Below are 57,671 nucleotides of genomic sequence, written 5' to 3' on the forward strand. Positions count from 1 at the left end.
CATTATTGTGCTCCTGCAAGATTGGTGGAAAAACGCTGTTGGATTTGGGCAATGGCATCTTCTGCACCGACCACACTCGGCTCAATACCCAAAGCCAAACTTTCAGCTTCAAGTGCTTTTTGCCAGACATTTTTTAACAGCTGTGCCTGTTGTAGACGCTGCTGCTGCAGTTGCAGATTTGCCTGCTGCACATCACTCATGGCGTATTTCCCTGCCTGAAAACCTTGCAAGGTTTTTTGTAAAATCCCCTCTGACAATGGAATTTTCTGATCTTTCACCAGACTCAGTTGCTGGTTCAAATTGCGTAGCTCCAACAGGGCTGTCGCAATTTGCTGTTCAGAATTTTGACGGTAGCGTTGCTGCTGTATATCTAAATAATTGGCTTTAGCACGTGCCATCTGCTGGGCATATTGCTGCCGATTAAAAATCGCGAACGGTATTTCAAGCCCAATGCGTAACCGCTGATCATGATTATTTTGATTGGCGGTTTGACTGCGCACCATGCCCACCAACAGGGTTGGATTGGGGCGTGCCTGCGCACGCAAATGCTGAATCTGTGCCTGTTGTTGCTGGCTTTGCAGTTGTAAACTACGCGCAAATAAATTGTTCTGCTGATGCTGTTTGATCTGAGATTCAGCACTGTTCAGTGGATCTTCAAGTTGAACATCACGTGCATCACTGTTGGTTTCACCCCACAAATGTGCCAGTTGGCTCTGTGCTATCTGGACGGCCTGTTGAGCTTGCTGATCGCGTTGTTGATTTTCAATATGCACCATCAAACCACGGTCTAAATCTAACTGGGAAATACTCCCCGCCCGATAACGCAGGCGGGTGGCATCGAGTAATGCCTGACTGCTTCGTAGCTGTGCTTGAATCAGTTGATGCTCTTGCTGCAAGACAGCCAATTGCACCCAGCGATATTTGAATGCCAGTTGTAACTGTGCCTGATATAACAGATGATCTAATTCAAGTTGTGTCAGCTCAAGTTTTGCCAGTTGCTGTGCCGTGCGATGCTCACCAAACAGATCCAGTTTCTGCGACAGATTGATTTCCAGTTCGCGATCCTGACTAGAACCAAAACCAGTTTGCTGAACAGAAAGACTTGGGTTTTCCCACAAACGACTCTGTTGCTGTTGTGCATTGGCAATGCTTTCGCGTGCCTGCCACATCCCTTGCTGTGCCTGATATTGCTCAACTTTTTTAAAAGCTTGCTGAAAACTTAGCGAATGATCTACAGCATACGCCATAGAAGTTGCCATGCTGCATACACCCAGCAGCATGCTGCAACGCCATGCCTGTGCATGGAAGAAAGAAAAAGACATTGGTTTGCCCCGTAATCAAAAAAATATTACGGTGGGCGATTTTTCGGCTACCCCACCAATAGCGGGGCAAAAACAGGCGGTGGATTGGGGAGAAACACATCAGGTGACTGGTATAAATTGTTCCAGTCATAATGCCGCAGAACCTGCATAGAGGCATATTGCGGTGTAAGCGTTTGCACCTGTACAAAGACTACGCCAGGTGAAAAAGAAGGTAAATGATCGCTATGATCCTGAACATCGGGTGGGTCACCTACTGTGTTCGCTACATTCGAATGCTGTGCTACATGCTCAGATGACAATTGATGATGTCCAAAATGCGCTGAACTCGATTTTTGTATCGCAGGTTGGTTTTCATGAGTGCAAAATGCCGCTGCCACATTCCAAACACTTTGGAACATGAACAAAGTCAGCAAGATGGTGATAAAAACACTGCAACGTTTCAACGCAGAAGCTCTCGAACGATTCCGCGCAAATATAACAGCTTTATGACATGTTATAGAATCACGTTTTAAATTTTATATGAACATGACAATACTTCGATAAAGCAAAAACTTCTAGACCGATTCAATAAAAGTAAATACAACAATTAAACCAATGCCATACATAACAGAGCGTAACAGCCTGCGAACTGTAGATTCAGGGTGTAGGTGTTGTCCCAAAATTAAATTTAAAAATGAAAACAGCGACCTATGATGATAGAAATGCAACCTGAAATTATTCTTTTTGCAAGACAGTGCCAATCTAGCCTTGGAACCATTTTTAAAATTACTTATAAAATTTTAAATATAACCAATAGTTAGCTATGACTAGATTGCAAAATCTTATTCACTTTCTTTTGTTAAACCACATTCTCACTATTTGCATGCTTGCTTTATGCAGTGGGACGGTATTAAAAATATCTCGCAGCATCTGGATATCTGCCATACCTCCTTGTAACCACCCCATTTTTTTCGCTTTATATGGGCTCATGACATCAGGCCAGCGCACAACTTTAATTCGGGAATGATCTGCAAGCCATAAATGATTCAACCAAACCTCCAACCCAAAACGGGGCAGCGTTCCGATTTCATCCAGATATTTCATCACCTGATCACGCCTGAAGATACGCTCTCCTGAAATATAGTCCAATCCAATCACTTGCCACGGCAATGGACTATTACCACGCAAACTTAAAGACACATCAGCCGAACCAGAGCATATCGGTTCAGCCAATGCCGTAATGTCCGATGCGGTTAATCCAATCAGGTCAGCATCAAGCAAAAGTACATGACTTCCCGATGCAGCAGAAATTCCCGCCGCAACAGCATTACTTTTCCCACCGTTACGCTCTAAACTAATGACTTTAACGCCAGATCGCTGCGCGACTTCAACCGTATTGTCTGTCGATCGATCATCGACAACAATAATTTCATCGACAAGCGCATGCCCACAGACTGCATCCAGTACTTTTTCAATACGGGGTGCTTCATTGTAGGCAGGAATAATACAACTTAATTTCATGAAGTTCTCTTCAGCCAAAAAATGCTGACAAAAACAATAATCACCAGAAAAATCAAAGAGATCATTCCAATCCAGTGATCGACCCGATTAACAAAATTTCCACAGCCATAGCCGATCGCAACAAAAAAAAGACTTTTAGGAATCGTCGATACGGCGCTATAAAAAACGAACGGAAGAAAACGCATTCTTGCAATTCCAGCCCCCAACAAAACCGCGATACCAGCGGAATGTGTGAGCTTGCCAATAACAATAAGTTTTCCGCCCTCTACATCAAATTTACTAACCAATCCATCTAGTCTGGCTGGGTTCAATCCCAAACGCTGCATCCATTTCGGTGGAACACTTCCCTTTTTCACCATGCCACGACCGACCAGATAAAAGCAAATATCACCAATCAGATCGGCTATGATCACCACCACAATCACAGTCAGCAGACTGAAATAATTTAGACGTGCCAGATAAGCCGCAATCACAGTAACAATTGGCCCTTCAATCACGGCTAAAGGCGTTAACAGTAGCAAGCCATGTGTTTTTATGAGAGCTTCCGTCATCGAGAGATCAAACAAGGATTAATGCTCCATCTCTTTATGCTCTTGCACATTGACAGAAGCAGGACTATTCATCGCATTCCCATGCCACACAAAACTGCGGCCCGCCCAACACCATAGCCATAGCAATGGCAATAATATGTCACGAATGATCATTGCGCATACATCTCTGGCAGTATGCGGCCAACCAAGCATCTTCGCCATCATCCACTCAGCACCATACCATAAAATAAAAACAACAGGAGGAAGTGCCCAGGGAACCATCTGTACATCAGCCAGATAAATCAGGCTAGCCATTACTGGTACAGACCCTAACAATATTTCAGGAATAAATAACCAGAAAAAACCAAGCCGACGGATACGCGCCCAGCGTAACTGCCGATCCCAGACCGCGCGTAATGTTCGCTCGCCAATCGGCTGACCAAAAGGACGTGGCGTTAAATGAACTTTCAAACCTGCATCTCTAACCAGTTTTGTCGATGCAACATCTTCAGCTAATTCATGCCCCAATGCAGCCAATCCACCACGCTGATCAAGAACATCTCTGCGCCAAAACAGGGTCTTGCCCTGTGCAAATCCAAGACCGATTGCATCGGATAAAAACTGCCAGCGTGCCTGATGTGTATTCAATAATGCGGCTTCAACTGCCCCCCACAAATTCATTGGTCGAATGCCAATTGCAGGTGAACTCACGAGTCCTGTGTCTTGCTCATCAAAGCTCAAGATTAATGAGCGCAGATAGTCTGGCGGAAGCAACAGATTACTGTCTGCCATGGCAATCCATTGAGCAGATGTGTTCTGCCACGCCTTCTCCATGTTATTGAGTTTAGGGTTTTTCGTAATCAGATCATTTCCAATCAGGAGTTTGGCCGATATTTCAGGATGGCAGGCCATCAACCGATTGACATAAGGAATCACAGGATCTTGTGCAGAAGCTACACAAAAAAGGATGTCATAACATGGGTAGTCCTGTTTAAAACAGGATAAGAGTAATTCTTCTGCAAAATTATCTAGACCACAGAGTGGTCGAATCAGTGTAATGTGTGGTGTTTTTTTAAGAATAGAAGAATGAATCGGCGAATTTAGTCGCCGAAAAGCAACATAAAGAGAGCCAAGCTGCACAATCAATAATGTGCAGCTTGCTATCCCGGCAATAATTGCTAACAGTGCCATTTATCCACTGATTTTTTTGTATTTGGTACGCTTTTGTACCGCATCGTCGCCTAAACGTGCCAAGCGGTATGCTTCATACTCAGCATAGTTGCCTTCGTAGAATTCAGGTTGTTCATTTTCAAATGACAAAATGTGCGTTGCAATACGGTCAAGGAACCAACGGTCATGCGATACCACCATCACTGTACCTGGGAATACCAAAATGGCATCTTCAAGCGCACGTAAAGTTTCGATATCCAAGTCGTTCGATGGCTCATCCAGTAAGATCACGTTTGCGCCCATTTGCAGGATTTTCGCCAGTTGTAAACGGTTACGCTCACCACCTGACAATTCGCCTACACGTTTTTGCTGATCTTGACCTTTAAAGTTAAAGCGACCGATATAAGCACGTGATGGAATTTCATAATCGCCAATTTTTAAGATATCCAAACCGCCAGAAACTTCTTCCCAAACAGTTTTGTTGTTATCTAAGGTGTCACGAATCTGACCGACATACGCCACTTTAACCGACTCACCCAACGTTACCGTACCTGTATCTGGCTGTTGTTCACCAGTCATCATACGGAACAGTGTGGTTTTACCCGCACCGTTTGGACCCACGATACCCACAATTGCTGTAGGCGGCACGGTAAAGCTGAGGTTTTGGTACAGTAAGCGGCCGTCAAATGATTTGCTGATGCCTTCCACTTCTACCACTTTATTGCCTAGGCGTGGACCAGGTGGAATATAGATTTCAGACGTTTCGTTACGCTGTTGGAATTCGCGTGAGTTAAGCTCTTCAAAACGCTCCATACGCGCTTTGTTTTTCTTTTGTTGGCCTTTGGCATTTGAACGAACCCATTCAAGTTCTTTCTTCAATGCTTTAGCAAAAGACTCTTCTTGCTTGTTCTCTTGTTCTAGACGCGCATTCTTTTGCTCTAACCAAGAAGAATAGTTGCCTTGATACGGAATACCATGTCCGCGGTCAAGCTCCAAAATCCACTCGGCAACGTTATCTAGGAAATAACGGTCATGCGTAATCGCCACAATAGTGCCCGCAAAGTCTTTCAAGAAACGCTCTAACCAAGACACAGACTCAGCATCCAAATGGTTCGTCGGTTCGTCTAGAAGCAACATGTCTGGCTTAGATAAAAGCAAACGACACAACGCAACACGACGACGCTCACCACCTGACAGTAAAGTCACGTCAGCATCCCAAGCTGGAAGGTTCAACGCAGCTGCGGCTTGATCCATTTGGTTGCTGAGGTTATGCGCATCCCATGAATGGATAATCGCTTCTAATTTTTCTTGTTCTTTCGCTAACTTATCAAAGTCTGCATCTTCAGATGCATATTCAGCAAACACTTCGTCCAAACGCGCCAAAGCATCTAATGGTTCACGTAAACCATCTTCTACGTTGCCACGAACGTCTTTATTTGGATCGAGCGGTGGTTCTTGCTCTAAATAACCGATTTTGATACCCGGTTGCGCACGTGCTTCACCAGAAAAATCTTTGTCTACGCCCGCCATAATACGAAGCAAGGTCGACTTACCTGCACCGTTTAAACCAAGTACACCAATTTTTGCACCCGGGAAAAATGACAAAGAGATGTCTTTTAAGATTTCGCGCTTAGGCGGAATCATCTTAGACACTCGGTTCATCGTATAAATATATTGGGCCACTTAGGACTCCTCAATTGAAAAAGCAAAACATCGCAAACCGCGACAAAAATTGCTCGCATTATACGATGAATCAGTCAAAAACATAAGACTATCGCCTAGATCATGTCAGCAGTTTGTGACAATTCATTGTCAAAGGTGATACTGTATATTTTCCACGCAGTCGTATATTGCATAAATTTAGATAAGTAATCCATAAAAGCATATACATATTGCAATTAAAAGATTTTAAACTCAATAAATATAAACACATAGGACAAGACAACAACACATGAGCCATAAAGACGAAACCCTTGCGATTCATGCAGGTTACAGCCCAGAAGCCACCACCAAAGCCGTTGCTGTTCCGATTTACCAAACGACATCTTATTCTTTTGACAACACGCAGCATGGCGCCGATTTATTTGATCTCAAAGTTCAGGGCAATATCTATACTCGCATCATGAACCCGACCACGGCCGTCTTGGAGCAGCGTATCGCAGCGTTAGAAGGTGGAATTGGGGCATTGGCGCTGGCATCGGGTATGGCAGCCATTACTTATGCCATTCAGACCATTGCTGAGGCAGGTGACAATATTGCATCAGTTTCGACTTTATATGGTGGCACGTATAACCTGTTCGCCCATACCCTGCCGAAGCAAGGTATCGAAGTTCGTTTCTTTGATTATCAACAACCTGAACAACTTGCCTCACTCATTGATGAAAAAACCAAGCTGGTGTTTGTCGAATCGATTGGCAATCCTTTAGGTAATATTATTGATTTAGAAAAAATTGCCGAAATTGCCCATGCACATGGCATTCCTGTCGTTGTCGATAACACTGTTGCCACGCCAGTATTGCAAAAATCGTTTGAATTTGGGGCAGATATCATTGTGCATTCTCTCACCAAATATATTGGCGGGCATGGCAATAGTATTGGTGGAATTATTGTCGACAGCGGTAAATTTCCATGGGGACAATACCCTGAACGCTTTAAATCTTTAAACACACCTGATCCAAGTTATCATGGTGTCAACTATGTCGAAGCTTTGGGCGAAGCAGCGTATATTGCCCGAGCACGCGTTGTACCATTACGCAATACAGGCGCAGCGATTAGTCCCTTTAATGCATTCCTGATTTTACAAGGTCTGGAAACTCTCTCCCTGCGTATGCAGCGCCACACTGAAAATGCACAGCGTGTTGCTACATACTTACAGCAGCACCCAAAAGTCAAATGGGTCAACTACGCAGGCTTGCCTGAGCATCCACAACATGCGCTGGCACAAAAATATGTACAGGGTAAACCTTCTGCGATTTTATCTTTTGGGGTACAAGATGGCTTGGCAGGTGGTACACGTTTTATTGATGCCTTACAACTGTTTACCCGTCTAGTGAATATTGGGGATGCCAAAAGCCTGGCGTGTCACCCTGCCACCACAACACACCGTCAGCTCAATCCAGACGAACTAAAAGCTGCCGGAGTCAGTGAAGATATGGTACGGTTATCCATCGGCATTGAACATATTGATGACTTGATTGCTGACCTTGAGCAGGCACTTAATGCTGTTTAAAAAACTGATCGTTTTGCATACTTTTTAGTGCCCTTGATCAGGTAAAAACATACCACTAATACAATTTATGTTTTAATCATTAAATTGTTACAATAAATAGAGCAATTGCTCTATTTATTATTTATAAATTCATACACTTACCCCTAGCTTTTCCTTCAATATTGGTTGTATGATTTTTTAGCATTCTCTTTCTTTTAGCGAGAGAAGCAACATTCCATAAAATAATTAAATACCCATTTTTTTTAAATCAAATCGAGGCAGGCTAAACACGTGGATAAAAAACTTGAAAAAATATTCCAAGGGAAAGTGCACGGCAAAATCGCATTAGTAACCGGAGCTTCAAGTGGCATTGGTATGACGGTCGCTAAAAAACTGGCCAGCGCAGGTGCACACGTACTCTTGGTCGCTCGTACTGAAGAAAAACTTGTAGAAGTCAAAACTGAAATTGAAGAAAGTGGTGGTCAAGCATCGGTGTACCCATGTGACCTAAATGACATGGAAGCGATTGATGCTGTCGCCAAACAAATTTTGGCCGATGTCGACCACATTGATATTTTGATTAACAATGCAGGACGCTCGATTCGCCGCGCTGTACATGAATCACTGGATCGTTTTCATGATTTTGAACGCACCATGCAGCTCAACTACTTTGGTGCAGTACGTTTGGTATTAAATATCTTGCCACACATGATTAAACGCAAACATGGGCAAATCATCAATATCAGTTCAATTGGTGTTCTTGCCAATGCCACACGTTTTTCAGCTTATGTGGCATCCAAAGCTGCACTTGATGCCTTTAGCCGCTGTTTGTCTGCTGAAGTTCATTCTCACAAGATTTCCATTACAACTGTGTATATGCCCTTAGTCCGTACACCAATGATTGCACCAACCAAGATTTACAAATATGTACCGACCCTGTCACCTGAACAGGCAGCAGACCTCGTCGCGTATGCGATTGTGAAAAAACCGAAGAAAATCGCCACGCATTTGGGTTATCTGTCTTCACTCACTTATGCGATTGCCCCCGAAATTAACGATAGACTCATGTCCATCGGCTTTAATCTGTTCCCAAGCTCTACCGCTTCGGTCGGTGAAAAAGAAAAATTAAATTGGGTTCAACGTGCCTATGCACGACTATTTCCAGGTGAGCACTGGTAAACAGCTATTTCACCAAGCCTGCTCAATACAGGCTTGGTTTCAATTTTTATTGTAAATTCTGCTGCTCTTCAACCAACATATACACCAAATCCAACTCAGGGCAAGCATAGCCCATCGCTGTCAGTGCTGCACTTATTTGTCCACGATGATGCGTGCCATGATTAAATACATGCACTAAAGTTGCTGCATACGGTAATGACTTTGGCTGCCCTGTTGATGTTTGATAATTTAAATTTCCTGCCAAATCCTGTGGATTCACTGCATTTAAAAATGTGATCCAATTCAATGTCTTTTCTTGTAATGTTTGAATTAAAACATGCCGATCCTGTTCAACAATCGTATTGAGCTTAAGCGCTGGTGAATGTCCTTGTGCAAAACGCGCAAACCACAATTCATGCTCACCCAGCAAAAGATGATTCAACGTCCCAAAAATACTTTGAAAAAATAATCCACGATCTCGATAAAAATCAGCATCCGTCACATCAGCTAAAGACTGGCTTAATTTTGTAGTTGCCCAAATATTATAACGTGCCAGCAACTGCAAGCTTTCTAGATTGATCATTGTTATTCCCTTATTTTTTCAATCTTTTTTAATTGTATGTCATAAAAAAACCTCCCCGAAGGGAGGTTTCATCAGTTCAAATTATTTTGAACCTTTAATTCCTGCTTGTAGCAACAACGCACCTAAACCACCAATTTTTTGCTCTTGTGGTTTATGGTTTTGAGGTTTTTGACCACCTTGACGTTGTGAGCGCTCACCTTGAGGGCGTGATTGCTGACGTTTTGGTTTACGATCCGCTTGTTCAGCAGAGTTTTCACGACGTGGTTGACGCTGTGCTTTCGCTGGTGCTTGCGACCCTTCAGGACGCATACTCAAATTCACACGATGACGTTCTGCATCGACCTGAATTACACGCACTTTCACGATTTGACCTGGTTTCACCACTTTATGTGGGTCAGAAACAAATTCATTTGCCAATTCAGAAATATGCACTAAACCATCATGATGCACACCAATATCTACAAACGCGCCAAAATTAGTCACGTTTGTCACAACACCTTCAAGTTCCATGCCTTCAGTCAACTGAGCGACATCGGTAATATCTTCACGGAACTTGGCTGTACGGAATTCTGGACGTGGGTCACGACCTGGCTTTTCAAGTTCAGACAAAACATCTTGAATGGTCGGTAAACCAAATTGTTCATCGACGAACTGTGTCGCATCAACTTGACGAATAATTTCAGTATTGCCAATGATATCTTTAACTGTCGTTGCTTTCGCAGCCACAATTTTCTCAACCAAGCCATAACTTTCAGGGTGAACAGCAGAAGCATCTAACGGCTCAGCACCTTCCTGAATACGCAAGAAACCTGCTGCTTGTTCAAAAGTACGTTCACCTAAACGTGGCACTTTTTTCAAGGCTTGACGCGTATCAAAACGACCATGCTCTTTACGATATTCGACAATTTGCTGAGCAATCGATTTATTTAGGCCTGCAATATAGCCCAAAATCGCCGCAGATGCCGTGTTGACATCAACACCTACCGCATTCACACAGTCCTCAACAACAGCATCTAGGGTTTTCGCTAAACCTGTTTGATTAACATCGTGTTGGTACTGACCTACACCAATTGATTTTGGATCGATTTTCACCAACTCAGCCAGTGGGTCTTGTAAACGACGGGCAATCGAAACTGCACCACGAATCGAAACATCAAGTTCAGGTAATTCTTGTGATGCAAGCTCACTTGCCGAATACACCGATGCACCTGCTTCGCTGACCGTAATACGCGTCAACTGAAGGTCAGTGTTTTGCGCCATCATTTCCACAACTACAGCTTCAGTTTCACGGCTTGCTGTGCCGTTACCAATCGCAATCAATTCAACCTGATGTTCACGGCAAAGACGTGCCAACTCAGCAATTGAACCTGCTTTATCTTCTTTTGGTGCAAATGGATAAATCGTGCTGTGTGCAACTACATCGCCTGACTGATTTACAACAGCCAATTTCACGCCTGTACGGATACCAGGGTCAACACCCAGCGTACAACGTGCTCCTGCTGGTGCAGACAACAACAAGTGACGTAAGTTTTCAGCAAAGACATTCATCGCCTCCGCTTCAGCTGCCAAACGTTTCTCTGTCAGTAAAGAATGTTCGATTTGCGGGCGAATTTTACCAAGCCAAAATAGTTTCGCAGTTTGCTTTAAGAAATCTTGACGCGCTTGCGGCTGAACCTGATCCAGATTGTACTCAGTTTCGATACGTACTAATGCAGGATCATCTTCACCATCGACTTTTAAGCCCAAGACATTTTCTTGGCGACCACGTAACATTGCCAACAAACGATGCGATGGAACTTTGTTGAAATTTTCTGAAAACTCAAAGTAGTCGCGGAACTTTTTGCCAACTTCTTTTTTCTCATCAGAAGCAACCGCACTTTTTAAAATGGCAGTTTTTGCAAATAGCGCTTTTAATTCTGTGGTCAGTGCAATATTTTGCGCCCAGTCATCAATAATAATGTGCTGAACCGCATCAAGTTGGCTGTCGACATCTGGATAATCAGCATGTTCAAAGCCTGCTAATGCAGCAGCTGGTTCAATCTGTTCAACCAAGATCTTCTCTGCGGCAACGCCTAAGCCAGCTTCTTTCGCTTTAAAGGATTTGCTGGTACGTTTTGGGCGGTATGGCGCATAAATTTCTTCAAGCCCATTCTTGGTGTCTGCTGCATTGACGCGTGCCAATAAATCATCATTGAGCTTGTTTTGTTCTTGTAATGATTGAATTACTTTTTCACGACGCTCGTAGAGATCACGCAAATAACTCAAGCGCGTATCGAGCTGACGTAGTTGTGTATCGTCTAAGCCTTGGGTGACTTCTTTACGGTAGCGGGCAATAAACGGAACACTTGCGCCTTCATCAATTAAGCGAATCGCAGCTTCTACTTGGTTCGGACGTACGGCAAGCTCGCTTGCCAACTGCTGAACGAGGTCAGTCATCGTGTTTGATCCCATAAGGAATAAGAACTAAAAGCAGTGATTATAAAGACCATGCTCGTAAAATCTACAGAAATTATGTCCAAAAACTAAAATTATCATCATCATTTAGTTGTTTCTTGGTTTTTCCGTTCTTAATATGGCTTATATTTGGGAAAAAGAGCTGGATAAAATCAATTGAATAAAATTTAGGTAAAATAACTTAGACGACTGTATATATTTGTTAATTTGAGCAAATTAATACATAGCAATAAGTATTATGAAAGCATTATACTCAAAGCATCGACTATTATATAAATGATAATCAAGGGAGCACTTCATGAGTTTAGTGGTACCTGCTGACAATAAAGATGTCGCACTTCACGACACTGATCGCGTTGAACGAATTTTGGTCGTAGATGATGACGTTCGTCTTCGTACTTTATTGCAACGTTTTTTAGAAGATAAAGGCTTTGTCGTGAAAACTGCTCACGATGCCACTCAAATGGATCGCTTGTTACAACGTGAGTTGTTTTCACTGATCGTGCTCGATTTCATGCTGCCTGTGGAAGATGGTTTAAGTATCTGCCGTCGTTTACGCCAGTCCAATATTGATACACCAATCATTATGCTCACTGCACGTGGCAGCGATTCTGACCGTATTTCAGGTCTAGATGCAGGTGCAGATGACTATTTGCCAAAGCCATTTAACCCAAATGAATTGCTTGCGCGTATCCGTGCCATTTTACGTCGCCAAGTGCGTGAAGTTCCAGGCGCACCAAGCCAGCATATGGAAGTGGTGAGTTTTGGCCCTTGGTCACTCGACTTGTCAACTCGCACCTTGACTCGTGAAGGTCAAGTGGTCACCTTAACCACAGGTGAGTTTGCTGTCCTTAAAGCACTGGTACAGCATCCGCGTGAACCGTTAACTCGTGACAAGCTGATGAACCTTGCTCGTGGTCGTGAATGGGGTGCAATGGAACGTTCAATTGACGTACAGGTTTCTCGCTTGCGCCGCCTCATTGAAGATAACCCTGCACGTGCCCGTTATATTCAAACCGTTTGGGGTGTCGGCTATGTGTTTGTTCCAGATGGTGCTGAATAATTAGGGCGATCTTACGTGACACCTGAACCAAATAACCCGAAGAATAATATTGTTCTCGATTCTTCGGGTTACTATGCAAAACCACGAAGCCAATTTGAACGCCTTTTAGACAAATTAAAACCGCGTTCAGCTGCACTACGCACCACAGTTCTTGTGACTTTTGTGGTGTGTTTTAGCTTGTTTATGTCGCTATGGTTCATTTGGCGCACCCTATACTTGCCTGAGCTGCAACAACACGCAGGTTATCTGGCAATTGAATCGGAAATTATTCATAATCCAAATTTTAAAATTATAAATAATGGCAAGGAAGTCCCCGTCGATGCATGGCTCAATAAACGTTTAGGCGTCGAGTTCATTACCGATGATAGCAAACGCCCAGCAATTATTGACAAACCGATTGCCGATTTCTTTACCAACCGTATTGAGAAAAGTTTAGCTAGTTCAATTAACGCCGACCAAAAAGATGTTACGGTATTTTTTAAATTCAAGCCTACACCGAGTATTTGGGTACAAACTCCGAATATGCATGGTGGATGGATTCGTGAACCTTTAAAAAATTACGCAAACTATAGTTTGGAACTGATTTTAGGATGGTTTCTCGGTGTCCCAATTTTATCTGCCATTATTATTTTAACATTGGTGCGTCAGCTTAACCGCCCACTGAAACGCCTGCAAAATGCGGCTAACAGTTATAGTAAAACAGGTAAAGCTCCCTTTTTAACGACCAACCATGGCCCTTTAGAGATTCGAGAGGTCAACCAAGCGTTTAACCATATGATTTATACGCTTGAGCAAATTGAGAAAGACCGCCAGATTATGCTAGCAGGTATTTCCCATGACTTACGAACTCCCCTGACCCGTATTCGCCTGACTGCCGAAATGCTACCCGATGAATTTTTGCGTGACGGATTGATTTATGACGTTGAAGATATGGACGCGATTTTAAATCAGTTCATTTCCTATATGCGAGATGGATCGGATGAAGAACTTTCTGATACCAATATCAATACCTTGCTGCAAGAGCTAGTCGTACAGTTTAAACCACTGGATATTCGCTTTACACCAGAACCACTACCGATCATTCCTGCACGAAGCTTATCGCTCAAGCGCCTGATTGGGAATTTAATCAATAACTCCAAACGCTATGGTGCAGAACCGATTGAGCTTTCAGCCAGTGTTGATGCTGACAAAATCAAGATTTGTGTTGCCGATCATGGTGAAGGCATTCCTGCCGATCAAATCGAAGAATTGATGCAGCCTTTTGTACGTGGCAATAGTGCTCGTACCGTTCAGGGCAGTGGCCTAGGTCTGGCAATTGTGAAACGTATTGTCGATATTCATCAGGGTGAACTAACTTTACGTAATCGTGCTGAAGGTGGATTTGAAGCGATTATTTTGTTGCCTGTTGCTAAAGCTGAAAAATTATAAAAGATCAACCCCCCTTTTGAACATCTGGAAAAAAACATTGCAATCCTGAAATAAAATGATCATTTATTCATCATTTTTTATTTAGACAAAGGTTTGATTTATTTTCAATAAAATAAACAATTTCAATGACTTAAAATTCATTTATTTACTTGATATTCATATTTATTTTAAAAATTAGACATTAGCCTAACAAGCATGAAAATTACCTAACCAGAGGGTAGAATCGCCTCTGCATAACTTAAAAATCCATTTTTTTTTGAGAGTAGAACATGTCATTAGATCGTATTCGCTTAGCTTCATTACATGACAAAGTCATTTCAGCCGAGCAAGCAGCAGAACTAATTCAAGATGGTATGACAGTAGGGATGAGCGGTTTTACTCGTGCTGGTGAAGCAAAAGCAGTTCCTTTGGCCTTAGTAAAGCGCGCCAAAACAAATCCATTAAAAATTAGCCTAGTGACTGGGGCAAGTTTAGGAAACGACCTAGACAAACAGTTGACTGAAGCGGGTGTACTTGCTCGTCGTATGCCTTTCCAAGTTGACAATACACTACGCAAAGCCATCAACAATGGTCAAGTCATGTTTATTGACCAACATTTGTCTGAAACTGTTGAGCAAATGCGTGGCTACCAAATTAAGCGCCCAGAAATCGCAATCATTGAAGCTGTTGCTATTACTGAAACAGGTAGCATCATTCCAACAACCTCTGTAGGTAACTCTGCAAGCTTTGTAGAATACGCTGACCAAGTCATTGTTGAAATCAATACCTCTGTAAGTACTGATTTTGAAGGCGTACATGATATTTACATTCCAACACCACGCCCAAACCGCGAACCAATTCCTTTAACTTATTCTGAACAACGTATTGGTACTACAGGTATTAACGTTGACCCTGCAAAAATTGCAGCGATTGTCTTCAATGATACACCAGACTCTCCATCTAACGTGACTGACCCAGATGAAGAAACTCAAGCGATTGCCAATCACCTTATTGATTTCTTCGAACAAGAAGTTGCCGAAGGTCGCTTGCCACATAATCTAGCACCATTACAAGCAGGGATTGGTTCAATTGCTAATGCCGTATTAACAGGTTTTAAACACTCAAGCTTTGAAAATCTGGTGATGTATTCTGAAGTATTACAAGACTGTACTTTTGAATTGATCGATGCTGGTAAAATGACCTTTGCTTCAGGCTGTTCAATGACCTTGTCTGAAAAATGCGGCAACCGCGTATTCGGTAACTTGGCTCACTACAAAGACAAATTCGTACTACGCCCACAAGAAATTTCAAACATTCCTGAAATCGTGCGTCGTTTAGGCATCATCGGTATCAATACTGCACTTGAATTTGACATTTACGGTAACGTGAACTCAACACACGTTTGTGGTACTCACATGATGAACGGTATTGGCGGTTCAGGTGACTTCGCTCGTAATGCCAACATTGCAATCTTTGTAACCAAATCAATTGCAAAAGGCGGTGCGATCTCTTCTGTAGTACCAATGGCATCTCACGTTGACCATGCCAACCATGACGTCGACATTTTAGTCACTGAGCAAGGTCTTGCCGATCTTCGTGGTCTCGCTCCACGTGAACGCGCGCGCGCCATTATCGACAACTGTGCACACCCTGATTACAAAGCTGCCTTAAATGATTACTTTGACCGTGCTTGTGAAAAAGGTGGTCAAACTCCTCACGTTCTTGAAGAAGCGCTTTCTTGGCACATCAACTTCAAAACAACAGGTAAAATGCTGACTGACTAATTAAGCCCAGTATTGAATTTTCATGGTTATTACCATGAAAATTCAGATATAAAAAAGCACGCTTGAAAGCGTGCTTTTTTATATCTGAATTTTGATTCGAACGATGAAAATCTAGAATTTTAAGCTGTATTCCATCCCAATAATGTCCTGATCCATGCTCAAATTCGCCTGCCCTCCACCAAATGCTGGTGAAATTGAACCATGCACCGTTTTTTCCAGTGCACGAGTATAAGCAAGACTGACTTCCTGCTTACGATCAATATTCCATGTTGCTCCAATACTCACATGCTGTTGTACTACACCCGGCGCCAAAATATTCAGAAAAGTCTGATTTGCCTGTACTGGCTGATCGTTATAACTATATCCCGCGCGTAAAGTCAGTTTTGGCAATGCCTGATAGGTCGCAGAAACCTTATAGACATTAATATCTTTCCAGCCAAAACCTGGCCCGTTGGCTGTTCCAAAAGTATTCCCCGCCATCACCTGTGCAACATCGAGTTGATTACCCACCGATTTAACATCAGAATAGTTAATACGCTGATAATCAGCAGCAACCGATAATGTTGGCGTCAACTGATAGTTCAGACCCACACCATAATTTTCTGGTACATCAAAACTACCATTTTCGGCAAATAGACCTTCATACTTTTTAAAACGACTGGCATGAATTTTTGAGGCATAGGTTGCACCCACAGTCAGTTGATCATTGAGCTTGGCTGACCAGCCAATACGCGCCCCAACACCCGTTGAATCATCATTACCGCGGTTACTCATGGCATTTTTATCTTGGGAAAAACCACCAAAGACGTCTCCACCAATCCCTTTTGCCTGAAAACGCTGGTATAAAATATTGGCTGCTAGTGCAATCGACTGGTTATCTGCATATTTCCAAGAAATGGCAGGAGAAATAAATAGCTGACTTAAGCTAACCCCTGCACTACCTGTATTGTTAAAAGCAGCATACGGGTTCTTTTTATAATTGGTGTCCATGCCGCCATTACCATAAACCGTAATCCCCGCAGTCCACTGATCATTAATTGGGTGACTGTAACCAAAACTCGGAATGACAAAAGATTTGCGACTGTTCCCATCATAATGGCCATCTGCACCCGCACCATTCCCCACAATATCTGCTTCACGATCTGGCATAAACAGGGTTGCACTAGCATCAAAACGTTGCCCTATCCAGCTAAGACCTGCAGGGTTACTAGCAATAGTCAAACTGTCCTGAAAGTTAGCAATGGATGTCCCAGAATTACCTTGTGACGTCACACTATAAGCATTCATGAAATAACCATTGGTTGCAAAGGCATTGGTTACAAAGAAAGGAAGCATTGCTGCAAGAGCCAAGAGTTGGGGCTTCAATTTCATGATGGGTCATGTAGTAGTTAAGACATTCATATTGTATTCATTTTGAATATCTATTTTTATAATAAAAACTAAGATGCTTTCCATTATTTTTCATATAGAAGATTGGTGTTATCCATACCTAATCCAACTGAAAACCAAATCTCCAGTTCGGGTTATGGCACTATTTTTTCTACATTCTAAGCAATGTGTTATATCAGATTACTCCTTGCTGCTTCGAATAATGCTACAAAGCAACTCAGGCATGCAGCTCATTCAAAGACCATCGTGTTGCAAAAGCCCCGATCCTGATCGAGGCTTTTGATATTTCGGTAAGGATACGAAGTTAAATTTTCAACAGTATTTTAGAATTCGTATTCCATTTGCAAACGCAAGGTCGTGTTTGGCGTGGCATGATTTGTTCCTGCCAATACTGCAGTATTCCAGCGGATCGCTTGTTTGGTTCCTGTTTTGATTTTACCAAACAGTGCAGGGCCTATCTTAAACTCTTGCTCCGAAGAAGAGCGCCAGTTATCCCACTGCCCAACATTACCAAAAGCTTGTACACCCCATTCCAGTTTTTCGGTATTGCCCAGATGCTTCACTTGCACCTGATAATGTAGTTCAGTATCAAAAACTTCACTGGCATGCACATGTCTCTGGAACAGCACATTAAAATTGGCCTGATAATTGTTCCATAATGTCTGGAACATCGGACCATAGGTCAGCTCATAGCCTTCAGCATGATTTTGTGGGCGTTCCACCTCAAGTAAAAAGCCAACATCGACTGGATACTTGCCTGTCTCGGTCAGCTGGAAACGGTTTTCCCATTCCCATGCATCAAAACTGGTCGACTCGCCAGCTGGTTTGGCATACTTGGCATACAGTTCAGTGAACCACCATGGCGTTGGGGTAAAACCATAACCTATCGAATAGGCAGATTCTGAACGACCATCACGATTACGCTGGACACCAACCTTAGTGTCAATTTCCTGTTCGCCATACTCGATTGTAGGTGTACGTACATATTCATCGGGACCTGCATGCGCTGCAGTCATTAAAAACAGGCACAATAATGCTCCTGCCTGAAAGGCACTCTTGTTCACTAACATCTTTATTTCCTTTTCCTTGAGATAACTGCAGTAAGCTATTTATGCAGCAGTAACATGTGCTTTCATTTTTTTGGCAGCAAGCCAAATTATGGCAATTGAACTTAAATAAAATACGACCTGCATCTGAGTTGGCGTTGCTTCATAAGCCACCACTCCATGTAGCCGCATGCTTAGCGCAGAGTCATTACGAATCAGCCCCGATAAACAAGGTCGCTTCTAGCATCTCCCTGAAAACGGTTCATTCTGTTCCAAATATGGACAACCCTTTAATTAGTTGGCAACAACTGCACCCATTGCTGTTTCAGGATTAAATTCGCCAAAAAATTCATAGCGACCTGGTTTTAACGGGCCAATATAAATGACTGCCTTGGCTCCAGCTGGAATCCGTTTTTCACGGCTTAAGGAATGGCTTTCAAATTCCTCTGGTGTGGCATCCAGATTACTTACATTCAATTTAATCCGCTGATTCGCTGCAACTTTAATTTCTGCAGGTTCAAAACGGTGATTTTTAATCACCAAAGACTGCTCGGCATCAGCGGCATGTACTTGCACCATACTTGTTGCAGAAGCAAGCAAGACACCCAGAATCAATTTTTTTACAGAAAATTTCGTACGCATTGACAACACCTTGAGCAATTGAACATGAAACATACTAGGATTGTCGCAATAATAAATGATAATTAATACTAATCGCAAGTGAGAATTCTTAACTTTTATTGTATAAAACAATTGGATTTTTATGACAAGATCTTCTAAAACAGCATTCATCAGCCATTGAACAAAAAAATATCTTGTTGATTTAATAAAACATTAAGATCTTTTGACATTTACGATGCAAAAAAATAGCGTAGAAGTAAAATTTAATCGCCAAACTCAATTTATCCCTCATCATGTGCCGTACAACACTTACAAAGCAACATCGGTGAAAATAACTCAAAAATTCATTTAGCTATTCAAGCTAATATTCCCAAAAAAATTCAATATGCAATTAGATAACAATCACATGGATTGGTATTTATATAACATCAATTATTTAGTTAGGAATGCATTGACCAATCAAGTAGAGAAATGGCTATACATTATGGCAAGCCAAAATAAAATTATGGAAATTCTGTCGCCCTAGTTTTTATATTTATTTAGCAATCATGCTGAAATACCCACAGCCTCTAAACCATCCATTTTCCAAGAACGAATAAGCTGTACGGATATAACTTGGACAGATTTTATAGTTATGTAGCAACGTAACAAGATGAGCATCTGTTGATTTTAAAATAGCCACTCAATAAAAAACCCCAAACGCTATGTTTGGGGTTTTTTAGAATATGGTGGCGGGACCCAGGATCGAACTGGGGACACACGGATTTTCAATCCGTTGCTCTACCGACTGAGCTATCGCGCCAATTGCGTTGTATTAAGCCTGAACTTCATAAAAGTGTCAACGTAATATTTTGTTTTTAAACTTGTTTGACTAAGCTTTAAGCAAAAAAAATCCCTGATTAGGAATCAGGGATTGAAAACACAAATTCATGGTGGCGGGACCCAGGATCGAACTGGGGACACACGGATTTTCAATCCGTTGCTCTACCTACTGAGCTATCGCGCCAATGTGGGCGTATTAAACAATTTAATAGTTCAGACGTCAAGTATTAAATGCAAAAAAATGTATATTTGTGTATTTTTTCAGCATTATTTCAATGTGCTTGGAATAAGAGGCAGTTTGCCCAAATGCGCCAAACAACGATGAATAGCGCCACAACCCGGTATAAAATGCTCAACCTGTTTGTCCTGTTCCATACGGCAAACTTCAGCAACTAGTCGCTCGGCAACCCCGCGCCCACGGTTGGCAGGATGTACCACGATATACTGCAAGGTACGTTCATCCCCACTACCCGTACACCAAATTGCGCCAATAATACGGGTATTAAATTCTGCGGTATAAAGTAAGGTATACTGAGCAAGATTGTGCTCAAGTTGATCAACTGCATCTTGCCCGTCGCTAAATTCAGGGCTGGTATCGTATAAACGCTCAAGTTGATTGCGTATATCTTCATCGGCAATCGAAGTATAGGCATGTACGGTAATAGGCATTGATTAACCCTCCTGAGCAAATTAATATGCTGTGTTCAGTATCACAGCTATTTTTATCGCAAAATTTGACGTTTTTGAGGAATGTGTCTATGACGCAACGTATCAGTGAAGTGGTCAGAAATACCAACGAAACCAAAATTCGAGTTCGGGTTAACCTCGATGGTACGGGTCAGGGCACATTAAATACTGGAGTTCCCTTTTTAGACCATATGATTGATCAAATCAAGCGGCATGGTCTATTTGACATCGACATCCATTGTGATGGCGATCTGGAAATTGATGATCACCATACGGTTGAAGATTGTGGCATTACGCTTGGTCAGGCATTTGCTCAAGCACTTGGCAACAAAAAGGGTATTCGCCGCTACGGACATTTCTATGCACCGCTTGATGAAGCGTTATCACGTGTTGTAGTCGATATTTCGGGTCGCCCAGGATTGTTTATGGACATTCCATTTACTCGTGCAAGAATTGGAACCTTCGATGTCGATTTATTCTCAGAATTTTTCCAGGGTTTTGTCAATCATGCACTGATGACCCTGCACATTGATAACCTGAAAGGCAAAAACAGCCACCACCAGATTGAGAGTGTGTTTAAAGCTTTTGCACGCGCGTTACGTATGGCATGTGAAGTTGATCCGCGCGCTGCTGACAGTATTGCATCAACCAAAGGGAGCCTGTAATGACCCGTATTGCTTTACTTGATTATGGCATGGGCAACCTACACTCTGCGGCAAAAGCACTCGAGCATGTCGGAGCAACTGTGGATGTCACCAATGATCCAAAGCTGATTGCACAAGCCGATAAAATCGTATTCCCTGGTGTTGGGGCAATGCGTGACTGTATTCAGGGTATGCGCGAAGCAGGCATTGATGAAGTGATTCGCAACGCTGCATTTAATAAACCTGTCCTCGCGATTTGTGTCGGCATGCAGGCTTTGCTGGAAAGCTCTGAAGAAAATGGTGGCAGTGAAGCACTCGGTATTTTTGAAGGTGTAGTGAAACACTTCCCGAAAATCGAAGGCTTAAAAGTGCCACACATGGGCTGGAACCAAGTACATCAGCTTGACCCAAGCCATCCAATGTGGAACAACATCGAACAAGATGCGCGCTTCTACTTTGTACACAGTTACTATGTTGAACCGAAAGATCAAGCCGTGGTTGCCGCAACTTGCGATTACGGACTAGAGTTCTGTACTGCGATTTTAAAAGACAACCTGTTTGCAACACAGTTTCACCCAGAGAAAAGTCATACTGCGGGTTTACAGTTGCTGAAAAACTTTGTGGAATGGGATATTTAACCCTTTCATCAAACAGATCAATCGACCTATAGTGTATAGGTCGATTTTTTTTGCCATCCCACATGTCTATAGACAAAACCACACTGACCCAACTTCCTGCTTTTCAGGGTTTAGATGCCCAGCAGATTATTGATGTTCATCAACCCGAACATTTTGAGCTATTTGAGCAACAAACTCAGCATGTTCAAGTTGTTGGTTTTGATACAGAAAGCAAACCAACTTTTCAAAAAGGCGAAACTCAAACTGGGCCACATCTGATCCAGATTGCCACTGAACATTACGCATTTTTATTTTCATACCATCAGTTCCAGCACCTTGTCCTGCAACAGTTTCTTGCCAACCCCGATATTCTCAAAGTAGGTTTTGGCCTGAAAAATGATCGTAAAATGTTGCACAAACATCAGTTACAGCTTGAAGGAATGTTTGATCTGTCACACCAGTTCAAATCATTTGGTTATCACAATCAGGTCGGGATTCAAACTGCGGTCGCATTGTTATTACAGCAGTATCTTCCTAAATCGAAACGCGTCAGATTATCCAACTGGAGTCAGCAGCCACTTTCGATCATGCAACGTACTTATGCTGCCAATGACGCCTACGCCAGCCTAAAAATCTATCTGGCGTTACAGCAAGAAAAGCTAAAATCCAAGTGATTAAAGATTAATGATTTAAAAATAGTTTGCTAAGATAAATCCCATTATTTTCTGATTGCAATTTTCATAAGGTGCTACAGCATGCTCATCATCCCAGCAATTGACCTTAAAGATGGTAAATGTGTCCGTTTGAAACAAGGACGCATGGAAGACGATACCGTTTTCTCTGACGATCCAGTGGCAACCGCAACCCATTGGGTCAATGAAGGCGCTCGCCGTCTACATTTGGTCGATTTAAATGGTGCTTTTGCAGGTACACCGATTCATAAAGGCGTGGTTGAAGCGATTGCCAAAGCACATCCAGACTTACCGATCCAGATCGGTGGCGGGATTCGCTCTTTCGAAACCATCGAACATTATTTGGAAGCTGGGGTTTCTTTTGTGATTATTGGCACAAAAGCAGCCAAAGAACCTGAATTTGTTGAAGAAGCCTGCAAGAAATTTGCTGGGCATATTATTGTCGGCATTGATGCCAAAGAAGGTTATGTCGCAACCGATGGCTGGGCAAATGTGCTTGACCTTAAAGCAACTGATTTGGCAAAACGCTTTGCAGATGCGGGCGTATCTAGCATTGTTTATACCGACATCGCGCGTGATGGCATGATGCAAGGTGTCAATGTTGAACAAACTGTGGCTTTGGCAGACTACTGTGGTTTACCAATTATTGCCTCTGGTGGTGTAACTGACCTTGAAGATGTACGTGCATTGAAAGGCAGAACAGGGATTTTAGGTGCAATTACAGGTCGTGCAATTTATGAAGGCACACTCAACCTACGTGATGCCCAAATCCTGCTGGATGAAGATAAAATCTAATTCTTCAGAAACGCATAAAAAAGAGCTCATCAGAGCTCTTTTTTAGTCTGCATACATGGGTTGCTCATCATTGAGTGCAATCACGCCACGTATCACCCGATATACAATCCAGATCCACGAAACGGTTGCAACCAGTCCCCAAAAGATAAACGCTGTCAATAATGTGCCAAGAAAAACATTAGGTTGATCAAAGCTAAAGAACAAATAGCCAAATGGCAGCACACCGATGACATTCCAAAACAGATACCACCAAACCGTGCGGATTTGCCAGGTAAAATGACTGGCATAAATCGTGCCCTGCATTGCATCACGCTTCACATAATTGACAATCAGAGCCACAACTGCCAAAACTCCAGCAGAGAAAATCGCAAAACCATACAGCACATACAGCAGCAAAGTCAGATTTCTTTTCAGCTGTAACTCAGCTTCAACGTACATTCCTCTCTCCCCGATCTAGTGCATGAACTTCGGTAACAGTACAATCAATGCACATAACAGCATGATATTCAGCACAATCGTAGCAAAATAAATTTGACGGAAAGGTTGCTTTTGGGTTTTATGACGTAACTTTTGTTGTGCAAACCACGCCGCAGGCCACCCTCCGAGCAATGAAAGTAAGTGTAAGGTTTGCTCAGGCACACGGCGCAGGTTTTGCTGTGCTGCACTTTTATCTTGCGCATACTGCCAGTAGCACAATGCATTGATGAGCAAGCTATACAACAGCAACCAACTTGGCAAAGCCCTAAGTCCAATCGCCACTAGCAAAAACAGAGCATACACTCCGATAGCTATCGCGATCGGGTGAAGTGATGAATGTGGCTTAGAAGCCAACTGGCTGGTTTGACGTGTATTTTTTGTCTGGTTTGCCTTGAGATAAACCACCTGCTTGGCACGAAAACGCCCGCGCTCATCTACAATCACCGCATAATCAAGGGCGCAGCCTACAATCGGACGTGGACCGCGCTGAGCAAAATCTTTAATATGCAAAAAGACCCGTGATTTGCTTAAATCATCAGGTTGAATAAATCCATATCCCTGATCATCAAACCATTCAACTAAGCGCCCTTGATCACGCATTTTTTATTTTTCTCCAAGCAATCGGCTTAAACGCTGCTGTAGCATGGCACGCATTTCATTTGGATTTTTACAATGCACATCATCACCGCCTCGTCCCTGCTCAGCATTCAAACGTGCCACATTTAAGCGTAAGAACCAGAAACGGCAAGCTGCCATGGCCAAGTACACATTTAAACATGCCTGTTCATCGGCGGTCAGTGCGCGAACAGTTTGATAAGCATTTAAGTACGCTTGAAGTTTTTCAGCATCCAATTCAACATTCGGGAACTGGCTACAAAAATCATTGATGGTAATCGCAACATCAAACAGCAATTCATCAAAATTCAGTTCAAAGAAATCTAAAATCCCTTTTAACTCATCGCCTTCAAATAATGTGTTGTCGCGGAACAAATCCGAATGTACCCAGCCTTTTGGACGTTGTGGATACTGTCCTTGATACTGAGAAAATACCGCATAAATATGTTCCATGAGCGCTGCATCTTCTGCGGACATGTTGGTTTTTAAACTTTGACCAATTGCAGTCCAGTAGACATGGTCACGGCTATGACTACGCGTTAACGGAAAATCTTGTAGTGCAACATGCAGCTTCGCCTGTGCTGTAGCAATTGCAGCGACTTGTGTCGTGGTTGTCGTTTCAGGATGTTCACCCCAAACCCGTGGTGCAACTTGTGCAGGTTTACCCACAATATAATGAATCGCACGATCATGATGAATCAGTGGTGCAGCGACAGGAACACCGTGTGCTGCCAACTGTTGCAGGACGGGTACAAGCTCCCCTGCACTTTGTTCAGTTTCATTTTCAAACACTGTCAAAACAAACTGTTTTTGATCTTGAGTGACAATAAAATAGTTGGTGTTTTGAATACCCCCTTGAATCGGAATGAGTTCAACCACCTCCAATCCATAGGCCTCAGAAAACTGCTGAACTTCATCTAAACTCAAAGGAGTGTAAACCGACATAGAAAACCTGCGTGAAACAAAATAAGTTTGGTAGAATGTGCGCATAGTTTACCAAGATGTCACCCATTCTCGGGAACTTTCTTTCCATAGACCGATACATTTGGATGTCACAATGCTTGCAAAACGTATTATTCCGTGCCTTGACGTTGATAATGGCCGCGTAGTGAAAGGCGTACAATTTTTAGATATTCGTGATGCAGGTGATCCTGTTGAAGTTGCACGCCGTTATAACGAACAAGGTGCCGATGAAATCACCTTTCTCGATATTACTGCAACCCATCATGGACGTGACACCACGTATCGTACTGTAGAGCGCATGGCAGAAAGTGTGTTTGTACCGCTGACTGTGGGTGGTGGCGTGCGTAAAGTTGAAGATATTCGCTTGCTTCTGAATGCTGGCGCCGACAAAGTCAGCATTAACTCAGCAGCCGTATTTAATCCTGAATTTGTACAAGAAGCCTCTCAACGCTTTGGCGCACAATGTATTGTGGTTGCGATTGATGCCAAAAAAACAGGTGAAAACAAATGGGAAATCTTTACCCACGGTGGTCGTAAACCAACGGGGATTGATGCGATTGAATGGGCGGTCAAAATGGCAGACTATGGCGCAGGTGAATTACTGATTACCAGTATGGATGCCGATGGAACTAAAGCAGGTTATGACCTTGCTTTAATGCGCGCGATTAATGACCGTGTCACGATTCCGACCATTGCTTCTGGTGGTGTAGGCACCTTGCAACATTTGGCTGATGGGATTTTAAAAGGTGGTGCAGATGCAGTTCTTGCAGCCAGTATTTTCCACTTTGGTCAGCACACTATTCCCGAAGCCAAACAATTCCTGGCAGCACAAGGTATTGAAATGCGATTGTAAACTACTTATTTTTAATAAAAATTTTAAAAAGATGACGATATGTCATCTTTTTTATTTGACCAAAAAATAAAAAATGAATTTTATATTGATAAAATGTATATTTTTTGTAAAATATAGACTCAAAATTAATAACAAGTGAAACTAACTAAAGGTTAACAATGAAAAAACTTACATTATCAGTCATCGCACTCTCTTGTTTTACTGCTAGCGTTTCTAGCCATGCTGCGACTCTAGCTGAGTCTGCTTATGTTTCAGCGAAAGTAGGCGTGGGTATTGAAGATGCACATAGCAATAAAATTTCAGCCACTTTGATAGATTCATCAACAACGCCTGCGACAAGCACTTCAGGGAGTGCGTCTCTTAAAAGTGATTCACAGTCAGTATTTACTGGATCGCTTGCTTATGGTTTTAACTTAGCACCTGTTTACAATATCCCTGTGCGTGCTGAATTAGAATATGCTTATCACGATAAAGCTGACTTTAGCTTTAAAGACCTTTGCTCAAGCTGCCAGCTCAGCACAAAAGTACAAACTGTGATGCTGAATGGTTACTATGACTTTAAAAACAAAAGTGCCTTTACCCCATATGTCTCTTTAGGTCTTGGTAGTGCAAGCTTAAAAACCACAATACATGATGATTCTGGTTACTCTAAAACTAAAACTAACAATGATTTCGCATGGAGTGTTGGTCTGGGTGTTGCATATGCCATCAACCCAAACTTCAGCGTTGATCTAGGCTATCGTTATCTTGATGCAGGAAAAGCGTCAGTGAGTGACTCATTTACAAATGGCTCTACACTTACTCTTCATGAGAACACAAAATCACAAATCAGCTCAAATGACGTAACTCTAGGTCTACGTTACGCATTCTAAGATTTTAAAATTCAATAAAGAGGGCTTATGCCCTCTTTATTTTTTTACATTAATCAATTGTTCATTTTTTGGCTTGACCTTTTACATAAATCCAGTAAAATTCTCGCCACGTTGCCGACATAGCTCAGTTGGTAGAGCAACTGACTTGTAATCAGTAGGTCCACAGTTCGAATCCGTGTGTCGGCACCATCAAATTCTAAAAGCCTCAAGTTTGTACTTGGGGCTTTTTTTATGCAATTAAAATCAGTTGTTAAGTTGTGATTCGGCTGGAAGCATTTAACATTCCACCCAATTGATCAAATCCAATCACGGTGATATTGCCTCAAAAATTTATGTTGGCACTTTGCATTATTGTTGCTTGAAAACCAAATTTTAGTGGAATTCCACTGAGAGTTGTAGAAGCTTTGCTTTTGCTCTTGGCTAGATGGCTTTTATTGTAATGGCAGCTACAGTACTGTTTTTAATCGCGCAGTGTATCCCGTAAAATGATGACTAGCGAATAGCATCATCCTCACACATCATTAAGCCAAGGTTGCGGTAACCTGTACATAGTCAATACGCCGCTCCTGAAATAATTGCTGACACAATTTGGCTGTCATTTGAATTTTTAAAGCATTCAGGTCATGCTGAAAACCATGTAACTGAAGTTCCTGTTGCACGTACTGAGCAAAACCACTCAATACAGGTTCAGACAAAATCTGTATTTGAATTTGCTCAAAGCCATGCAGTGTCAACACTTGTTCAAGTTCCGTTTGGTACATTAGATGTTGGAGTTGCACATCGGCAAGTTTTAGCAGGTACTGATCACGCTGTTTACTCAGGAAACTGGCTTTTGACCAGTTGTCATTGAATAACAAATAATGAAAACCAATTCGCCCTTTGGATTGTAAAAGTACTGGAATCTGCGCAATGAATTTTTTTAAATCATAATGATACAGCGCATCCAGACAAACCATTGCATCAAATTTCTGCTCAAAACATTCAGCATTTAAATTCATAAAAGAGCGCTGATGCGCGGCATGCACACACGCCAAAGCTTGTTGCTGAATTTTTTCAATACAGGCAGTTTGTATTTCCACTGCTTCAATATGCTGCACAGCATAATGTTGTGCCCAGTATTGCAAGCTTGCGCCATGCCCACAGCCTAAATCAAGCAGATGATCTTGTGCGGTGAGTTGAATACTTTGTGCGAGATGCTCGGCAAGCTGTTCACATGCCTGCACATAAGTTTGGGCTGGTGCAGACCACAAGCCCAAATTACTCCACGCCAGTGTGGCAGAGTCCCCCAACATTTGTGTATTAATCGCATATTTATGCTGGGGAAGTTTCTGGCGTAGACGTTGCAGAAGTTGCAAATTAGTAACCCAATTCTGGGGCAACTTCTGGTTTTGGTTTTAATCCTACAAATGGAATTGGCGCACCTAGATTCTTGGCAATCTGCATCGCAGAAGTCACCGCAGACTCCAAAATTGGCAAACCATCACATGACCATGAACCACAGAAGTAAACTTTACGATCTGACACTTTTTGGCGGCGCTGTAATTCTTGGCTAAGCTCTACAGTTTGAGAATTTACCACTGCGCGAGTCAGTTTCACGGTAGAAATGATTTTTTTCGGGTCAATTGGTGTAACAGGACGCCATGTTTGGAATACAGGATTCTTTCCAACCAAAGTTGGCTCAATCGCGTTCATCCAAACTGTAAATTGCTGACGGGTAAAGTGTCGATCCATCATGTAGCTGAGTACTGCCCAGTCCTTACGACGTGGTGGCATCACAGTTGCATCGGTATGAATGACCAGATCACCTTCTTCAAAACGGAACTGTTTTAAAAGCTGCAAGTCTTCAGCAAACTGTTCTGGATTGAGGAAATCTTCAATTTTATTGGTTGGAGTTGCCACAATCACACGATCAAATAACTGCTGTGTACCTGCCTGATTTTCAACCAAAACTTTATCGTCTTTCAGCTCAACTTTCGTTACCGCAGCACCGCTATGAATGGTAATACCTTCAATCAGCTTGCCTACAAAAGCAGGTGTCCCGCCTTGCAAACGCAACAATTCAACACCACTGGTCAACTGGCTCAAAAATACCAATAACGGTTTCGCTGGCCATTCACCAATGGTTTTCGGATTACAGGTACAAATGGTATACAGCACAGGCATGACCGCACCATGCCAGAATACTTCTTCGATGTCGTTTTTATTAATAAATTCAGTCAGGGTAATATTCTGATTTTTCGATTTAAAGAAACGGTGAATTGCAGTTTTCAGCTGAAGCATGCCTTTGACCAAACGCACACCGTATTGTTGTAAGCCTTTACGGTTATTGATGATCGGGAAATTCCCAATCGGTGCGCGTGAAGTCGTTAGCCACGTTTCAGTTTTATCTTCAAATAACCAGCTACATGCCATGTAGGTACGTACTGGAAAGGTTTTAATGCCTAAATAAGTTGCAAGACTTAAGGTGTTTTTCCAGAGATACGGATTCATGACACGCAATGGCGCATCAATAATGCCACCATCAAACTCGACCGTATGACTGTCCATGCCTCGTCCGGGCAACGATTCAAATACGGTAATATTATGTCCTGCATCTTTGAGAATTCTTGCAGTAGCAAGCCCAGCCATGCCACTACCAATGACTGCAATATCCAATGTTTTATCCGTTTTTTAGCCCATTTTTTTCATTATGTGCGATGTTGCCAGCAAATACCTTGTTAAAAAATACCATAATTCGTTTTTTTTACATTCGCTTACAGTCATTTTTTACAAACAATCCTGACTTGAATTTTTAAAAATAATAAATTAAAAATCAATGACTTTTTGAATTAAACCAGTTCACCCATGAGCTTGTCTGACGAATTTCTATAGGTACGGCAGGAATCAGTTCGTAACGCAAAATGTCCTGCTGCCTGACCTGCTTGGCTAAACGGTATTTTTGACTATGGATACATTCCCGATCAGCAAATTCGCAGCGATCAAGATGGGTTCCACCACACGGCCCATTGGCTAAACCTTTCGGGCAGGTTTCAGGGCAAATATACAGTGTTTCTGCCAAACGACACTGTCCACAGCTTTCACAACCGACCACCGTATGCTTACTGGCATATTCTACTGCCAAAATACCTTTAGCTGCCAAGCCCTGTTGCCAAAACCCCAGTTGAAACACAAAACGTCCAATTTTTTGCGCCAGTACACTGTCAAATAACCAGTCATGAGTAACTTGTAAAACCTTATATTTCAACACCGAAGGTTGCTGTTGCGGATAAGCCATCAATAAATCGGGCTGCATTTCATCACCCCGTACAACCTTGCACAGACGATTCCACTCCGCCAGACACTGCTCAACGCTCCATGTTTGATACTGAGCCAAAGCCTGTTCCAGCAAAGTCTGCTGCTCTGAGTTTTGACAACCTGACACATGAATGCCTGCCAATCCCCAGTGTCGATAAATCCAGATTTGCAATGCTGCACGTGCATAAACGCGCTGCTCTGCCCATGCTGCATTTTGCTGCTGTTCAACTTTCAGGTGTTGCAATAAATGGGGGCTAATTTCAATGCCTGCCACCTGTTGCTTGACCATAAATTTGGCACGGCGATAGGTCAATGGCATCACACATGCCAACACAGGGCAAGGCTGCGTACTTGCATCCACAAACTGTTTAAATTTCAAAATTTTATTGAGATCATAACCTAACTGGGTAATCACAAAATCTGCGCCTGCACGCTGCTTTTTTTCAAATTTGAGATACTGGGCTTGTTCTTCACTTTCAGTATATTTAAATGGATTGAACGCCACACCACAATACATATCAGGTGCATGGGCTTTGACCCACATTAAAGCACTGACTGATTCTAAATAGCGTGTACGTTGTATAGGGTCTTGCTTGCCAAAATTGTGCTGCTTGAGCTTATCGCCTGTGAGCAATAACACATCATGCATATTTTGCTGTTTCGCTTGCTCGACAAACTGCTGTACATCTTTAACATCACGCGCTTTACCTGAGAAATGCAGCAGCTTGGCTTGAGCAGTACTGACACTCTGAGCCAAAGTGATGGGGGATGGATCATCATCGGCATGCACACGATCCGCAAATGCCATGACACAGGGTAAGCCTGCCAAAGTCGATATCGGCGGTAATTCTGTACGCTTAGACACGATCTGTTCAAGAACCAGACAAAACTGTTGCTGTTGTAAATAATGCGAAAGTGCCGACATATGTGCAGAGAGAAAAATCTAAAGATCTAGTTTAACAAAGACCTCTATACAAGAAAAATGCCAAACAGATTATATCAAAACCAATACAAGCTTTCAGGGAAAATAGACCTAAAGTTGCGAAGGTTAAATTTTCGACTTCATGAGAAAAAACGATTGAAATTATAGATCAATATCATTGATTTAAAAAAATTTACTAAAAACCATATACTAGATTATTGCCTTCTTTGATTGAAAATCAAAGTACATTGCGAGCTAAACACGAATTGCTCAAGTGGTAAAATTGTGTCACTTCACGAATCCGACCTACAATTGTAGTCTTTTGTAAAAATCTTATGCTGCTCCTTTCTTTATTTCCCTGAAGCTTTTGAATTTATAACCATTTCCATCATTTTTAACTATATCTGTTCCCCTACCCCCCAATTGACAAGAAAATAATTTGCTGTAATCTAATTAATAGACGACTGGTCTATTTTAAAACAGGTAACCCGATGACCCTCAGCAAAAAAGCAGAACAAACTCGACAGCATATTTTAGATACAGGCTTTGAGCTGGTGCTGCACAAAGGCTTTGTCGGTGTCGGTTTGCAAGAAATTTTAAAAACCAGTGGTGTTCCCAAAGGTTCGTTCTATCACTACTTTGCTTCTAAAGAAGTGTTTGGTTGTGAACTGCTGCAACACTACATCAGCAACTATGGGCAACGTTTGTCTAGCCTCTGGAGCCAGCCTGACGGGTCAGCACGCACACAGTTGCTGAACTATTTTCAGGTATGGATTCAAGACCCAGAACAACCCGATACAGGCTGGGCCGAAAGCTGCCTGATTGTCAAACTTGCGGCTGAAGTAGCTGATTTATCAGAAGATATGCGCCAGATCATGCACCAAGGCGTGCAAGTCCTCTTAGCACGCCTCAGTGAATTGCTACAACGCGGTGTCGATGAAGGTTCGATGCAACTGTGCAGCAACCCTGCTGCCACTGCACAAGTGCTGTACCAGATGTGGCTCGGTGCTGCCCTGCTCAGCAAACTCAGTCAAAACAAAGACCCGATGCACGATGCACTGCGGGCAACAGAATTTATGCTCGGTCAAGCGAGCGCTTAAGGCATTTTGGAGAATATGATGAAAATTTTAATGGTACTGACTTCACATGACCGCTTAGGCAACACAGGTCATAAAACTGGTTTTTGGCTAGAGGAATTTACTGCGCCGTATTATGTGTTTAAAGATGCGGGAGCAGAAATTACATTAGCCTCACCTCAAGGTGGACAACCGCCACTTGATCCTAAAAGTAACGAACCTGATTTCCTGACGGATTCAACCCGTCGTTTTGAGCAAGATGCTGAAGCAAAAAACTTGCTTGCACATACACACGTCCTTGCCGAGGTTGATGTGACTGGCTTTGATGCCGTGATGTATCCAGGTGGACATGGCCCTCTGTGGGATCTGACTGAAAATGCCGCTTCAATTGCATTACTTGAGTATTTTGACCGTGCAGGCAAACCCATGGGCTTGGTCTGCCATGCCCCTGCGGTACTCAAACATGTCAAAGCAGCAGCAGGCGCGTCTTTTGTGGCTGGGAAAACAGTGACAGGCTTTTCCAACAGTGAAGAAGCTGCCGTTGGGCTGACTGACATTGTGCCATTTTTAATTGAAGATGAATTTACAGCACAAGGCGCACATTATCAAAAAGGTGCAGACTGGCAGTCTTTCATTGTCACCGAAGGGCATTTGGTGACAGGGCAAAACCCTGCCAGCTCGGAAGCTGTCGCAGAACAGCTTCTCGTTTTGCTGAACCCAGCGACTTAAGCATTTCCGATGGATATTACAACTTTACAGCAACGCTTGGCGGATATGCGCCAAGCGCATGCTCAAGCTGCGCCTGCCAGTCTGGAACTACGCCATGACCGTTTGGAACGTGCCAAAAAACTACTGATTGAAAATCGTGAGGCGCTGATTTCTGCAATTTCGGCAGATTTTGGGCATCGCAGTGCTTATCAAAGTTTAGTGTCAGACATTTTGGCATCGGTGGGCGCACTGAGTTATGCTCAAGAGCAACTGGCTGTGTGGATGCAACCTGAAATTGTGGCTGCGCCGTATGCTGAGATGCGTACCGAAATTCATCAACAACCACTGGGTGTAGTTGGGATTATTAGCCCGTGGAATTTCCCACTGAATCTTGCCTTTAGCCCACTAGCAGGTGTGTTTGCCGCAGGCAACCGTGCCTTAATCAAACCCTCTGAACTGACGCCGAAAACCGCAGCACTGTTGGCAGAACTGGTTCCGCAATATTTCGATGCACTAGAACTAGGTGTAGTCACGGGTGATGCCGAGATGGGCGCAGCATTTAGCGCCTTACCTTTTGATCATTTGGTGTTTACAGGTAGCACGCAGGTTGGACGGCATGTAATGCGTGCTGCCGCAGAAAATCTGGTGCCTGTGACGCTGGAACTTGGCGGCAAGTCGCCTGTGGTAATTGCACCTGATGCCAAACTTGAACAAGCTGTGCAACGCATTTTGACGGTGAAAACTTTCAATGCCGGGCAAATCTGTATTTCACCTGATTATGTGTTGTTGCCTGAACAGCAACAGCAGGATTTTGTGGCATTTGCCCAGCAATTTATGGCAGAGAGCTTCAACCATTTCCAAGACAATCCTGATTACACCGCGATAATTAATCCGCGCCATTATCAGCGTTTATTGCATGTATTAGAGGACGCCCAAGCCAAAGGGGCAACCTTGATTCCGCTGACTGCGCATACTCAAGATGCAACCCATGATGATGCCAGCCGTAAAATTGTGCCGACCTTGGTGCTGAATGTCAGCGATGACATGCTGGTGATGCAGGAAGAAATTTTTGGCCCAATCCTACCGATCAAGACCTATCAGCACGAACGGCAAGCCATTGACTATATCAATGCGCATCCACGCCCATTGGCGGCCTATTACTTCTCGGAAGATGCCGCAGCACAACAGTATTTTGCTGAACGAACCACCTCGGGTGCGCTGGTGGTGAATGACGTGATGACGCATGTGGTGATTGAAACCTTGCCGTTTGGTGGTGTGGGTGCATCGGGAATTGGAGCTTATCACGGCGTACACGGTTTCAGACGTTTTAGTCATGCCAAACCGATTGTGGTGCAAAGCCCGCAAGGTGAATCCAATTTACGTTTACGCGCGCCTTATGCGGCAGCGTATCAGCAATTACAGAATATGCTGAACCCAACTCAGGAGTAATTTTCATGCAAAGTTTAATTCATGAGCGCTTTGGCGAACCTGAAGACGTACTGCATTTAGCCGATCAGCCTGTGCCTGAGTTGCAGCCTGATCAGGTACGGATTCGCACCCTGCTTGCGCCGATTCATCATCATGATTTGTGGACGGTACGTGGACGCTATGGTTATAAACCAAGTTTCCCTGCGATTGGTGGCAGTGAAGCGGTCGGGATCATTGATGCGATTGGTGCAGAAGTTGAACATTTACAGGTGGGTCAACGGGTTGCGGTGGCTTCGGTACATGGCACATGGGCCGAATATTTTATTGCCCCAAGCCGTATGGTAATTCCACTGCCCGATGCAATTCCCGATGAAGTTGCAGCGCAGTTGATTGCCATGCCGCTCAGTGCCCTGATGTTACTGGAATTTTTACAGGTCAATGCGGGCGACTGGATTATCCAGAATACTGCGAATGGTACGGTCGGCAAAACACTGGCCATGCTGGCTCAGTCGCGTGGCGTGCATAGCATTAACCTTGTGCGTCGCAATGAAGCAGTCGCCGAGTTACAGTCTTTGGGCATTCAGCATGTGGTTTCGACTGCACAAAATGGCTGGCAACAGCAAGTTGAGCAAATTGTGGCGGGCGCACCGATTCGTGCTGCGGTGGACTCGATTGGCGGGCAAGCCAGTGCAGACTTACTCAGCCTGCTTGGTGAAAATGGCACATTGGTTTCCTTTGGTACTCAGCTTGGCGAGCCAATGCAAATTGCTTCGGGAGATTTGATTTTCAAACAAGCCACCGTAAAAGGTTTTTGGGGCAGCAAAGTCAGCCAAAACATGAGTATGGCCGATAAAAAGCGCCTGATTACCGAGCTTATGCAGCGCCTTGTCAGCCAAGAATTAAAACTGCCTGTTGAAGCAATTTTCCCTTTTGCCGAAATTAAGCAAGCGGTGAAACGTAGTCTGAGTTCAGGTAAACAAGGGAAAGTCTTGCTACGTCCTTAAATAAAATACTGAACAGGCAATGCAAGTGCGATGCCTGTTCATTTGATAGTTTTAAATATAGATTAACGAACATTTATCATTTTAAGTCATGATCTAAACACTGTTTGTAGTGAACAATAGCATTTAGGTATAAGCCTTTGTGTGAAATCATCGTGGTCGCCAAACATTTTTAAGCCCCAAAATCCCATATGACTACGTTTACCTGTCAAGATTCTGTCCCACCAACCGATCTGGAACCTGCACCAATAACAAGCACCACAGAGGTTACGATACCCGAAAAATCGAAGCACTACCCTGTACCAGAACAAGTTGAATAGAGCCTGAGCCAAGGGGCTTCTAGAGCCGAGTTTTCGAGCTGTATGGGTAGCGGGATTGTTCACGGCAACTAATCAAAATCGTGGAACACTGATTAAATATTAGGCATGGAACGTTACGATTCATGTAAAAAGCCCGATTGGTGGGAATCGGGCTAATGTAAAAAACATAAGATACTGAAAAAATAAGAAAACAATTTGATTTCGTATAAGGTGTATTATGTTAATTTTAGAAAAACTTTAAAGTTTCTACAAAATCAGTGGCTATTCACTATCTGATTTTATTAGACCATTACATTCATCTAATCTTTTTTAAATTGCGATAGTAAGCCTGAATCATCAAGATTATTAACGTATCCTTTTGACGATTCTTTACAGTAAACAGTTGCTAACTCTTGATCACCTTTACTAACGACAATACCTGATTGTGAATTAAGGTTATTAGGATCTCTTTGATATGAAGAAAATACCGTATATTTGATATTCCCATTTTGAATTTCTAAACTGTTATTGACCATAGAACTAACACCTGTCCACGGCATATAAGTTACTTGTTTTGTTGTTAAAGCCATTTCAGGGTTTGATAAATTTCGGCCAAATTTATACGAAATTAAATTTTTATTTAAAGTAACTAATAACTGCTTATTATTTTTTGTAGTACATTGAAAAACTATAGTATTTGCTAAAGCATATGAACTATTAAAAAAAGATGTGACTAATATCAGAAATAATAGTCGTTTTTTTTTGATGACCGAGAATAGAGTTATAGATTTCATTTATTATACAAACTTATATCAATGAAAATACAATTTTAATAATAGCATTTAAGCTAATATTTAGTCACTATCTAATAATTAATCTTCAGCTATATGGGCATCAAAGAGTCGTATTCAGGAGCTGGATATGCTACAACATCTGCATCAAAAGCCTTTGCTTGAGCAATAAGATTTCATTCCTGTATTTTTTTCATCAAACTAGGTTTTACTAATCGCACATCGGTAGGGGAAAAAATTTCATAGTGTTCCAATTCATTTTGCATAATTATACCTCAACTTTTGATAAATGTATTTTTAACTCTAATTTTGGTAATTCTATAATAAAATTTATTAGCAAAGCACAATCCATAAGTGAAATAGAAAATATTTGAAAAAGCTTAGATATGATTTAAGCTTACTTTCACTACCTAACACTTGAGTAATAATTGATGAAAATAATATCTGCATGGAAATTTATTTTGATAGGGTCACTTTTTTATTGTCAGGAAAAACTTCTGCTTTGACCTGTATGCAACTTGCTAAGATTGCTGACGACAATGCTGACACACCTAGAACTAAATATAGTTTTGTCGTTAAAGGTGGAAAAGGGTTTAGAACTTATTTCCATTCAGCACCTTCACACGAATGTAAAATTGATGGGTTATTTATTATTCCCCAAAATTCTGTTATTGCATATCAGTACTTTAAAAACCAGAATAAGCAGTGGATGTATGTTATGTATATTGATGAGAATGGTAAGGATACAGAAGGTTGGGTTTTAAAAAGTGATTTTAAAATGACTGGTTATATTAATAGCCCTCTAGAGCCATAAAAAGTAGTTCTGAAACAATAGACGAAATTTGTCTAGGAGAGTGGTGGCAGTCCATTGCCTAACTAAAAGGTGTATATAAAATTAGTGGCTATTCATTAATTTTAGGATTTTATAGTAAATTTTATTGATTTATAGCACATCTAGGAGGTAAATTCCCAACCTCCAAACCTCTTTTTGGCATATTGTATACATCCCATAAAAATTGATCACTTATAGTTCCATCATCTAAATTAGCTTGAAACATATCCTCAGCTAATCGATTGATATATTTATAATTAATTTTTAATAAAAACTGTTCAGTTGTTAGTTTTCTAAACTCTGAAAATCGTCTAATTTTTATGCGCGCTCTTTGCATTAGTTCTGGAAAGTCTTTACTATCACAAACTTGCTCAACTTTTGTTATTTTTATTTTTTCCACTCTATCTTGTCCCTTTGAATAATCAACTTCTTGATCATAATTATTGTTTGAATTACCTATGTAACCATTTTTAATCAACACTTTAACACATTTTTTATAAGCATTTGAAATATATTCTTCATGCTTTATTTCCTGCTTGCTAAATATAATTCTTTTTATATCTCCAGCATCCTTAAGAAGATCTGAATACGAATATGGTAAAGGTAAATTCTTTTTCATGACTATATTAATAATATCTAAGGCATTATCAGATACGTTTTCATCAGCTTTCTTTAATGACTGATTCCCAACATAAGCTCCTTTATAATTACTTATTGTATTTCCTATAAAAAACTTAAAAGAAACACATTGCGGATAAGTATTATCATAATAAACGGTTTTTGTTTGACCATTTTCATAGACTATCATTTTTGCTAATTCTTTTGAAAAAGCAAATTGTGAAACTAAACATAATGGTAAAATTATCCACTTCATAAATGGACTAGAAAATTTATATATCATTATCTTAAATTTAAATATATTTCAACAAATAATATATATCTTAAAAAATTATGGTTGTAAAATCTAAAAATATTGCTATGTAATTAGCTAAATAAGCCTTTGTTTAATAAGCCTATAAGTTTATGATTTTATTTAATTTTTTAAATATTTATTTTGTAGAATATTTTCGAAAAAAGTATTTCTAATAAAATATTTACATTAAATTAAACCTGAAAATTTAGAGTTTGAACTGACTGAATAAAAGCTGTTTAACATAAATATCTTATTCGAAATTTAGAAACTGTATTTTTCCACCAATTTTGTATTCATTTAACATAATGGTCGTTATGCGAAATGCAACACATCAAATACAATTAAATCAATAACTTAACTAATTTAAAAAAACCCAAAAACCGTAAAAAAGCCGACTTTGCAACAAGTTGGCTTTTTTATGTTCTATTCTGGAATCTTTCGCCAATAAAATCGATTAACATTTATACAAAATTGGCAATCCCATATATTTTATAAGACTTTTATGACCGAAAGAATCCACAATTTCTGCGGATAACCCTTGGGATAAAAATCTTGCATTTCGTATTCGATCGAATACAATAAAGTAAGATAAGAAGGAACTCCCATGATTGAAATTAAACGTCTGCCCGAATTTGATGAATGGCTAGATGGTCTTAAAGACAATATGACCCGAATCCGTTTGAATCGCAGATTAGATAAGGTTCAACGTGGTAATTGGGGTGACATTAAGCCACTCCAAGAAGGTGTTTGGGAGATGAGAGAGTTCTTTGGTGCTGGTTGGCGGATGTATTACATCCAACATGGTGACGTTGTGATCGTGATGCTTGGTGGTGGCGAAAAATCTACACAGCAAGATGACATCAAGAAAGCCGTCAAACTATCGAAAACATTGGAGGATTAAAAATGGTTAAAGTTGCTGATTTACCAAGTTTTGATATGGCTGAGTCACTTAAAACTGAAGAAGACATTGTGATGTATCTCAACATGGTTCTTGAAGAGAATGATCCAGCGGAATTAGCTCATGCGCTTGGTGTAATTGCCAAAGCAAGAGGTATGACCCAAATTGCAAAAGAGGCAGGTATTGGGCGTGAAGCTCTCTACAAAGCTCTCCGTCATGATTCTGCTCCTCGTTTTGATACGATCAATCGTGTTGTACATGCACTTGGTTTAAAACTGACAGTACAAAATGCCTAACTAAGCTTTAAAAAATATGGACATACCGATGTCTATTACATGTTTTCGTTTAAATCTTTTTTCATAGATTCTTTTAATTGTAAAAAGAATCTATTTCTTTCAGTGGTATTTGGTTGACTATCTCTGAAGCCTTGCACAGCTTCAGATATTTCAGGTGTTCCATATAAATCAACTTTAAACTGCCACATTGCGAAAGATTTTGAATTTGCATCACTTGGCTCTACAGCTGCTTTATGTAAAGCATCCAGAAGACCTAAATACGCCTCTCTTTTTTCCTTATATTTAAGAGTCTGCTTTGCATTTTTCCTCGTTATTAATTGGTCTAATATTTTAGTAATTATTGCTGTTATGGCTGTTCCTATACCAAGCCCACCTAATAAGGGAATAATCCAACTTTCCATAAATTTTCCTACAAAAATGAAAAAGAAATTACTCTAATATTTTAGACATGTCATACATATCTTATTTAACATAAAATCTCTTATACGAAATAAAAATGTAAGCCCCAAATAGAAATGTCCGGTTTCTCCAAAGTAAAAATGTCCGCTTTTAGAATATGCACTTTTGCGATTATCGAAGCGGACGGTTTGATATGTTGGTGTCTATGTCGGATAAAGAACTTAAACGATTGTCAGTCTTGCAAGAAATCTGTGATCAACGCATAACTCAGTCTCAAGCTGCTCAACTACTTCATATTTCAGAACGTCAGATCAGACGCTTACTGAAAAAATACAAGGCTCAAGGGCCAGCTGCTTTAGCACATGCGGCACGTGGTCAAACCAGTAATTCCAGACTTCCTAAAGAACTTAGACTCAAATGCCTCAATATTATCGCTGAGCAATTCCATGGTTTCGGGCCAACTTTAGCGCATGAAAAGCTGACCAGCGTTCATGGATTCGATATCTCAGTGGAAACCCTGCGTTCATGGATGATTTCAGCCGATTTATGGATTCCTCGTGCCAAGCGACTTAAACGCCCGTATCAGCCTCGTTATAACCGGGACTGTTATGGTGAACTGATCCAAATTGATGGCTCACATCATGACTGGTTTGAAGGAAGAGCCCCTAAATGCTGTTTACTGGTTTATATCGATGATGCGACAGGAAAATTGCAGCATTTACGCTTCTGTGAGTCGGAATCAGCCTTTGACTATATGATTTCAACACGTTTATATGTCGAACAGCACGGTAAGCCCTTAGCGTTCTACAGCGATAAACATTCTGTCTTTAGGGTGAATCAAAGCAGCAAGAAAGACACCAAGATTACCCAGTTTGGACGCGTACTCAGTACCCTCAATATCGATATCATCTTCGCAAATTCACCACAGGCCAAAGGCCGTGTGGAACGAGCGAATAGAACACTTCAGGATCGTCTGATTAAAGAAATGCGGCTGGAAGGCATTTGTTCGATTGAGCAAGCCAATTCATGGCTGCCCTGCTTTATTGAGCAATTTAACCATAAATTTGCAAAGATGGCCTTTAATCCCAAAGACTTACATCGGACTGTCACTGAAACTGCTGATGAATTAGATGATATTTTTACTTGGCGTGAACCACGTAGAGTCAGTAATAGCCTGACGATTACTTATGATAAGTGTATGTACATTATTGAAAATACTAAAGAAAACCATAGGCTTCTTGGCAAGTATATTGAGTTTCTAGAATACCCAGATGGTACCTTCGCAATTGAATACCAAGGTAGAAAAATCAGTTACAGCATCTTTGATAGATTAAGCCAGCTCAACCAACGAGAGATTGTTGAGAATAAACGATTAGGTGCTGTTCTCAATCATATTCAGCAACAGCATGAACTATTGGAACAACAAAACAAGCGGAATCGTTCTCAAAAGATGCCAAGCAGACGTGCACAGAAAACTGCAGTTCAACAACGAAATCTGAATCCTGTGCTTGACTTGGAAATATCTGTATAGGACATTTCTATTTGGTTTTAAGGTAGGACATTTCTACTTAGGAATAACAACAGTGTGTAACTCCAAAGTAAAAATGTCCGCTTTTAGAATATTCGCTTTTGCGATGATCGAAGCGGACGGTTTGATATGTTGCTGTCTATGTCGGATAAAGAACTTAAACGATGTCAGTCTTGCAAGAAATCTGTGATCAATCCTTAACTCAGTCTCAAGCTGCCTGCAACGACTTTGATGTGAATCGTCGCGTTTCACATCTATTCCGCAACCATTATTCTACGCTTTTGATTAGTCCTAGTTAATAAATAGCGGGCGGGCTTTGAATGATGAAATTCCCTTGTAGAAGTCATATCAGTTGATCGAGATGCACTGGGCAGCTGAATCAACTGATGAAGTTGGGAAAATTCATCTATTCTTTGACTCATACCTATGACCTAGGCAAAGAAGTTTCACCTTCTAATATAAAAGTTCTGGCTGTTGGAGAACTGGCTGGTTTAATGTGCAGTGTGCCAGCCCCCTTCAAACCTTTAAATATGCCAATACCACTAACAACTTCCCAAAAGCCATTGTCATTAAGCTGTGGTTTACCATCTTTATCTGGTAAAAAAATAGCCCGCACTGTCCACTTGATGTAGGCAATATTCGCTTCTCCCTGACTTAAGATCAGGTAACCGCTAGGATCTCCGCTCACACCAGGAATGATATCGTGTCTGCCAAATTCAGTGACCGAAGCACCAGCAAAAAGACCTTTACCAACAGCTTGCCCTTCTCGCTTAACCATGAGCACAAAATGTCCTGTCCCATCTTTAAAGTCCATTTTGATTTGCTCTTTAGGCGTCATGACTGCTGAAATATCAAGGGCATCAGCAAATACTAAGCTTGGCTGAATAAGAGCAAGGGCAACAAACAGTTTAATAAAATTCTTCATAATTCTTCCTTGAATTGTTTTGATATTATGCCTTTACGTTATACGTATAATCGAAAAAGTGCTGAGCACAGACCATGTTCTAATGAACTCGTTTGAACTACAAGCAATCTCTGATCCTAGGAAACTGGATTGTGGACGACTGCCCCTCTAGATTCTTAAAATATTTCTATTCAAAGTTTTCAGGACTTAACCCGTCATTGGCAGAATGCTTTCTGATTCGATTGTAGTAAGCTTCACTATGTTCGAACAGATCGTATTAACTTCTTTTTGTGTAGCAGATAAGCTAAACGATGCTTCGAGCCTTTCATATGCGTATGTCTGCGCGCAATTGCAAATAAAGAGTCGGATGAGTCTGAAACCGCATAATCAATAGCTTGTTGTTTAATTTCAGGACTTGAGCAGACTGCTTCGCAAGATAGCCATAACTATATCTGCAAAGTTAATCTTAGGTTAACTTTAGATCGGTGCTATAAGATCCGATGAATCAAAAAAATACAGTTATTATCATTATTTTGTGTATTAAATAAACTCAAGGAATTTCATCTTATCCGCGTAAAAAAAGTTCATTATGCTGCTGATGCCAAAACATGGAGAAACCTAATGATTCATTTCATGCGGTCAATACCCTTGAGTCTGCTGTTTACTGTAGCACCTGTGGCCATCCTAATCAGTGCTTGTACGGCCGTGCATAATAATCCCTCTCTCACAAAGCCTAACTCTCCTAACAAGATGGCTTATCCCAGTATTGATCCAGATTTGAATGAACACCTTTATCCAAATGAAGCCGTGATAGCCGAAGAAATCTCAGATGTGATTGAAAAATCTATTCGCAAACAATATTCCGGAGGTACTGCTCTACGCGATGCACATCCCAAAGCACATGGCTGTGTACGGGCAGAGTTTCAGGTGAGTGAAACACTTCCTAAAAATTTAGCGCGAGGAGTTTTTATTCCTGGTAAAACCTATCCGGCATGGATTCGCTTCTCTAATGGTTCTCGTGATGCGACTCAAGCAGACATTCAAGCCGATGCTCGAGGCATGGCAATAAAACTTTTAAATGTACCTGGAAAAAAACTTTTAGAAGATGAAGACTCTACACAAGACTTTATTATGATTAATTATCCAATCTTTTTTGCCAATGATCCAAACCGCTATATGGCACTAATGCAGGATATAAACAGCGAAAACTTTTTTAGAAAACTTCATATTCCTTTTGCTCTAGGATCTAAAGGAACTTTAATTGCTTTAAACCTTAGAACCAAAATTTCAAATCCTCTACAAACACGCTATTGGTCAATGGTGCCCTATCAGTTGGGATTAGGTTCTAATCGTCAGGCAGTCAAATATTCAGCCCGAGCTTGCTCACCGATTAAAGATCCTATTCCAAACCATCCCAGCCATGATTATCTGCGCGAAGCACTTCGAAATAGCCTACAAAAGGATAGCGCTTGTATGGAATTTCTAGTGCAGCCCCGAACATCAAATACAATGTTAGTTGAAGATTCCATGACTGAGTGGGAAGAAACCCAAGCCCCTTTTTATCAGGTGGCGACTATTCGCATTCCCAAACAGGTTTTTGATACACCTGATCAGAATAAGTTTTGTGAAAACCTTTCTTTCATACCGTGGCATGCTTTACCTGAGCATAAACCACTTGGTGTCGTAAACCGAATGCGCAAGGTCATTTATGAGCGAATTAGCCAAGTCAGACATGAAATGAATTCTACTCAAAGACAAGCCCCTCAATAGCATATTTACACTCTTGCCTGTACGAAATAATAAAAAGTATAGATGGCATGCTTTTTATCAGAAAATAGCTTTATCAATTTGTTTATCCTCAATGCCCTAACCATTGTCACTACATTTATTGCTATCAACCTTGGTCTAGATTATGTTGATTTTCAAAATGATACAGCCGATGATTAGTTAATCAGTATGTAGCAGCCAACTTAATTGAATATCACGGACGATTTGGTGCACCAACCAATATACGTTATGTGGTTTACGGCTATTTACGCCAGTCGAAACCAAGTATCTGAATTGTAATAAATATTTAATAGACTGAAATGATGAAAAGTAAGGGTGCATTATGAACCAAGTGAAAAAACAACTGTGCGGATTGTTAGTCTGTCTAAGTAGTACCGCCATTTTTCCATTGGCATATGCTGATACACCGCTAAGCAGTACAATACAATCAACGGATACAGCGGCAAATACCGAATCACATTTTCAATTTCCAACAGAAGCCTCAATCAGCCCTTTTGTCATTGGTCTACAAAGCACTTATATCTTTCAGCATAAAGATGCGTTTCATGCCCCTTATTCTGGGTCAAATAGTCTGTTACCAACGCCTGAACGCAGTTATACCTTTACAGCAACAGCACTGTTAGGTGCGCACTTGTGGCAAGGTGGTGAGCTTTATATCACCCCAGAGTTATATCAGGCACATGGTTTATCCAACCTGACTGGATTGGCTGGCCCCGTCAATGGTGAGCAGCAGAAAGGTGGTAGTTCACATGGTTTAAATCACTACATTCCCCGTACTTTCTTGAAGCAGACATGGGACTTGGGTGGTGACCATGTTCAGCTTGCGCCAAGCTTGACACAATTTGCGGACACCGTCACGTCAAAGCGGTTGGTTGTCACGGTAGGAACAATGGCAATCACCGATATTTTTGATACCAGCCCAACAATAGGTGATCCCCGTAATAATTTTATGAACTGGTCATTCCTGACCTACGGTGCGTATGACTATGCCGCAGACATGAAAGGCTATACTTCAGGAATTGCTGTTGAATATTACAATAATGACTGGGCATTTCGTTATGGTCGATTTTTAATGCCAAAGCAAGCGAATGGTCTCATCTTGGATGATCATATTCAAAATAGTTTTGGAGAGCAGGTCGAACTTGAGCATGATCATAAGATTGGCGATTTATCAGGTCTAGTGAAGGTCTTGGTATACCGCAATGTTGCCAACTTTGGAAATTATCACACCGCTGTTGATCAAGCAGCTGCGGAAGGTGTAACTCCCAACATCATGTCATCACAGTCTAAGCATACCAAAGATGGCGTAGGCATCCATATTGAGCAACATATTACGCCTGATATTTCTCTGTTTACCCGATTATCAACCAACAATGGCAAATATGAACAATGGGCATTTACTGAAATTGATCGGCAAGCACAATTTGGGTTCACGGGCAATGGAAAGCTGTGGGGACGAAATAATGATAATTATGGTGTTGCTTATGCCATAAATGGCTTATTTAATTCACACAAAGATTACTTGAAAGCTGGCGGTTTAGGCGGTTTTCTTGGTGATGGTACGCTACGCTATCATACAGAAGACGTCTTTGAAGCTTATTATAATATTGCTCTAACTAACGCTTTACAGTTAACCCTTGACTACCAAAACATCGCCAATCCTGGATATAACGCAAATCGTCATGGCCCAGTGAACGTGTTGGGTATACGGGTACATGCTGCATTTTTCTAATGTCGATATTGAGTAAAATATCATCAAATATGAGCCTGAATCAGTAATAATATGTTCAATTGATTGTTAAATTTAACTGCAAGACCGAACCTAATAGTCGTTTGGTTTTGCATATTTCAATTAAATCCATCCTTAAACCTGAATCACACCATATAAGATATTGTTAATCAATTGAGTTTATTTTTTCAGCTTGAGTACATTACAGTGTCGGTTTTGCAAGATAACTCATGACTCCCCGATCATAGCACTCCAAGCTAAAAATGACTCTGGCTTTCTCTCGGGTTGCGATCACCACACTTGCGCCTAAATTTGGTTACCCCATCAAACACTTTGATCTCGATATATGAGCAATATATTGCATAAGTTTTAGGTTAACAAAAAACAACTGCGGCACAACTCTTGTCAGATTCAGTAGCGTATTAAACAACTGGAACGTCAAAATAAAGAATGACTACGGGCGAATGAATTTCGTAAAGCTGCAGCTTTTACTTTACTCAAATCGCTTTTATCTCCCAGTAAAATGCCTTTTAATTCTTCAGTGAAAGATTCAAGTACAGCGATGAACGATTCATTAAACTTTTTGCAGAAATCGCCAAAAAGACAAAATAATTCGGGCATATGATCCACGAACAAGCATTATTCTTATAACTTATATTTTATAGATACTCAGATCTTTTCTATTTATTTTCTTATGCAAAACCCAGCTTGATATATTGGGTGAGTATCCAGTGAAGTGACTCACTGGATACGATAAACAAGACGCGATTAAGCAGATTCTACTGCCAATGCGACGCCCATTCCCCCGCCAATACATAAAGTTGCTAATCCTTTTTTGGCATCACGACGTTGCATTTCATGCAATAATGTCACCAAAATACGGCAACCTGAAGCACCAATCGGGTGACCTAATGCAATGGCACCACCATTGACATTCACTTTATCCATGTTTAAACCAAGTTCTTTTGCTACACCCAACGCCTGTGCTGCAAAAGCTTCATTTGCTTCAATTAAATCCACTTCATCCAGACTCCAGCCAGCACGAGTCAAGGTTTTCTTCACCGCTTCAACTGGACCTAGGCCCATAATTTCTGGCGCAACACCCGACACGGCATAGGCTTTAATGCGTGCCAGTGGTTGTAAGCCCAGCTCTGCCGCCTTTTCTGCACTCATCACCAACACTGCTGCTGCACCATCATTAATGCCCGATGCATTACCTGCAGTCACACTACCATCTTTTTTAAATGCTGGTCGCAATTTAGCCAGACTTTCAGCATTGGTGTCGGCTTTAATATATTCATCACGATCAAAAACCAAAGGTTCACCTTTGCGCTGTGGTACATAAACTGGCGCGATTTCCGCAGAAAATTTACCTTCAGCCTGAGCTTTAGCCGCCCGTTGTTGTGAAGTTAAGGCTAATGCATCTTGCTCTTCACGGTTAAGCCCGAGCTTTTCTACAATATTTTCTGCAGTAATGCCCATGTGATATTGGTTATAAACATCGGTCAAGCCATCATAAACCATGCTATCTACGAGCTGAGCATTCCCCATTTTCTGGCCATTGCGCATTTGAATAAAATGCACGCTTTGTGACATCGACTCTTGCCCACCAGCAACTACAATATCAGCCTCACCTGAAACAATTGCCTGAGCCGCTAAATGAACAGCACGTAACCCTGAGCCACATACCACATTTAAGGTTGACGCGGGTACCGTAATCGGAATTCCTGCTGCAATTGCTGCTTGACGTGCAGGGTTTTGCCCCACGCCTGCCGTCAATACATTGCCCATAATCACCTGATCAACCTGTTCTGGCTTGACTGCTGCGGCATCTAAGACTGCACGAATTGCAACCTGACCCAATTGAGGAGCACTGACACTGGAGATTCCACCAAGAAAACTCCCCACTGCGGTACGCTTTGCTGCAACAATTACGACTTCTTTCATTGTATTCCCTAGAATTTTAAATGTTTTTTTATTAAGTCAAATGGTGAACTGCATTTTTTTATCAAAATACAGTTCACACCAATTACAAGTTATTATGATTAAAACAGGTTAACCTGCACGTAACGACCTGGAGCAGCTTCCTTAACAGGATATAATTCCGTACCTAATACACGTGCTGGTACTTGCTCTCCTGCATATGGTGCAACCCATTCTTGCCAGCGTAACCACCAAGATTCCGGATGGAACTGCGCACCATCTAACCACTCTTTGCTATTACTATAAGGCGCAGAATGAGTATAACAGCCGTATTTGTTACGGCTTGGCGGATTGACAATACCCGCTACATGCCCTGATTCACCCAGTACTAATGTTGATTCACCACCTAAGACAGTCGCACCTTTAAAGCAAGCATCCCAGAGTGCAATATGGTCTTCTTGTGTTGCAATAAAGAAGTTAGGTGTTTTAACCCGCGATAAATTCAAACCAACGCCATTAATTTTAATTTTGTTTGGCTGAATCAGATCATTGTTCAAATACAACTGACGCACAAGAAAACTATGCACCTTGGCTGGAATATTGGTGCTATCACTATTCCAATATAAAATATCGAAATCTGAAGGATCATTACCTTTCAGGTAATTTTCAATGTAATAGTTCCAATATAAGGTATTTTCACGCAGCAGGCTAAATGTCACAGCCAACTGGCGACCATCAAAATAACCAGTTTGTTCATTCAATGTTTCAATACTTGAAACCACTGGTTCATTAATGAATACACCTAAACTGCCAGGATTGTCGAAATCAATCAATGTCGCCAGATAAGTTGCACTTTTGACATGATTTTTCAGACGCTTACCGACATAATAGGCCTGTGTGGCAGCCAATAAAGTTCCGCCAATGCAGTAACCAATTGCATTTACTTCTTTCTCACCTGTCATTTCTTCGATGACCCGTAAGGCTTCGACAGCTCCAGAAATGACAAGATCATCAAAGGCGATATTTTTTTGCTCTGCCTTGGGGTTACACCATGACATTAAAAATACCGTATGTCCTTGATGGCGTAACCAGTTCACAAACGAATTCTGTTCGCGCAAGTCAAGTACATAATATTTATTGATAAATGGTGGAACCACTAAAATCGGCGTTTGATGAACTGTTTCAGTCACAGCTTCATATTGCAATAACTGGAATAATTCATTTTCAAATACGACAGCACCTGACGTGTATGCTAAGTCATTGCCCAGACTGAACGAGTCATTGTTGGTCATGCGTACAGACAAATACTTTCCACTGTTCATCAGGTCATCATAAAACGTTTCCATACCCCGAACTAGATTTTCACCTTGTTCGTTAATCGTTTGCTGAATCACTTCAGGATTAGTCCACAGGAAATTGCCTGGTGCAAAAGCATTAACCATCTGACGGGTGAAAAAATGAATGCGGTAACGCACTTTATCAGGAATACCGTCCACAACATCTAGCATGTCTTGAACCAGTTTACTGAAATGCAAATAAGACTGCGTTAACAGGTCATAATTTGGCTCATCTTGCCACAATGGATTGGTAAACCGACGGTCACCACTTTCAGGTTTCACGAAAGGTTCAACCTGACTCCCCATTACACCACGTAGCATGACATTTTGGTAAATCTGCATCTGGCCCTGCCACCATTTGCATTGCATTTCCATTAAGCGCGCTGGATTCTTGACCAACGCTTCAAAAAACACCGCCATGTCATCATTGTTGACTTTTGCCAGTGCCTCATTTAATGGATTTTTACCATAATAAAATTCTTGTACTTTTTCCCACATATTTTCATGTACATTAAAAAAATTCTGTACATTCTGATTAAACTGAAAAATATTTGGCTCCATTTCACCTCTCCAACTGATTACTGACCTTACCTTTGCATCAATGACACTATGAAAAACGGGGAAGTTACTGGCACTTCCCCGTGTGTTGAGCTTGATATGTCATGGTCTGAGATTGGTGTTATTTAGCGTTTGGCATAGATTCGCTAACCAACTTGTCGAATTCAGATTTGAATTCAGAGGTTAGGCTAGCAAGTTTTTTTCCATCTTCAATCATTTGCTGGCTAAGCTTGGTCATGGTTTCCATTTGTTTGGTACAACAGCCAACCATGCTTTGCATATCTTTAACTTCGCTGTTTGCAAACACTTGTGACAAAGTGATGTCTGCATATTGACGAGCAGCATCTAATTGTAAATTAGTTAAATCAGCAAAGTTTTTAGCAATCAGACTGTTAAATTTTGCATAAGGTTCAAACATGCTTTTATATTGACTGTTCATGTTTGTAAACATTTCACCATATAGCATTAGAATTTTCTCCGTAGAATTATGATTAAGTAACATACTTTATTAAAAAAACATCAAATGAGCCATCAATAGACACATCTTATTGCATATACAAGCCACCGTTCACTGACAGTGTTTCACCCGTAATATAAGCACCGTTATCACCTACAAGGTATAATACCGCTGCTGCAATTTCTTCTGGTCGAGCCAAGCGTTGCAATGGAATTTGATCCTCAATGCTCTTGACGACTTCTTCACGCATTGCAGTTACCATCGGCGTTGCGGTATAGCCTGGAGCTACCACATTGACACAGATACTAGAACGAGCACCTTCTTGTGCCAAGGCTTTGGAAAAACCAATAATCCCAGCTTTTGTCGCTGAATAGTTTGCCTGACCAAACTGACCTTTCAAGCCATTCACCGAACTGATATTCACAATACGCCCACTTTTCTGTTCCAACATTTTAAGGAATACAGGCTGTGTCACTGTGAATAATGTTTTTAAATTGGTATCAATCACTTGTGTCCACTGTTCGAAGGTCATTTTTTTGAAAGTGGCATCGCGGGTAATACCTGCATTATTGACCAGTACATCTACACGACCTTCTGCCTCAATTGCCTCATGAATCGCTACCGTTGCTTCTTCATGCTTGGTCAGGTCGGTCAAAATGAAACGTACATCACTTTCATTAAAACCTTCATTAATTAACCATTGCTTTTCGCGGTCTTCCTCACGAGGAACAACCGTAGCAATAATTTTATAACCTGCAGCAACCAACTGGCGACAAATTTCACTACCAATCCCACCCAAAGCGCCAGTAACAAGTGCAACCTTTTTTTCAGACATACGTTTTACCTTTAAAATCATTTATTTAAATATTAAAAATAGATATTTATTTATTTTTTATCAGTACATAAGTTAACCTTTAACTTATTACGCAAGTATTACAATCACTACTTATTTTTATCGAAAAATGTAACTATTTTCTATTCTCATCTCCCAATAAAAACTCATCCAGTATCTAAAATTAACTTAATCACTCATTTCCTAATAAATCTTGATGGATGGTGATCTGCATTATCAATGGGTCACAACTCTCGTAGTTAAGCCATTCTTGGCTCTTGCGATTGTCGCCATTCAGGCGTTAGTAGCAGACGATATTCTTTTACTTTCTATGAGTGATATGATTCCTGCGGATGGTCGGATTCTGATGGCTAAAGATTTATTTGTTGTACAAGCTGCGATGATAGGAGAATCTTGAGCTGTTGAAAATACGCTCTTCAAAAAGAGTTAAATACAATCAACTCACTGAATATAAAAAAATATTCTTATAGAGGCTAATCTAGATTCAGCGACAGCTGTCGTGTTAACGATAGATACTTAGCTATTTAATTCTGATTTTTCTGAAGCAATAAATATTGCTCAAGCTCATCAATTGGCATCGGTTTACCAAACAAATAGCCTTGGTAATCATAACAACCATATTGTTCTAATACATCACGTTGAGCGTCAGTTTCCACACCTTCAGCCAGCACAGAAATTCCAAAAGTTTTTGTCAAGGCAATGATAATTTTGGCAATTTCAGCGTCACTGGAATTAACCAAAATATCACGAACAAAACTTTGATCGATTTTTAATTGATCAATCGGAATTCGTTTTAGATACGTAAGAGATGAATAACCTGTCCCAAAATCATCTAGAGAGAACATTACCCCATAACGTTTAAGAACCATCATTTTTTCAACAATATCTTCCACACGCATCACTAAGGCACTTTCAGTGAGTTCCAGTTTGAGTAAATGAGCTGGAGCCTGTGTACGTTCCAGAATTTCAATCACATCTTGGACAAATTCATCACGACCAAATTGGCTAGCGCTAACATTCACGGCCATGCTGAGTTGAGCTGTTTTTGAGTGCTTAGCCCATTTACTCAATTGCTGACATGCACTTTCTAGTACCCACTTACCCAGTGGAATAATAAAGCCATTTTCTTCTGCAACAGGAATAAAGCGAGCAGGTAAAATTAGCCCTTTCGTTGGATGTTGCCAACGTAATAAGGCTTCTACACCAGTCATCTGTTGTACATGATTAACTTGTGGCTGGTAATACAGCACAAGCTGATTTTTTTCTAGTGCCTGACGTAGTCCAGCATCAATCTCAGCACGTTCCTGAACCTGAGATTGAATCAGTGGATCAAAGAAGCGATACGTATTTCGACCATAGTTTTTTGCTTCAGACATTGCTATATCTGCGCGTTTAATCGGATCCTGAACATTTTCGTGTGCTTGTAAACCAAACAGGCTGATCCCAATGCTGGCAGAGCTGCGATATTCCGATTTTTCAAAGAAATATGGTTGAGAAAGTGCCTGTAAAATACATTTTGCAGTCATTTCCGCGTGCTGGATGGCTTCTGTTTCAGATGCACTTTGGTCAAGCAGTAGAACAAATTCATCACTTCCAAGGCGGGCAATCATGTGATTTGCTCCAGCACAATCTAACAGGCGAGCTGCTACTTGTTGTAATAAGCGATCCCCAGTTTCATGACCTTCAGTATCGTTCAAGGCTTTAAAATTATCCAGATCAATACACAGAACTATGCCCAACTGTTTTTTATGTTCCGCTTCTCTCATACTCTTTTCAAGATGATCCAAAAATAGACGACGGTTTGGCAGTTTGGTCAGAGAGTCATAAAATGCTAACAAGCGTATTTTTTCTTCTGAAGCTTTATAAGCAGAAATATCGGTAATCGATGCGACATAATGAGTCGTTTGACCCTTTTCATCACGTACACTGGCAATCAAGATATACTGTGGGTACATCTCTCCGTTTTTACGTTTATTCCAGATTTCACCCTGCCATGATCCTGTGTTACGGATATGATCCCACATGGTGGCATAGAAACTTTTGTCATGTGTTCCAGATTTTAGGAGACGGGGGGTTTGCCCAATCAGCTCTTGCTGGCTATAACCCGTAATTTCTGTAAAAGCCCGATTGCTACGCAAAATTTTCAGATTTGGATCCGTGATCAGCATTCCAACCTGGGAATCAAACGCAGCAGCTGCAATGCGCTGATTTTCTTCTGCTTTTTTAATTTCTGTAATATCGCGTGCCGAGCAGAAAAATACTTCGTAGTCATCAATATGTACCAATACCGAACTGACTTCTACAGGATAGGGTTCACCTTGCGCATTATAGTAAAACGTTTCAAAGCGAATACCTTCAGGAGTGCGAATACCATTTTTTATAAGATCTTGAATCTCGGCTTTATTATAACAGGCATCCCAATAGCACGGAGTTTGACCAATCGCTTCTTCTGGCGTATGACTGATCATTCGAAAGAATGACTCACTCGCTTCAAGAAGCCGACCTTGACCATCAAGGACATGAATACCGTCATGCGCATTGTGCAATAACATCTGACAACGACGATTGGCAAAAAAACTCGCCTGAATCTGACGCCAAAGTAACCACGCTGCAATAGTCGTCACCGAGAGGAAGATAAATTCTAACAACACGGCTTTGGTCACGTCATTATACCATTGCGCCAGATAATCTTGTTCGGCGAAGGCAACGACGACAAAAACAGGCATGCTGCTTAACCTACGAAAAGTACCAATACGCGGAACTTTATCTGTGGTGCGTCGTGTATAAATGGTGCCAGACTGTATGCCAGAGTGAACCAGCTGAGATAGTTCTGGTGGACCACCAACAAACCCCACCTGACCATTCCGTGTCTTAAGCATAGGGTTGCGTGCGATAATTCGCATATCCAAGTCTTGTACCAATACGACCCCTTTGGGGCCTACATTCAGTTCAGTAATCAGATTATTAAAATAGCTGGCAGGCAATACAGCACTAATAATTCCAGCAAAACTTCCATCAGCGTGATTGTAACGTCGTGCAAATAAATGAATCCAGCCCTGACCATTGGGATTTCTGATCAGTTTGGTGACAAACAGCTGTTCTTTATTTTGCTGTTGGGCATCTTGAAAAAAACTATAATTTTCATAATTCCAAGACCCATCACCAATACTACTATTGCCAAATTTGACTTGACCTTTTTCATCGGTAATGTTGATTCTTGCAACAGAACTGATCCAATCTTCTTGTTTTTGAATTAATAAGTTAATGTCCTGATCATTGATTTGTTTTTTCTCACGTAATTCTTTTTCTACATAGGCTTGCAGAGTATGCAAAGATAAATCGATTTCCCTTGAACTGATGCTAACGCTTTTTTCAAGCAGTAAAGTTAAATTTTCAAGACTAGTCCGAACTTCAGCTTCTTTGCGCTCACGCGAAGTTTGCAAGGTATAAGCCAATAAGCTGATCATGAAAATATTCATGATCACTACCGTGAGAACAATAAACACAAAAATAGATTTGTTTTTTTGCAGCATATTTGCTCTGTGAGTTAGAGTTCTATTTACGCTGCAATAGCCAGCAGCGCCCAAAAAGTTAATCTTTTGGGTTAAGCGATTAGCTTAAAAATTACCAAAAAATACACACAACAATATTGTTATATATTAATGAATAATGTAATGAATTTTCAGTGATTAAGCTAGTCCTGTTTGAATACACATCCATTTTATAGAAGCTTTCTAACACTCAAGTATTTGTTTATTTAAAAGATATAGTGGTCAACAAATATAGATACGGTTTTAGTTTTTTGTTTAAATTTACTAAGGGTTAAAATTGGTGTGGTCTAATATGGTGGCTGCCCGACCTCTAAAGTATGACCAACCTATGATATTGAATATCCTTGATCCACTACAAGACTGGCTGCTGCCAGCTTAAATTTAGGAGTAAATGCTGTTATTGATCTCATTGAGCAGCTCTAGATGATTATATTATGACCTAATTAAGTGTTCAGCTTTATTAGAGCACTACAATTTAAGTAAAATAGACCTGTCGAGAATAAAGTGTATTCGACTTCATTTTTTTTGATTTTATACATATAGTTGCCTCGACTATGATCAAAATTCAACCATATTTTTTTGTATTTAGCTATGATATTCACCCGTTATGAAAACAATTTATTAGGTCATGATATTGACTAAAATATAAATTCTATTTCATTACTCAGGCTATTAATTAAATACACATTAAGTATTCTGTGAAATTATCCAAGATTTTGCTGAAAAAATAAATTCATAATTCAAAGCCAATAGTATGCTTTGCATATTGAAACTATTACGGTCTTCGGGTAACTGTAACAAAAGTGGTAACCGTGTCACCCCATTTTCACCATTTGCAAATGCATAGTGGCGTATTTTGGAGTCCATGGCCGAAATTAAATTCTTTGCTTCTAGATAAACGCTTTCTTGAGAAGCTTGTTTCTGAATTGCAATGATTTTGAGATAACAGTGATCTCGGATATCAATGATATTCTGTTTTAATTCATTAATTTTAAACTCATGGTTTTCAGACTTGTTAAAGAACCGTTTAATAAAACTGGCTTTTTGCGTGTTTTGTGTTTCTCGTTCTAACTGGCGTAGCTGCTGCTGAATATTGCGAGTTTGCTCAATCGCATCATTAAGCAGTTCTCTAATTTGTTCAGTGGGCGCTAAAACTGCTTGTACATGTTGTTGATAGTGATGTTCATCATAGAAAATCATGAAAATCTGTTTCCGGCGCTGTTCTAATAATTTTAAATACGCAATCACACGATATTTGAATAGGCGTGCATGCTGATTGAACTGAAGCATTGGCTCCTGCGATAAAATTTCCAGTTGATGTAGAAACTCATTCAGTAACCTAAGCATATTGAAATAGCAAAATTCTAATTCATCCGTATGTTGAACGCTTTTTTTTAAACCTTTTAGGAAAGGTTCAAAAATATTTACAGACAAATCTTTTTCTAAAACTTCGAGATGCTCTTTCACCAAATGATCGACTGAAAAACTTTGAATATTCAGAATTTCTTTCAAGTTCGGAATGAGATGCTGTTGATTATATTCATGCAGGGATTCAATCAGTTCCACAATGTGCGGATTCATTTCGCGTTGAATACCAATGATTTTGGTCATCAGTTGTTTAAAATTTTCAACATAATCTGGTTGATCAAGCTGTTGTGGATCGAGAACTAGACCACTGATATAAAATCGATCTTCTTTACCGAAATTTTCTTCAGTTAAGAAGCGGCGAATTGAATAAGCGGAAACTGAATTATCGTAAGAGCCGCTGAGGACAAAATAATATTGAAAGGTTTTGATAATTTCAAAGTTACGAACCTGTTGTTCAGTAATAAAATAATCCTGAAAAATGGCCAGTTTCTGTTCAGCATATTCACTCGGTAAAATTTGGGCAAACCAGTTTCCCAGAATTTCACTTTTCATGAAGACTTCAAAGATAAAAGTACGAATTTGCTCTCTGTCCAAACCACGATGATTTTCCGAAACGGCAAAATTTAACTGTCGAATAATTAATGCAGCATCATAGAGAAATGCTTTTTTTATGAGTTGCTGTGCCTGAATATCTTTTTGATTTTCCAGATCTATTTGATTAATTTCACGAACAATCGTTTCTAAATAATCTGCAACTTGAAAGTCGGTTTGATAATTCTCTAGATAACTGAAACTGGTATTAATTCTTTGCGCAAGTTCTAATAGCTCTGAATTTTGCGTATGAAGAGCAATATCTTTTAAACGAATATAATCTTTAAATTCAAAAGTATGGGTAAGGTAATTCCAATAGATATTCTGAGGTTTTAGGTACTCATCTTCTATTTTTTGATGCAGTTCTTTAGGTGTGGCAGAGAGTATAGAATCAAGTTGTTGCTGCCAATTTCTATCAAGAATGGGATCAATTTGTTTTAACTTTACCCGAAGCTGATAAGGAATATATGTCTGCATGGCAATCCAAAGCTCTTAAACTGAATTCAATATTAAAAACGTGTTTAATATCACAAAAATATCCAATAATTTGTATTTTGCATAGAATTTTATGTGTATAAATTGTATTTTTGCCTAAGAATTTTAGATTAGGTACAACAGCAAATCGTCTGGATATTAAGCGTCTATTTTTGTCAACTCTCCCTATCGGCTTATTGATCAAGAAATATGGTTATGATTCGGAGCATATTTGTGAAGTTGCTCGAAATCACAAGATGATTCCGACTATTCAAAGAAAACCTAACAGCAGAAATGATCCTTGAATTCTAAATCTTTCACGCTTTCATCCATTGTTCAATTTTATACCCATATGATAATCCAATATATATGGTTTAACATATGTGTTGGATATATGGACTATATGTATTTTATCTAGGGAATATGCATGAGCACTCAAGAGATTTATTCAACAGCAACGTCATCGGACTCCCATCCCAAA

General features: G+C 40.9%; 51 protein-coding genes, 3 tRNA genes and 3 pseudogenes (1 of these 57 only partly in view). 23 read left to right on the top strand and 34 right to left on the bottom strand.

Features of this window, described 5'->3' with window-relative positions; all coding sequences use genetic code 11:
• From E0H77_RS09370 to ettA, 7 genes are all read right to left on the bottom strand, one after another.
• On the bottom strand, nt 1-3 hold the 5' end (the start) of the coding sequence (locus tag E0H77_RS09370) for an efflux RND transporter periplasmic adaptor subunit (protein WP_131377359.1). Its footprint begins 1,197 nt before the window's first position; 3 of the gene's 1,200 nt are visible here — the first part of the coding sequence; it begins with the start codon at nt 1-3; the stop codon falls past the left edge of the window.
• Nucleotides 3-1,322, bottom strand: a complete 1,320-nt coding sequence (locus tag E0H77_RS09375) for a TolC family protein (protein ID WP_228258314.1) — start codon at nt 1,320-1,322, stop codon at nt 3-5. The genes E0H77_RS09370 and E0H77_RS09375 overlap by 1 nt, the downstream gene beginning before the upstream one ends.
• A gap of 47 nt (nt 1,323-1,369) precedes the next feature.
• Nucleotides 1,370-1,765: a cation efflux protein, CzcI-like gene (locus E0H77_RS09380; RefSeq protein ID WP_131377361.1), complete on the bottom strand. Its 396-nt coding sequence runs from the start codon at nt 1,763-1,765 to the stop codon at nt 1,370-1,372.
• A 382-nt stretch (nt 1,766-2,147) separates the two neighbouring features.
• A complete protein-coding gene (locus tag E0H77_RS09385; RefSeq protein WP_004898969.1) occupies nt 2,148-2,822 on the bottom strand; it encodes a glycosyltransferase family 2 protein in 675 nt (224 codons plus the stop codon).
• Nucleotides 2,819-3,373, bottom strand: a complete 555-nt coding sequence (locus E0H77_RS09390) for a DedA family protein (protein WP_228258315.1) — start codon at nt 3,371-3,373, stop codon at nt 2,819-2,821. Before E0H77_RS09390 ends, E0H77_RS09385 begins: the two co-directional genes overlap by 4 nt.
• 18 nt (nt 3,374-3,391) lie before the next feature.
• On the bottom strand, nt 3,392-4,543 hold the full coding sequence (locus E0H77_RS09395) for a ceramide glucosyltransferase (protein WP_131377365.1): 1,152 nt from the start codon (nt 4,541-4,543) through the stop codon (nt 3,392-3,394).
• On the bottom strand, nt 4,544-6,205 hold the full coding sequence (gene ettA, locus E0H77_RS09400; RefSeq protein WP_131377368.1) for an energy-dependent translational throttle protein EttA: 1,662 nt from the start codon (nt 6,203-6,205) through the stop codon (nt 4,544-4,546).
• Between the two features lie 268 nt (nt 6,206-6,473).
• On the opposite strand from ettA, the gene E0H77_RS09405 reads away from it, so the two are divergent.
• Together E0H77_RS09405 and E0H77_RS09410 are read left to right on the top strand one after the other, a co-directional pair.
• Nucleotides 6,474-7,751, top strand: a complete 1,278-nt coding sequence (locus E0H77_RS09405; protein WP_131377371.1) for an O-acetylhomoserine aminocarboxypropyltransferase/cysteine synthase family protein — start codon at nt 6,474-6,476, stop codon at nt 7,749-7,751.
• 270 nt (nt 7,752-8,021) lie between these two features.
• Nucleotides 8,022-8,909, top strand: a complete 888-nt coding sequence (locus E0H77_RS09410; protein ID WP_131377374.1) for an SDR family NAD(P)-dependent oxidoreductase — start codon at nt 8,022-8,024, stop codon at nt 8,907-8,909.
• 46 nt (nt 8,910-8,955) lie between these two features.
• On the opposite strand, the gene E0H77_RS09415 is transcribed toward E0H77_RS09410, so the two are convergent.
• Nucleotides 8,956-9,471 carry a DinB family protein gene (locus E0H77_RS09415; RefSeq protein ID WP_416240509.1) on the bottom strand — a complete coding sequence of 172 codons (516 nt, stop codon included), beginning with the start codon at nt 9,469-9,471 and terminating at the stop codon, nt 8,956-8,958.
• An 81-nt stretch (nt 9,472-9,552) separates the two neighbouring features.
• Entirely contained in the window at nt 9,553-11,907 is a 2,355-nt protein-coding gene (locus tag E0H77_RS09420; protein ID WP_131377377.1) for a Tex family protein, read from the bottom strand.
• 316 nt (nt 11,908-12,223) lie between these two features.
• Between E0H77_RS09420 and ompR the strand changes: the two genes are divergently transcribed.
• From ompR to scpC, 3 genes are all read left to right on the top strand, one after another.
• Nucleotides 12,224-12,988, top strand: coding sequence for an osmolarity response regulator transcription factor OmpR (gene ompR / locus E0H77_RS09425; protein WP_004898958.1), 765 nt, complete (start codon nt 12,224-12,226; stop codon nt 12,986-12,988).
• Nucleotides 12,989-13,003: 15 nt separating this feature from the next.
• Entirely contained in the window at nt 13,004-14,416 is a 1,413-nt protein-coding gene (locus tag E0H77_RS09430; protein ID WP_416240510.1) for an ATP-binding protein, read from the top strand.
• Between the two features lie 269 nt (nt 14,417-14,685).
• Nucleotides 14,686-16,179 carry a succinyl-CoA:acetate CoA-transferase ScpC gene (gene scpC, locus E0H77_RS09435; RefSeq protein WP_131377380.1) on the top strand — a complete coding sequence of 498 codons (1,494 nt, stop codon included), beginning with the start codon at nt 14,686-14,688 and terminating at the stop codon, nt 16,177-16,179.
• 111 nt (nt 16,180-16,290) lie between these two features.
• Here scpC and E0H77_RS09440 read toward each other — a convergent pair whose 3' ends face one another.
• From E0H77_RS09440 to E0H77_RS09465, 7 genes are all read right to left on the bottom strand, one after another.
• Nucleotides 16,291-17,550 (bottom strand): OmpP1/FadL family transporter, encoded by a 1,260-nt coding sequence (locus E0H77_RS09440; protein ID WP_131377382.1) that lies wholly within the window; start codon nt 17,548-17,550, stop codon nt 16,291-16,293.
• A 341-nt stretch (nt 17,551-17,891) separates the two neighbouring features.
• Nucleotides 17,892-18,638, bottom strand: coding sequence for a hypothetical protein (locus E0H77_RS09445; protein WP_131377385.1), 747 nt, complete (start codon nt 18,636-18,638; stop codon nt 17,892-17,894).
• A gap of 39 nt (nt 18,639-18,677) precedes the next feature.
• Nucleotides 18,678-18,806, bottom strand: coding sequence for a hypothetical protein (locus E0H77_RS13990; RefSeq protein ID WP_265937314.1), 129 nt, complete (start codon nt 18,804-18,806; stop codon nt 18,678-18,680).
• 102 nt (nt 18,807-18,908) lie between these two features.
• The gene (locus E0H77_RS09450) at nt 18,909-19,256 is read right to left on the bottom strand and encodes a cupredoxin domain-containing protein (RefSeq protein WP_131377388.1); all 348 of its coding nucleotides are present in this window, start codon (nt 19,254-19,256) and stop codon (nt 18,909-18,911) included.
• 705 nt (nt 19,257-19,961) lie between these two features.
• Nucleotides 19,962-20,037, bottom strand: a tRNA-Phe gene (locus E0H77_RS09455).
• A gap of 128 nt (nt 20,038-20,165) precedes the next feature.
• Nucleotides 20,166-20,241, bottom strand: a tRNA-Phe gene (locus E0H77_RS09460).
• An 83-nt stretch (nt 20,242-20,324) separates the two neighbouring features.
• Nucleotides 20,325-20,726 carry a GNAT family N-acetyltransferase gene (locus E0H77_RS09465; protein ID WP_131312960.1) on the bottom strand — a complete coding sequence of 134 codons (402 nt, stop codon included), beginning with the start codon at nt 20,724-20,726 and terminating at the stop codon, nt 20,325-20,327.
• Between the two features lie 89 nt (nt 20,727-20,815).
• Between E0H77_RS09465 and hisB the strand changes: the two genes are divergently transcribed.
• From hisB to hisA, 4 genes are all read left to right on the top strand, one after another.
• Complete coding sequence (gene hisB / locus E0H77_RS09470; protein ID WP_131377391.1) at nt 20,816-21,409, top strand: imidazoleglycerol-phosphate dehydratase HisB; 594 nt, start codon at nt 20,816-20,818, stop codon at nt 21,407-21,409.
• A complete protein-coding gene (gene hisH, locus E0H77_RS09475; protein WP_131312964.1) occupies nt 21,409-22,026 on the top strand; it encodes an imidazole glycerol phosphate synthase subunit HisH in 618 nt (205 codons plus the stop codon). The genes hisB and hisH overlap by 1 nt, the downstream gene beginning before the upstream one ends.
• Nucleotides 22,027-22,088: 62 nt before the next feature.
• Complete coding sequence (locus E0H77_RS09480) at nt 22,089-22,679, top strand: 3'-5' exonuclease (RefSeq protein ID WP_131377394.1); 591 nt, start codon at nt 22,089-22,091, stop codon at nt 22,677-22,679.
• Nucleotides 22,680-22,760: 81 nt separating this feature from the next.
• The gene (hisA, locus tag E0H77_RS09485) at nt 22,761-23,492 is read left to right on the top strand and encodes a 1-(5-phosphoribosyl)-5-[(5-phosphoribosylamino)methylideneamino]imidazole-4-carboxamide isomerase (protein WP_004898948.1); all 732 of its coding nucleotides are present in this window, start codon (nt 22,761-22,763) and stop codon (nt 23,490-23,492) included.
• 42 nt (nt 23,493-23,534) lie between these two features.
• Here the strand turns inward: hisA and E0H77_RS09490 are convergent, their stop codons facing one another.
• From E0H77_RS09490 to E0H77_RS09500, 3 genes are read right to left on the bottom strand one after another with little or no spacing between them, the layout of a single operon-like run.
• Complete coding sequence (locus tag E0H77_RS09490; RefSeq protein ID WP_131377397.1) at nt 23,535-23,930, bottom strand: DUF4870 family protein; 396 nt, start codon at nt 23,928-23,930, stop codon at nt 23,535-23,537.
• A 15-nt stretch (nt 23,931-23,945) separates the two neighbouring features.
• Nucleotides 23,946-24,569: a DUF1294 domain-containing protein gene (locus E0H77_RS09495; RefSeq protein WP_131377400.1), complete on the bottom strand. Its 624-nt coding sequence runs from the start codon at nt 24,567-24,569 to the stop codon at nt 23,946-23,948.
• Between the two features lie 3 nt (nt 24,570-24,572).
• Nucleotides 24,573-25,529, bottom strand: coding sequence for a homoserine kinase (locus E0H77_RS09500; protein ID WP_131377403.1), 957 nt, complete (start codon nt 25,527-25,529; stop codon nt 24,573-24,575).
• Between the two features lie 112 nt (nt 25,530-25,641).
• On the opposite strand from E0H77_RS09500, the gene hisF reads away from it, so the two are divergent.
• The 3 genes from hisF (at nt 25,642) to E0H77_RS09515 (ending at nt 27,461) form a co-directional block, all read left to right on the top strand.
• Nucleotides 25,642-26,400, top strand: a complete 759-nt coding sequence (gene hisF, locus E0H77_RS09505; protein ID WP_004754632.1) for an imidazole glycerol phosphate synthase subunit HisF — start codon at nt 25,642-25,644, stop codon at nt 26,398-26,400.
• A 158-nt stretch (nt 26,401-26,558) separates the two neighbouring features.
• Complete coding sequence (locus E0H77_RS09510) at nt 26,559-27,272, top strand: outer membrane protein (RefSeq protein WP_131377406.1); 714 nt, start codon at nt 26,559-26,561, stop codon at nt 27,270-27,272.
• A 113-nt stretch (nt 27,273-27,385) separates the two neighbouring features.
• Nucleotides 27,386-27,461 (top strand) — tRNA-Thr (locus tag E0H77_RS09515).
• A 332-nt stretch (nt 27,462-27,793) separates the two neighbouring features.
• On the opposite strand, the gene E0H77_RS09520 is transcribed toward E0H77_RS09515, so the two are convergent.
• The 3 genes from E0H77_RS09520 to E0H77_RS09530 form a co-directional block, all read right to left on the bottom strand.
• Nucleotides 27,794-28,627: an SAM-dependent methyltransferase gene (locus E0H77_RS09520; protein WP_171478331.1), complete on the bottom strand. Its 834-nt coding sequence runs from the start codon at nt 28,625-28,627 to the stop codon at nt 27,794-27,796.
• 1 nt (nt 28,628) lies between these two features.
• The gene (locus E0H77_RS09525) at nt 28,629-29,927 is read right to left on the bottom strand and encodes an FAD-dependent oxidoreductase (RefSeq protein WP_131377409.1); all 1,299 of its coding nucleotides are present in this window, start codon (nt 29,925-29,927) and stop codon (nt 28,629-28,631) included.
• A gap of 157 nt (nt 29,928-30,084) precedes the next feature.
• Nucleotides 30,085-31,491 carry a methylenetetrahydrofolate reductase C-terminal domain-containing protein gene (locus E0H77_RS09530; RefSeq protein ID WP_131377412.1) on the bottom strand — a complete coding sequence of 469 codons (1,407 nt, stop codon included), beginning with the start codon at nt 31,489-31,491 and terminating at the stop codon, nt 30,085-30,087.
• 488 nt (nt 31,492-31,979) lie between these two features.
• On the opposite strand from E0H77_RS09530, the gene E0H77_RS09535 reads away from it, so the two are divergent.
• From E0H77_RS09535 to E0H77_RS09550, 4 genes are read left to right on the top strand one after another with little or no spacing between them, the layout of a single operon-like run.
• Entirely contained in the window at nt 31,980-32,588 is a 609-nt protein-coding gene (locus E0H77_RS09535; RefSeq protein WP_131377415.1) for a TetR/AcrR family transcriptional regulator, read from the top strand.
• An 18-nt stretch (nt 32,589-32,606) separates the two neighbouring features.
• On the top strand, nt 32,607-33,293 hold the full coding sequence (locus tag E0H77_RS09540; RefSeq protein ID WP_131377418.1) for a type 1 glutamine amidotransferase domain-containing protein: 687 nt from the start codon (nt 32,607-32,609) through the stop codon (nt 33,291-33,293).
• 9 nt (nt 33,294-33,302) lie between these two features.
• Nucleotides 33,303-34,721: a coniferyl aldehyde dehydrogenase gene (locus tag E0H77_RS09545; protein WP_131377421.1), complete on the top strand. Its 1,419-nt coding sequence runs from the start codon at nt 33,303-33,305 to the stop codon at nt 34,719-34,721.
• Nucleotides 34,722-34,726: 5 nt separating this feature from the next.
• Nucleotides 34,727-35,704: a zinc-binding dehydrogenase gene (locus E0H77_RS09550; protein ID WP_131377424.1), complete on the top strand. Its 978-nt coding sequence runs from the start codon at nt 34,727-34,729 to the stop codon at nt 35,702-35,704.
• Nucleotides 35,705-36,320: 616 nt separating this feature from the next.
• Here E0H77_RS09550 and E0H77_RS09555 read toward each other — a convergent pair.
• The gene (locus E0H77_RS09555; RefSeq protein WP_131377427.1) at nt 36,321-36,794 is read right to left on the bottom strand and encodes a hypothetical protein; all 474 of its coding nucleotides are present in this window, start codon (nt 36,792-36,794) and stop codon (nt 36,321-36,323) included.
• Nucleotides 36,795-37,239: 445 nt separating this feature from the next.
• Here E0H77_RS09555 and E0H77_RS09560 point away from each other — a divergent pair, with 445 nt between their 5' ends.
• Nucleotides 37,240-37,605 (top strand): hypothetical protein, encoded by a 366-nt coding sequence (locus tag E0H77_RS09560; protein WP_131377430.1) that lies wholly within the window; start codon nt 37,240-37,242, stop codon nt 37,603-37,605.
• Between the two features lie 121 nt (nt 37,606-37,726).
• Here the strand turns inward: E0H77_RS09560 and E0H77_RS09565 are convergent, their stop codons facing one another.
• Nucleotides 37,727-38,497 carry a hypothetical protein gene (locus E0H77_RS09565; protein WP_131377433.1) on the bottom strand — a complete coding sequence of 257 codons (771 nt, stop codon included), beginning with the start codon at nt 38,495-38,497 and terminating at the stop codon, nt 37,727-37,729.
• Nucleotides 38,498-39,140: 643 nt separating this feature from the next.
• On the opposite strand from E0H77_RS09565, the gene E0H77_RS09570 reads away from it, so the two are divergent.
• Both E0H77_RS09570 and E0H77_RS09575 read left to right on the top strand, forming a co-directional pair.
• Nucleotides 39,141-39,437 (top strand): type II toxin-antitoxin system RelE/ParE family toxin, encoded by a 297-nt coding sequence (locus E0H77_RS09570; RefSeq protein ID WP_131377436.1) that lies wholly within the window; start codon nt 39,141-39,143, stop codon nt 39,435-39,437.
• 2 nt (nt 39,438-39,439) lie between these two features.
• Nucleotides 39,440-39,730 carry an addiction module antidote protein gene (locus E0H77_RS09575; RefSeq protein ID WP_131377439.1) on the top strand — a complete coding sequence of 97 codons (291 nt, stop codon included), beginning with the start codon at nt 39,440-39,442 and terminating at the stop codon, nt 39,728-39,730.
• A gap of 35 nt (nt 39,731-39,765) precedes the next feature.
• Here E0H77_RS09575 and E0H77_RS09580 read toward each other — a convergent pair whose 3' ends face one another.
• Complete coding sequence (locus E0H77_RS09580) at nt 39,766-40,131, bottom strand: hypothetical protein (protein ID WP_131377442.1); 366 nt, start codon at nt 40,129-40,131, stop codon at nt 39,766-39,768.
• Between the two features lie 203 nt (nt 40,132-40,334).
• Between E0H77_RS09580 and E0H77_RS09585 the strand changes: the two genes are divergently transcribed.
• A complete protein-coding gene (locus tag E0H77_RS09585; RefSeq protein ID WP_131377445.1) occupies nt 40,335-41,660 on the top strand; it encodes an ISNCY family transposase in 1,326 nt (441 codons plus the stop codon).
• A 421-nt stretch (nt 41,661-42,081) separates the two neighbouring features.
• On the opposite strand, the gene E0H77_RS09595 is transcribed toward E0H77_RS09585, so the two are convergent.
• Together E0H77_RS09595 and E0H77_RS13910 are read right to left on the bottom strand one after the other, a co-directional pair.
• Nucleotides 42,082-42,582 (bottom strand): hypothetical protein, encoded by a 501-nt coding sequence (locus E0H77_RS09595; RefSeq protein WP_131377448.1) that lies wholly within the window; start codon nt 42,580-42,582, stop codon nt 42,082-42,084.
• Nucleotides 42,583-42,748: 166 nt separating this feature from the next.
• A pseudogene (locus tag E0H77_RS13910) lies at nt 42,749-42,867 on the bottom strand (IS3 family transposase); the annotation flags it as partial.
• 315 nt (nt 42,868-43,182) lie between these two features.
• Here E0H77_RS13910 and E0H77_RS09600 point away from each other — a divergent pair.
• Nucleotides 43,183-44,331: a catalase family protein gene (locus tag E0H77_RS09600; protein WP_131377451.1), complete on the top strand. Its 1,149-nt coding sequence runs from the start codon at nt 43,183-43,185 to the stop codon at nt 44,329-44,331.
• Between the two features lie 340 nt (nt 44,332-44,671).
• The gene (locus tag E0H77_RS09605) at nt 44,672-46,081 is read left to right on the top strand and encodes a carbohydrate porin (RefSeq protein ID WP_131377454.1); all 1,410 of its coding nucleotides are present in this window, start codon (nt 44,672-44,674) and stop codon (nt 46,079-46,081) included.
• A 471-nt stretch (nt 46,082-46,552) separates the two neighbouring features.
• Here the strand turns inward: E0H77_RS09605 and E0H77_RS14055 are convergent.
• From E0H77_RS14055 to phbB, 5 genes and pseudogenes are all read right to left on the bottom strand, one after another.
• A pseudogene (locus E0H77_RS14055) lies at nt 46,553-46,642 on the bottom strand (IS982 family transposase); the annotation flags it as partial.
• Nucleotides 46,643-46,846: 204 nt separating this feature from the next.
• Entirely contained in the window at nt 46,847-48,025 is a 1,179-nt protein-coding gene (locus E0H77_RS09615) for an acetyl-CoA C-acetyltransferase (protein WP_131377460.1), read from the bottom strand.
• 98 nt (nt 48,026-48,123) lie between these two features.
• On the bottom strand, nt 48,124-49,899 hold the full coding sequence (gene phaC, locus E0H77_RS09620; RefSeq protein WP_131377463.1) for a class I poly(R)-hydroxyalkanoic acid synthase: 1,776 nt from the start codon (nt 49,897-49,899) through the stop codon (nt 48,124-48,126).
• Between the two features lie 118 nt (nt 49,900-50,017).
• Nucleotides 50,018-50,398: a phasin family protein gene (locus E0H77_RS09625; RefSeq protein WP_323052939.1), complete on the bottom strand. Its 381-nt coding sequence runs from the start codon at nt 50,396-50,398 to the stop codon at nt 50,018-50,020.
• Between the two features lie 43 nt (nt 50,399-50,441).
• A complete protein-coding gene (gene phbB / locus E0H77_RS09630; protein ID WP_131377468.1) occupies nt 50,442-51,188 on the bottom strand; it encodes a beta-ketoacyl-ACP reductase in 747 nt (248 codons plus the stop codon).
• Nucleotides 51,189-51,477: 289 nt separating this feature from the next.
• Here phbB and E0H77_RS14095 point away from each other — a divergent pair.
• Nucleotides 51,478-51,600: pseudogene (locus E0H77_RS14095) on the top strand (P-type ATPase actuator domain-containing protein); the annotation flags it as partial.
• A gap of 130 nt (nt 51,601-51,730) precedes the next feature.
• Here the strand turns inward: E0H77_RS14095 and E0H77_RS09640 are convergent.
• Together E0H77_RS09640 and E0H77_RS09645 are read right to left on the bottom strand one after the other, a co-directional pair.
• Nucleotides 51,731-54,685, bottom strand: coding sequence for a bifunctional diguanylate cyclase/phosphodiesterase (locus E0H77_RS09640; protein ID WP_228258316.1), 2,955 nt, complete (start codon nt 54,683-54,685; stop codon nt 51,731-51,733).
• A 759-nt stretch (nt 54,686-55,444) separates the two neighbouring features.
• Complete coding sequence (locus tag E0H77_RS09645) at nt 55,445-57,193, bottom strand: hypothetical protein (protein WP_131377477.1); 1,749 nt, start codon at nt 57,191-57,193, stop codon at nt 55,445-55,447.
• Between the last annotated feature and the right edge of the window lie 478 nt (nt 57,194-57,671).

This window comes from Acinetobacter brisouioides, from assembly GCF_004331075.1.
GTDB lineage: Bacteria > Pseudomonadota > Gammaproteobacteria > Pseudomonadales > Moraxellaceae > Acinetobacter.

Excerpts from the sequence above, each read along its gene's own strand:
- E0H77_RS09375 (WP_228258314.1), bottom strand. The coding sequence starts at position 1,322 with ATGTCTTTTTCTTTCTTCCATGCACAGGCATGGCGTTGCAGCATGCTG.
- E0H77_RS09385 (WP_004898969.1), bottom strand. The coding sequence starts at position 2,822 with ATGAAATTAAGTTGTATTATTCCTGCCTACAATGAAGCACCCCGTATT.
- E0H77_RS09390 (WP_228258315.1), bottom strand. The coding sequence starts at position 3,373 with ATGACGGAAGCTCTCATAAAAACACATGGCTTGCTACTGTTAACGCCT.
- E0H77_RS09395 (WP_131377365.1), bottom strand. The coding sequence starts at position 4,543 with ATGGCACTGTTAGCAATTATTGCCGGGATAGCAAGCTGCACATTATTG.
- E0H77_RS09405 (WP_131377371.1), top strand. The coding sequence starts at position 6,474 with ATGAGCCATAAAGACGAAACCCTTGCGATTCATGCAGGTTACAGCCCA.
- E0H77_RS09415 (WP_416240509.1), bottom strand. The coding sequence starts at position 9,471 with ATGATCAATCTAGAAAGCTTGCAGTTGCTGGCACGTTATAATATTTGG.
- E0H77_RS09420 (WP_131377377.1), bottom strand. The coding sequence starts at position 11,907 with ATGACTGACCTCGTTCAGCAGTTGGCAAGCGAGCTTGCCGTACGTCCG.
- ompR (WP_004898958.1), top strand. The coding sequence starts at position 12,224 with ATGAGTTTAGTGGTACCTGCTGACAATAAAGATGTCGCACTTCACGAC.
- scpC (WP_131377380.1), top strand. The coding sequence starts at position 14,686 with ATGTCATTAGATCGTATTCGCTTAGCTTCATTACATGACAAAGTCATT.
- E0H77_RS09440 (WP_131377382.1), bottom strand. The coding sequence starts at position 17,550 with ATGAAATTGAAGCCCCAACTCTTGGCTCTTGCAGCAATGCTTCCTTTC.
- E0H77_RS09445 (WP_131377385.1), bottom strand. The coding sequence starts at position 18,638 with ATGTTAGTGAACAAGAGTGCCTTTCAGGCAGGAGCATTATTGTGCCTG.
- E0H77_RS13990 (WP_265937314.1), bottom strand. The coding sequence starts at position 18,806 with ATGCGGCTACATGGAGTGGTGGCTTATGAAGCAACGCCAACTCAGATG.
- E0H77_RS09450 (WP_131377388.1), bottom strand. The coding sequence starts at position 19,256 with ATGCGTACGAAATTTTCTGTAAAAAAATTGATTCTGGGTGTCTTGCTT.
- E0H77_RS09465 (WP_131312960.1), bottom strand. The coding sequence starts at position 20,726 with ATGCCTATTACCGTACATGCCTATACTTCGATTGCCGATGAAGATATA.
- hisB (WP_131377391.1), top strand. The coding sequence starts at position 20,816 with ATGACGCAACGTATCAGTGAAGTGGTCAGAAATACCAACGAAACCAAA.
- hisH (WP_131312964.1), top strand. The coding sequence starts at position 21,409 with ATGACCCGTATTGCTTTACTTGATTATGGCATGGGCAACCTACACTCT.
- E0H77_RS09480 (WP_131377394.1), top strand. The coding sequence starts at position 22,089 with ATGTCTATAGACAAAACCACACTGACCCAACTTCCTGCTTTTCAGGGT.
- hisA (WP_004898948.1), top strand. The coding sequence starts at position 22,761 with ATGCTCATCATCCCAGCAATTGACCTTAAAGATGGTAAATGTGTCCGT.
- E0H77_RS09490 (WP_131377397.1), bottom strand. The coding sequence starts at position 23,930 with ATGTACGTTGAAGCTGAGTTACAGCTGAAAAGAAATCTGACTTTGCTG.
- E0H77_RS09495 (WP_131377400.1), bottom strand. The coding sequence starts at position 24,569 with ATGCGTGATCAAGGGCGCTTAGTTGAATGGTTTGATGATCAGGGATAT.
- E0H77_RS09500 (WP_131377403.1), bottom strand. The coding sequence starts at position 25,529 with ATGTCGGTTTACACTCCTTTGAGTTTAGATGAAGTTCAGCAGTTTTCT.
- hisF (WP_004754632.1), top strand. The coding sequence starts at position 25,642 with ATGCTTGCAAAACGTATTATTCCGTGCCTTGACGTTGATAATGGCCGC.
- E0H77_RS09510 (WP_131377406.1), top strand. The coding sequence starts at position 26,559 with ATGAAAAAACTTACATTATCAGTCATCGCACTCTCTTGTTTTACTGCT.
- E0H77_RS09530 (WP_131377412.1), bottom strand. The coding sequence starts at position 31,491 with ATGTCGGCACTTTCGCATTATTTACAACAGCAACAGTTTTGTCTGGTT.
- E0H77_RS09535 (WP_131377415.1), top strand. The coding sequence starts at position 31,980 with ATGACCCTCAGCAAAAAAGCAGAACAAACTCGACAGCATATTTTAGAT.
- E0H77_RS09540 (WP_131377418.1), top strand. The coding sequence starts at position 32,607 with ATGAAAATTTTAATGGTACTGACTTCACATGACCGCTTAGGCAACACA.
- E0H77_RS09545 (WP_131377421.1), top strand. The coding sequence starts at position 33,303 with ATGGATATTACAACTTTACAGCAACGCTTGGCGGATATGCGCCAAGCG.
- E0H77_RS09550 (WP_131377424.1), top strand. The coding sequence starts at position 34,727 with ATGCAAAGTTTAATTCATGAGCGCTTTGGCGAACCTGAAGACGTACTG.
- E0H77_RS09555 (WP_131377427.1), bottom strand. The coding sequence starts at position 36,794 with ATGAAATCTATAACTCTATTCTCGGTCATCAAAAAAAAACGACTATTA.
- E0H77_RS09560 (WP_131377430.1), top strand. The coding sequence starts at position 37,240 with ATGGAAATTTATTTTGATAGGGTCACTTTTTTATTGTCAGGAAAAACT.
- E0H77_RS09565 (WP_131377433.1), bottom strand. The coding sequence starts at position 38,497 with ATGAAGTGGATAATTTTACCATTATGTTTAGTTTCACAATTTGCTTTT.
- E0H77_RS09570 (WP_131377436.1), top strand. The coding sequence starts at position 39,141 with ATGATTGAAATTAAACGTCTGCCCGAATTTGATGAATGGCTAGATGGT.
- E0H77_RS09575 (WP_131377439.1), top strand. The coding sequence starts at position 39,440 with ATGGTTAAAGTTGCTGATTTACCAAGTTTTGATATGGCTGAGTCACTT.
- E0H77_RS09580 (WP_131377442.1), bottom strand. The coding sequence starts at position 40,131 with ATGGAAAGTTGGATTATTCCCTTATTAGGTGGGCTTGGTATAGGAACA.
- E0H77_RS09585 (WP_131377445.1), top strand. The coding sequence starts at position 40,335 with ATGTCGGATAAAGAACTTAAACGATTGTCAGTCTTGCAAGAAATCTGT.
- E0H77_RS09595 (WP_131377448.1), bottom strand. The coding sequence starts at position 42,582 with ATGAAGAATTTTATTAAACTGTTTGTTGCCCTTGCTCTTATTCAGCCA.
- E0H77_RS09600 (WP_131377451.1), top strand. The coding sequence starts at position 43,183 with ATGATTCATTTCATGCGGTCAATACCCTTGAGTCTGCTGTTTACTGTA.
- E0H77_RS09605 (WP_131377454.1), top strand. The coding sequence starts at position 44,672 with ATGAACCAAGTGAAAAAACAACTGTGCGGATTGTTAGTCTGTCTAAGT.
- E0H77_RS09615 (WP_131377460.1), bottom strand. The coding sequence starts at position 48,025 with ATGAAAGAAGTCGTAATTGTTGCAGCAAAGCGTACCGCAGTGGGGAGT.
- phaC (WP_131377463.1), bottom strand. The coding sequence starts at position 49,899 with ATGGAGCCAAATATTTTTCAGTTTAATCAGAATGTACAGAATTTTTTT.
- E0H77_RS09625 (WP_323052939.1), bottom strand. The coding sequence starts at position 50,398 with ATGTTACTTAATCATAATTCTACGGAGAAAATTCTAATGCTATATGGT.
- phbB (WP_131377468.1), bottom strand. The coding sequence starts at position 51,188 with ATGTCTGAAAAAAAGGTTGCACTTGTTACTGGCGCTTTGGGTGGGATT.
- E0H77_RS09640 (WP_228258316.1), bottom strand. The coding sequence starts at position 54,685 with ATGAATATTTTCATGATCAGCTTATTGGCTTATACCTTGCAAACTTCG.
- E0H77_RS09645 (WP_131377477.1), bottom strand. The coding sequence starts at position 57,193 with ATGCAGACATATATTCCTTATCAGCTTCGGGTAAAGTTAAAACAAATT.